Annotated in this window: 51 protein-coding genes, 2 tRNA genes, 1 other RNA gene and 1 pseudogene (2 of these 55 only partly in view); 23 read left to right on the top strand and 32 right to left on the bottom strand. The window is 69.4% G+C overall.

The genetic code is table 11. The features are described from left to right. Positions 1-2,192: the 3' portion of a transglycosylase domain-containing protein gene (locus EAS64_RS39320; protein ID WP_145861705.1), read on the top strand. The gene continues 142 nt to the left of window position 1, outside the view; 2,192 of the gene's 2,334 nt are visible here — the last part of the coding sequence; its start codon lies off the left edge, out of view; it ends in the stop codon at positions 2,190-2,192. A 129-nt stretch (positions 2,193-2,321) separates the two neighbouring features. On the opposite strand, the gene EAS64_RS39315 is transcribed toward EAS64_RS39320, so the two are convergent. Further along, on the bottom strand, positions 2,322-2,777 hold the full coding sequence (locus EAS64_RS39315) for a GatB/YqeY domain-containing protein (protein WP_145861702.1): 456 nt from the start codon (positions 2,775-2,777) through the stop codon (positions 2,322-2,324). Positions 2,778-2,883: 106 nt separating this feature from the next. Here EAS64_RS39315 and EAS64_RS39310 point away from each other — a divergent pair, with 106 nt between their 5' ends. The 3 genes from EAS64_RS39310 (at position 2,884) to EAS64_RS39300 (ending at position 5,078) form a co-directional block, all read left to right on the top strand. Beyond that, on the top strand, positions 2,884-3,801 hold the full coding sequence (locus EAS64_RS39310; RefSeq protein WP_246116088.1) for a metallophosphoesterase: 918 nt from the start codon (positions 2,884-2,886) through the stop codon (positions 3,799-3,801). Between the two features lie 93 nt (positions 3,802-3,894). Continuing rightward, positions 3,895-3,968 (top strand) — tRNA-Pro (locus tag EAS64_RS39305). An 843-nt stretch (positions 3,969-4,811) separates the two neighbouring features. Further along, the gene (locus tag EAS64_RS39300) at positions 4,812-5,078 is read left to right on the top strand and encodes a hypothetical protein (RefSeq protein ID WP_145861698.1); all 267 of its coding nucleotides are present in this window, start codon (positions 4,812-4,814) and stop codon (positions 5,076-5,078) included. Here the strand turns inward: EAS64_RS39300 and EAS64_RS39295 are convergent. The 8 genes from EAS64_RS39295 to ffs form a co-directional block, all read right to left on the bottom strand. After that, positions 5,075-6,676, bottom strand: a complete 1,602-nt coding sequence (locus EAS64_RS39295; protein WP_145861696.1) for an NADH-quinone oxidoreductase subunit NuoF family protein — start codon at positions 6,674-6,676, stop codon at positions 5,075-5,077. The genes EAS64_RS39300 and EAS64_RS39295 overlap by 4 nt on opposite strands. Further along, positions 6,676-8,718, bottom strand: coding sequence for a ferric reductase-like transmembrane domain-containing protein (locus tag EAS64_RS39290; protein ID WP_145861694.1), 2,043 nt, complete (start codon positions 8,716-8,718; stop codon positions 6,676-6,678). Before EAS64_RS39290 ends, EAS64_RS39295 begins: the two co-directional genes overlap by 1 nt. A 246-nt stretch (positions 8,719-8,964) precedes the next feature. Beyond that, positions 8,965-10,035, bottom strand: a complete 1,071-nt coding sequence (locus EAS64_RS39285) for an aspartate-semialdehyde dehydrogenase (protein WP_145861692.1) — start codon at positions 10,033-10,035, stop codon at positions 8,965-8,967. Next, a complete protein-coding gene (locus EAS64_RS39280) occupies positions 10,032-11,312 on the bottom strand; it encodes an aspartate kinase (RefSeq protein ID WP_145861690.1) in 1,281 nt (426 codons plus the stop codon). The genes EAS64_RS39285 and EAS64_RS39280 overlap by 4 nt, the downstream gene beginning before the upstream one ends. A 143-nt stretch (positions 11,313-11,455) precedes the next feature. Beyond that, positions 11,456-12,055, bottom strand: a complete 600-nt coding sequence (recR, locus tag EAS64_RS39275) for a recombination mediator RecR (protein ID WP_145861688.1) — start codon at positions 12,053-12,055, stop codon at positions 11,456-11,458. A gap of 9 nt (positions 12,056-12,064) precedes the next feature. After that, complete coding sequence (locus EAS64_RS47245; protein WP_145861687.1) at positions 12,065-12,586, bottom strand: YbaB/EbfC family nucleoid-associated protein; 522 nt, start codon at positions 12,584-12,586, stop codon at positions 12,065-12,067. Positions 12,587-12,625: 39 nt separating this feature from the next. After that, the gene (locus tag EAS64_RS39265) at positions 12,626-14,953 is read right to left on the bottom strand and encodes a DNA polymerase III subunit gamma and tau (protein ID WP_145861685.1); all 2,328 of its coding nucleotides are present in this window, start codon (positions 14,951-14,953) and stop codon (positions 12,626-12,628) included. 147 nt (positions 14,954-15,100) lie between these two features. After that, positions 15,101-15,197: signal recognition particle sRNA small type (gene ffs / locus EAS64_RS39260), an RNA gene on the bottom strand. Positions 15,198-15,305: 108 nt separating this feature from the next. Here ffs and EAS64_RS39255 point away from each other — a divergent pair. Beyond that, a tRNA-Ser gene (locus tag EAS64_RS39255) sits at positions 15,306-15,393 on the top strand. A gap of 176 nt (positions 15,394-15,569) precedes the next feature. Here EAS64_RS39255 and EAS64_RS39250 read toward each other — a convergent pair. From EAS64_RS39250 to EAS64_RS39240, 3 genes are all read right to left on the bottom strand, one after another. After that, positions 15,570-15,959, bottom strand: coding sequence for a DUF6114 domain-containing protein (locus EAS64_RS39250; RefSeq protein WP_145861853.1), 390 nt, complete (start codon positions 15,957-15,959; stop codon positions 15,570-15,572). 71 nt (positions 15,960-16,030) lie between these two features. Continuing rightward, positions 16,031-16,642: a DUF6230 family protein gene (locus EAS64_RS39245; RefSeq protein ID WP_145861682.1), complete on the bottom strand. Its 612-nt coding sequence runs from the start codon at positions 16,640-16,642 to the stop codon at positions 16,031-16,033. A gap of 110 nt (positions 16,643-16,752) precedes the next feature. After that, entirely contained in the window at positions 16,753-17,664 is a 912-nt protein-coding gene (locus tag EAS64_RS39240) for an alpha/beta fold hydrolase (protein ID WP_145861681.1), read from the bottom strand. Between the two features lie 259 nt (positions 17,665-17,923). Between EAS64_RS39240 and EAS64_RS39235 the strand changes: the two genes are divergently transcribed. From EAS64_RS39235 to EAS64_RS39225, 3 genes are all read left to right on the top strand, one after another. Further along, on the top strand, positions 17,924-18,538 hold the full coding sequence (locus tag EAS64_RS39235) for a DUF6230 family protein (protein ID WP_145861679.1): 615 nt from the start codon (positions 17,924-17,926) through the stop codon (positions 18,536-18,538). Beyond that, complete coding sequence (locus EAS64_RS47765; protein WP_369333575.1) at positions 18,532-19,404, top strand: DUF6114 domain-containing protein; 873 nt, start codon at positions 18,532-18,534, stop codon at positions 19,402-19,404. The genes EAS64_RS39235 and EAS64_RS47765 overlap by 7 nt, the downstream gene beginning before the upstream one ends. A gap of 215 nt (positions 19,405-19,619) precedes the next feature. After that, positions 19,620-22,076, top strand: coding sequence for an amino acid permease (locus EAS64_RS39225; RefSeq protein ID WP_222849941.1), 2,457 nt, complete (start codon positions 19,620-19,622; stop codon positions 22,074-22,076). Between the two features lie 16 nt (positions 22,077-22,092). On the opposite strand, the gene EAS64_RS39220 is transcribed toward EAS64_RS39225, so the two are convergent. From EAS64_RS39220 to EAS64_RS39205, 4 genes are all read right to left on the bottom strand, one after another. Next, a complete protein-coding gene (locus EAS64_RS39220; RefSeq protein ID WP_145861675.1) occupies positions 22,093-22,902 on the bottom strand; it encodes an SAM-dependent methyltransferase in 810 nt (269 codons plus the stop codon). 1 nt (position 22,903) lies between these two features. Then, positions 22,904-23,734, bottom strand: coding sequence for a Sco1979 family transcriptional regulator (locus EAS64_RS39215; RefSeq protein ID WP_500691527.1), 831 nt, complete (start codon positions 23,732-23,734; stop codon positions 22,904-22,906). Positions 23,735-23,903: 169 nt separating this feature from the next. Then, complete coding sequence (locus EAS64_RS39210; RefSeq protein ID WP_145861673.1) at positions 23,904-24,140, bottom strand: DUF397 domain-containing protein; 237 nt, start codon at positions 24,138-24,140, stop codon at positions 23,904-23,906. A 130-nt stretch (positions 24,141-24,270) separates the two neighbouring features. Then, a complete protein-coding gene (locus EAS64_RS39205; RefSeq protein WP_145861671.1) occupies positions 24,271-26,724 on the bottom strand; it encodes an amino acid permease in 2,454 nt (817 codons plus the stop codon). 151 nt (positions 26,725-26,875) lie between these two features. Here EAS64_RS39205 and EAS64_RS39200 point away from each other — a divergent pair, with 151 nt between their 5' ends. The 3 genes and pseudogenes from EAS64_RS39200 to EAS64_RS47240 form a co-directional block, all read left to right on the top strand. Then, positions 26,876-28,711, top strand: a complete 1,836-nt coding sequence (locus tag EAS64_RS39200) for a DUF4118 domain-containing protein (protein ID WP_187366504.1) — start codon at positions 26,876-26,878, stop codon at positions 28,709-28,711. Beyond that, positions 28,708-29,382 (top strand): response regulator, encoded by a 675-nt coding sequence (locus EAS64_RS39195; RefSeq protein WP_145861667.1) that lies wholly within the window; start codon positions 28,708-28,710, stop codon positions 29,380-29,382. Before EAS64_RS39200 ends, EAS64_RS39195 begins: the two co-directional genes overlap by 4 nt. Positions 29,383-29,476: 94 nt before the next feature. Next, positions 29,477-30,313, top strand: a pseudogene (locus tag EAS64_RS47240) (Rieske (2Fe-2S) protein); the annotation flags it as partial. Between the two features lie 210 nt (positions 30,314-30,523). Here EAS64_RS47240 and EAS64_RS39185 read toward each other — a convergent pair. Together EAS64_RS39185 and EAS64_RS39180 are read right to left on the bottom strand one after the other, a co-directional pair. Then, entirely contained in the window at positions 30,524-31,552 is a 1,029-nt protein-coding gene (locus EAS64_RS39185; protein ID WP_145861665.1) for an SPFH domain-containing protein, read from the bottom strand. 216 nt (positions 31,553-31,768) lie between these two features. Further along, on the bottom strand, positions 31,769-32,554 hold the full coding sequence (locus tag EAS64_RS39180; RefSeq protein WP_145861663.1) for an ABC transporter ATP-binding protein: 786 nt from the start codon (positions 32,552-32,554) through the stop codon (positions 31,769-31,771). A gap of 155 nt (positions 32,555-32,709) precedes the next feature. On the opposite strand from EAS64_RS39180, the gene serB reads away from it, so the two are divergent. Continuing rightward, positions 32,710-33,918 (top strand): phosphoserine phosphatase SerB, encoded by a 1,209-nt coding sequence (gene serB / locus EAS64_RS39175; protein ID WP_145861661.1) that lies wholly within the window; start codon positions 32,710-32,712, stop codon positions 33,916-33,918. A gap of 92 nt (positions 33,919-34,010) precedes the next feature. On the opposite strand, the gene EAS64_RS39170 is transcribed toward serB, so the two are convergent. From EAS64_RS39170 to EAS64_RS39160, 3 genes are all read right to left on the bottom strand, one after another. Next, a complete protein-coding gene (locus EAS64_RS39170) occupies positions 34,011-36,500 on the bottom strand; it encodes a sodium-translocating pyrophosphatase (RefSeq protein WP_145861659.1) in 2,490 nt (829 codons plus the stop codon). A 490-nt stretch (positions 36,501-36,990) separates the two neighbouring features. Next, on the bottom strand, positions 36,991-37,485 hold the full coding sequence (locus EAS64_RS39165; protein ID WP_145861657.1) for an ATP-binding protein: 495 nt from the start codon (positions 37,483-37,485) through the stop codon (positions 36,991-36,993). 15 nt (positions 37,486-37,500) lie between these two features. Then, entirely contained in the window at positions 37,501-37,851 is a 351-nt protein-coding gene (locus tag EAS64_RS39160; RefSeq protein ID WP_145861655.1) for an STAS domain-containing protein, read from the bottom strand. 137 nt (positions 37,852-37,988) lie between these two features. Between EAS64_RS39160 and EAS64_RS39155 the strand changes: the two genes are divergently transcribed. The 4 genes from EAS64_RS39155 (at position 37,989) to EAS64_RS39140 (ending at position 43,100) form a co-directional block, all read left to right on the top strand. Beyond that, the gene (locus EAS64_RS39155) at positions 37,989-40,301 is read left to right on the top strand and encodes a DEAD/DEAH box helicase (protein ID WP_145861654.1); all 2,313 of its coding nucleotides are present in this window, start codon (positions 37,989-37,991) and stop codon (positions 40,299-40,301) included. Between the two features lie 792 nt (positions 40,302-41,093). Beyond that, complete coding sequence (locus EAS64_RS39150; protein ID WP_145861652.1) at positions 41,094-41,591, top strand: phage holin family protein; 498 nt, start codon at positions 41,094-41,096, stop codon at positions 41,589-41,591. A 7-nt stretch (positions 41,592-41,598) separates the two neighbouring features. Then, on the top strand, positions 41,599-42,546 hold the full coding sequence (locus EAS64_RS39145; protein WP_145861650.1) for an alpha/beta fold hydrolase: 948 nt from the start codon (positions 41,599-41,601) through the stop codon (positions 42,544-42,546). Further along, entirely contained in the window at positions 42,543-43,100 is a 558-nt protein-coding gene (locus tag EAS64_RS39140) for a DUF309 domain-containing protein (protein WP_439333640.1), read from the top strand. The genes EAS64_RS39145 and EAS64_RS39140 overlap by 4 nt, the downstream gene beginning before the upstream one ends. Here the strand turns inward: EAS64_RS39140 and EAS64_RS39135 are convergent. The 3 genes from EAS64_RS39135 to nth form a co-directional block, all read right to left on the bottom strand. Next, complete coding sequence (locus EAS64_RS39135; RefSeq protein ID WP_187366503.1) at positions 43,097-44,287, bottom strand: MarP family serine protease; 1,191 nt, start codon at positions 44,285-44,287, stop codon at positions 43,097-43,099. The genes EAS64_RS39140 and EAS64_RS39135 overlap by 4 nt on opposite strands. A 95-nt stretch (positions 44,288-44,382) precedes the next feature. Then, positions 44,383-45,012, bottom strand: a complete 630-nt coding sequence (locus EAS64_RS39130; protein WP_145861648.1) for an NUDIX hydrolase — start codon at positions 45,010-45,012, stop codon at positions 44,383-44,385. A gap of 8 nt (positions 45,013-45,020) precedes the next feature. Further along, on the bottom strand, positions 45,021-45,731 hold the full coding sequence (gene nth / locus EAS64_RS39125; RefSeq protein ID WP_145861647.1) for an endonuclease III: 711 nt from the start codon (positions 45,729-45,731) through the stop codon (positions 45,021-45,023). Between the two features lie 125 nt (positions 45,732-45,856). On the opposite strand from nth, the gene EAS64_RS39120 reads away from it, so the two are divergent. Both EAS64_RS39120 and EAS64_RS39115 read left to right on the top strand, forming a co-directional pair. Beyond that, on the top strand, positions 45,857-46,975 hold the full coding sequence (locus tag EAS64_RS39120; protein WP_145861646.1) for an NDMA-dependent alcohol dehydrogenase: 1,119 nt from the start codon (positions 45,857-45,859) through the stop codon (positions 46,973-46,975). Positions 46,976-47,062: 87 nt separating this feature from the next. Continuing rightward, on the top strand, positions 47,063-47,878 hold the full coding sequence (locus EAS64_RS39115) for a class I SAM-dependent methyltransferase (RefSeq protein ID WP_145861644.1): 816 nt from the start codon (positions 47,063-47,065) through the stop codon (positions 47,876-47,878). An 85-nt stretch (positions 47,879-47,963) separates the two neighbouring features. On the opposite strand, the gene EAS64_RS39110 is transcribed toward EAS64_RS39115, so the two are convergent. Further along, positions 47,964-48,248 (bottom strand): TetR family C-terminal domain-containing protein, encoded by a 285-nt coding sequence (locus EAS64_RS39110; protein WP_342782114.1) that lies wholly within the window; start codon positions 48,246-48,248, stop codon positions 47,964-47,966. Between EAS64_RS39110 and EAS64_RS39105 the strand changes: the two genes are divergently transcribed. Together EAS64_RS39105 and EAS64_RS39100 are read left to right on the top strand one after the other, a co-directional pair. Beyond that, positions 48,153-48,905 (top strand): alpha/beta fold hydrolase, encoded by a 753-nt coding sequence (locus EAS64_RS39105; RefSeq protein ID WP_187366502.1) that lies wholly within the window; start codon positions 48,153-48,155, stop codon positions 48,903-48,905. The genes EAS64_RS39110 and EAS64_RS39105 overlap by 96 nt on opposite strands. 38 nt (positions 48,906-48,943) lie before the next feature. Continuing rightward, positions 48,944-49,474 (top strand): YbaK/EbsC family protein, encoded by a 531-nt coding sequence (locus EAS64_RS39100; protein WP_145861638.1) that lies wholly within the window; start codon positions 48,944-48,946, stop codon positions 49,472-49,474. Positions 49,475-49,525: 51 nt separating this feature from the next. Here the strand turns inward: EAS64_RS39100 and EAS64_RS39095 are convergent, their stop codons facing one another. Continuing rightward, a complete protein-coding gene (locus EAS64_RS39095; RefSeq protein WP_145861637.1) occupies positions 49,526-50,128 on the bottom strand; it encodes a LysE/ArgO family amino acid transporter in 603 nt (200 codons plus the stop codon). A 79-nt stretch (positions 50,129-50,207) separates the two neighbouring features. Between EAS64_RS39095 and EAS64_RS39090 the strand changes: the two genes are divergently transcribed. After that, positions 50,208-51,098: a LysR family transcriptional regulator ArgP gene (locus EAS64_RS39090; RefSeq protein ID WP_145861634.1), complete on the top strand. Its 891-nt coding sequence runs from the start codon at positions 50,208-50,210 to the stop codon at positions 51,096-51,098. Here the strand turns inward: EAS64_RS39090 and EAS64_RS39085 are convergent. From EAS64_RS39085 to EAS64_RS39075, 3 genes are read right to left on the bottom strand one after another with little or no spacing between them, the layout of a single operon-like run. Beyond that, positions 51,095-52,294, bottom strand: coding sequence for an RNA polymerase sigma factor (locus EAS64_RS39085; protein ID WP_281283389.1), 1,200 nt, complete (start codon positions 52,292-52,294; stop codon positions 51,095-51,097). The two genes, EAS64_RS39090 and EAS64_RS39085, sit on opposite strands and share 4 nt — an antisense overlap. A 5-nt stretch (positions 52,295-52,299) precedes the next feature. Then, complete coding sequence (locus EAS64_RS39080; protein ID WP_145861632.1) at positions 52,300-52,647, bottom strand: YciI family protein; 348 nt, start codon at positions 52,645-52,647, stop codon at positions 52,300-52,302. A gap of 25 nt (positions 52,648-52,672) precedes the next feature. After that, positions 52,673-53,275 (bottom strand): phosphoribosyltransferase, encoded by a 603-nt coding sequence (locus EAS64_RS39075; protein ID WP_145861630.1) that lies wholly within the window; start codon positions 53,273-53,275, stop codon positions 52,673-52,675. Positions 53,276-53,619: 344 nt separating this feature from the next. On the opposite strand from EAS64_RS39075, the gene EAS64_RS39070 reads away from it, so the two are divergent. Then, complete coding sequence (locus EAS64_RS39070) at positions 53,620-54,192, top strand: hypothetical protein (protein ID WP_145861628.1); 573 nt, start codon at positions 53,620-53,622, stop codon at positions 54,190-54,192. A gap of 35 nt (positions 54,193-54,227) precedes the next feature. Further along, positions 54,228-54,812, top strand: a complete 585-nt coding sequence (locus EAS64_RS39065; protein ID WP_246116085.1) for an NUDIX domain-containing protein — start codon at positions 54,228-54,230, stop codon at positions 54,810-54,812. Here EAS64_RS39065 and ligD (EAS64_RS39060) read toward each other — a convergent pair. The 3 genes in view from ligD (EAS64_RS39060) to EAS64_RS39050 are tightly spaced (at most 29 nt apart) and all read right to left on the bottom strand, a layout consistent with a single transcriptional unit that may run on beyond the window. Beyond that, a complete protein-coding gene (ligD, locus tag EAS64_RS39060) occupies positions 54,799-55,740 on the bottom strand; it encodes a non-homologous end-joining DNA ligase (protein ID WP_145861626.1) in 942 nt (313 codons plus the stop codon). The genes EAS64_RS39065 and ligD (EAS64_RS39060) overlap by 14 nt on opposite strands. 21 nt (positions 55,741-55,761) lie before the next feature. Continuing rightward, positions 55,762-57,192, bottom strand: a complete 1,431-nt coding sequence (ligD, locus tag EAS64_RS39055; RefSeq protein ID WP_145861624.1) for a non-homologous end-joining DNA ligase — start codon at positions 57,190-57,192, stop codon at positions 55,762-55,764. A 29-nt stretch (positions 57,193-57,221) separates the two neighbouring features. After that, positions 57,222-57,307, bottom strand: partial view of an AIM24 family protein gene (locus EAS64_RS39050; protein WP_187366501.1) — the 3' end only. It continues 745 nt past the right edge of the window; the window shows 86 of its 831 coding nt (coding positions 746-831); its start codon lies beyond the right edge, outside the window — the gene reads right to left on this strand; the stop codon is at positions 57,222-57,224.

Below are 57,307 nucleotides of genomic sequence, written 5' to 3'. Positions count from 1 at the left end.
ACAAGTTCACCACGCTGTCGATCAACGCCTCAAGCCTCCCCGAGCGGTCTGCCATCTACGACCGCGACGGACACCTCATCACCTACGTGTACGGCGTCGACCAGGGCCGGGGGATGACCTACAGCGGCATCAACCGGCAGTCCGTGGCCTATGACCAGATCAACAATACGATGCTCGTCTCGATCGTCGCGATCGAGGACGACCGGTTCTGGCAGCACGGCGCACTCGACATCAAGGGCACTTTCCGTGCGCTGGTGAACGACCTGGAGCACAAGCCGATCCAGGGCGGTTCCACCCTCGAGCAGCAGTACGTGAAGAACGTGCTCATCCTCCAGTCGCTCGACAACCCGGCGGCGCAGCTGGCGGCCTCGGCGGACAACCTGTCCCGCAAGCTTGACCAGCTGCGGATGGCGGTCACCATCGCGCACACCATGACCAAGCCGGAGATCCTCGCCGGGTACCTCAACGACTCGTACTACGGCAGCGGCGCGTGGGGCATCGAGGCGGCGGCCGAGACCTACTTCGGCACGACGGCGGCCAAGCTCACGCTTGTCCAGGCCGCCACGCTCGCGGGCATCGTGGAGAACCCGTCACGGTACGACCCGCTGGTCAACCCGGATCTGGCGCTCCAGCGGCGCAACACCGTGCTCGCCCGGCTCTCGCAGACCAACCCGCAGGCGCTGAAGCCCGCCGACGCCAAGGTCCTCGAGGCGGAGAAGCTCGTGCTGCACCCGGGCCAGATGCAAAGCGGCTGCTCCGCGCCCACGGTCGGCAAGGGCAACGGCTTCTTCTGCGACTACGTGATGCACACCCTGCTGCTCGACTCGCAGCTCGGGTCCACGAGCGAGGGGCGGGCCAAGCTGCTCGCCACCGGCGGCCTCAAGATCTACACGACGCTCAGCCCTCAGGACCAGTCCGCGGCGACCAAGGCAGTCAACTGGGTGCTGCCCGCGCAGTCCAAGACCTATAACCCGTCGCACAACGCCGCGACCGAGGTGCTGATCCAGCCGGGCACCGGCAAGGTGCTCGCGATCGCCGAGGACCGGCCCTACGGCACCGGCCCTGGGCAGACCGAGGTCGACTACGCGGTCAACACCCAGTACGGCGGCGGCGCCGGCGTGCAGACCGGTTCATCCTCCAAGCTGTTCACCCTCGTGACCGCGCTTGAGCAGGGCATAAATTTCGGCTTCCAGCTCACGGTGCCAGGCGTCGACACGGTCGGCACCTACTACAACTGCGCGGGTCAGCCCGTGGGCACCATCCCCGGCTCGTCCCAGCCCGGCTTCTTCAACGTGGCCAACTCCGAGGGAGCCGGCACCACCACCGACTCCCTGTACACCGGCACCACCGACTCGATCAACGTCTTCTTCGCCCACCTGGAGCAGAAGGTCGGGCTCTGCAACACGGTGAAGACCGCAGTGGCCATGGGCGTCACCCATGTCGACGGCAAGTCGCTGCTCAAGCCAGGCGGCGGCCAGGAGGCGGCCGATGACGCGCCCGCCTTCACCCTCGGCGTGATCAACGTCTCGCCGATGTCCATGGCCGCCGCGTACGCGGTCCCGGCCTCTGGCGGCATCTACTGCACGCCGATCGTCCTCACCAAGATCGTCGACGACGACGGCAAGTCGCTGCCTGTCCCGTCGGCCGCCTGCCACCGGGCCATCCCGGTCCGGGTGGCCCAGGCGGTGAACTACATCCTGCAGGGCGTGCTCACCTTCCCCGGTGCCACCGGGGCAGGCCTCTCCCTGGCCAACTACCAGGCGGCAGGCAAGACCGGCACCTCGAACGTGGCGAGCGGCAATGGAACGCCGTTCGCGGCGTTCGCCGGCTACACCACCGCGCTCGCCGGCTACGTCTCGGTGTTCAACCCGGTCTCGCCGACGAAGTACACGATGACCGGCATCAGCGCGTCCTACCGCGACGAGTACGGCAACCTGAACCAGCCCGGCGAGATGTTCGGCGCGATGGCGCCAGGGCAGACATGGCACATGACCTTCGACCACGCCAACCTGTCCGGTTCCGTGGACTTCCCGCCTGTCCCGCCGACCAGCGCCCTGTGGAACGCGGGCAACGGCCAGGTGGTCAAGATGCCGAAGAAGCCCAAGAAGCACGGCAACGGCAACGGGAACGGGAACGGCACGGGGACCGGCAACGGCCCGGGTACCGGGGGGCCGCCGACCAGGAAGCCCTGAGCTGGGTCACAGCACGCGTTAGCGACCGCCGTCCGGGAAACCACCCGGACGGCGGCCGCTGCCGTCTCTGGCCCTCTCCTGCCGTCTGCCGGGGCGTTCTACAGGCCGAGCGTCACTGGCCGCATGTCGTCACGCGCCAAGCTGGCGGCGGACCTCCGCGGCGACGCGCCCGCCCTCGGCGCGACCCGCCACCTGGGGCGTTACGGCCTTCATTACCTTCCCCATGCCAGCCATGCCCGCAGCACCGGTCTCGGCGATGGCCGCCTGGACGAGGCCGGCCAGCTCGTCGTCGGAGAGCTGGGCAGGCAGGTACCCGGCGAGCACGTCGCCCTCGGCACGCTCCGCCTCGGCCTGGTCGGCTCGGCCCGCGGCCTCGAACGCCTCTGCGGCCTCCCGGCGCTTCTTTGCCTCGCGGGTCAGCACCTTGAGCACTTCCTCATCGGAAAGCTCGTGCACTGAATTGCCCGACACCTCCTCGTTGGTGATGGAGGTGAGCGCCATCCGCAGGGTGCGCAGCCGCACCTGGTCCCTGGATCTCATCGCGTCGGTCAGGTCGGCGCGTAGCCGTTCCTTGAGTTCGTTCACGCATCTATCGTGCCCGACCCGCGGGCAAGCGCTCGCACTAACCTCCACGGCGGGCATGCGCCCGGATACGGACCGCGCACCCTGGGCAGCGTGGCACCATGGAGTGGTGCGTGTACGAACCATCACCTCCATCGCGGCAGTCACAGGCGTAGCCGCCATCGGCTATGCCTCGGTCATCGAGCGCAACTGGTTCGCCCTGCGCGAGCAGGAGGTCCCCGTGCTGCCGCCGGGCGCAAGCCCGCTCCGGGTGCTGCACATATCCGACACGCACCTGACCCCGGGCAGGCACCGGCTGATGGCGTTCATCAGGTCGCTGGCCTCGCTCGCGCCCGACCTGGTGGTGAACACCGGAGACTCCATCGCGTCGCCCGAGGCGCTCAGCCCGCTGCTCGACTCGCTTGGCCCGCTCCTCGACGTGCCCGGCGTGTTCGTTTACGGCTCCAACGACCTGTTCTCGCCCAAGCCGAGGAACCCCGCGAGGTACCTGTGGCGGACCAGCGCGGGCGAGCACGAGAAGTACGAGCCTGACCTGCCGTGGGAGAAGCTCGGCGAAGAGCTCACCGCGGCCGGCTGGCTCGACCTCAACAACCGGCGCGGCGAACTGACTGTCAACGGCCTGAACATCGCCCTCGCGGGCGTGCACGACCCGCACGCGGACAGGGACCGCTACGACCTGGTGGCTGGCCAGGCTAACGCCACCGCCGACCTGCGGCTCGGCGTGATGCACTCGCCTGAGCCGCCGGTGCTCGACCAGTTCACCGCCGACGGCTACGAACTGCTGCTCGCGGGGCACACCCACGGCGGCCAGCTGCGCGTACCGGGCTTCGGTGCGCTCGTCACCAACTGCGGCATCGATCGCGGCAGGGTGAGCGGCCTATCGCTGCACCCGCAGGTATCGCCGACGGACGGCAAGAGCTCCTGGCTGCACGTTTCCGCCGGTCTCGGCACGTCCCCGTGGGCGCCGGTCAGGTTCGCCTGCCGCCCGGAGGCGACCCTGCTCACGCTGACTCCGCGGGCCGCCTGACCCGTTTCGCCGCCGCCGCGTTGCGACAGCGTGCGCGAGATGGTCAAGTTATCCGCTAAACTAGCGGAGGTCCGCTGGAGCGGACCCGTCAAGCGGGGTGTGGCGCAGCTTGGTAGCGCGCTTCGTTCGGGACGAAGAGGTCGCAGGTTCAAATCCTGTCACCCCGACGCTGAAACCGCGGGCCACCGGATATCCGGTGGCCCGCGGTTTGCGTTTCACCGCTTTTGGGTGTCCGATCTGGAGAGCCGGCTTTGCTCCCGGCGACTCGCTCAGGCGGCAAGGACATCTCATGACAGCCGGACCCGTGGATGAACCTACGGCCGCGATCGAGTACGAGATAACGGACGCCTTCTGCGGCTCGTGCGGACACTCCAGGTCTGTCCTCGCATCCGGCACCCAGACTGAGCACTCCGCCCCGTTCACAGCGGTGCGGATCGTCAAGATCGCACAGGTCGAGGCGGGCTGGCTTGCCCGGGGCACGATCCCGGAAGCTTATTACGGTGCCGCTGGGCGGGTGCGGCCGCGGAACCGGGCTGCGGGCCGGTGGGCATCGGCCGTCTCATCCCCTGGGCGTTGCCATCACGCTGCGAGATGTGGGCCAGAGCCCGGAACTTCTCCCCGGATTGGGGAGTTTGTTGCCGTCAGGATAAGAGTTCCGTGATCAAGGCTGGCGCGGCGGGCGAGCGGGGCCGATGAGGTCGATGATGTGGAAGATGTCCAGCAGCGCATTCTAGCCCGTCACACCTAGTCAGTGACTGACTACAATACGCATTGGCCGTTTGTGTGCGGTTCAGGGTTTAGCGGGGTGCGATTAAGGTACAATTAGTAGTGGAGCGGATACGTTGAGTTCAAAACTCTAACAGAGTAGTTAACGCCGTAACCCAAATGAGCCGATCACGCGTCCCTCTCGTAGGGGAAAAGAAAGCACCCGGCGGGCCTGCATGCGGGTTTACCCGATCTCTAGTGCCGCCGTTGCCCCGTCAGTCGGCCTTAGAGAGGAGGGCCCAGTCATGTCGCAGCATTCTGCACTCAGCGCCTCCTCCTTGGACGGGCTGGCGATGCTCGGGATCGCGGCGGTGTCTTTCTGGCTGCCGCTGACCAGGGTCAGCGTGCGGGATCTCGGCGCGCGCGCCGCGCTAACGGTGAGCGGTTATCTCCGGCCGCGGCCCGATCCGGCAACCGAGCAGGCGCTGCGCGCCGCGTTCGCCGAACTCGACGGGGATCTTGCCGAGATACTCGGCGACCGGAGAGTGCACGGGCGCGCGGACCGCTGCTAGCCGGCGGTAATCGACCTGCGCGGCGGCCCGCCGATCAGGCCGGAACGCACGGTTGGCGCCGCCACCGGGATGGGCGGGGGCTTTTGGGCGCCCACGCGCTTCTTCGGATCGGTGTCGAGCCGCAGGGCAAGTGCCGGGCACATCTGCACCGCCTGCTGCGCGTCCTTCTCCAGCCATGGCGGCACCGGAATGGGCAGGATGACAGGGAAGCCCGTCCCGTCGAGGTGCACCAGTTCCGGCAGCAGGTGGGCGCAGAGCCCGTGACCCTCGCAGCGCACCCAGTCCACCATCAACTGCTTGGCGTCGGCCGTCTCCGGCCCCTCGGGCAGCGGCAGCACGCCGCGGACCGGCCTGCCGCACGTGGAGTGGAATACGTGTGCCGCCAGGTCCTCCGTGAAGACCTCGAGCGCGGAGAGCACGAACCGCGTGGTGCCGTCGGGGTGCGAGCAGGCGCCGCGGCCGTTCACGGCGGCGGCGGCGCGGCGCGCGACGTCCAGGGCCTCGATGCCGCCCGAGCCGTCGACGATCGACGCGAGCGCCCGCGCGATCGTCGGCAGGCCCAGTTTGCACGGCCCGCACTGCCCGGCCGACTCGCCGGCCAAGTAGCTGGCGATCCTGGACACCTCGCCGAGGGGGCAGGTGCCGTCGCCGAGCGGCAACACGATCCCGGAGCCGAACGTGCCGCCAGCGGAGGCTAGACCCTCCCTGCCCACGGGTACCTGGTAGGCGGTCTCGCCGTCCAGCCACATTCCGTGGTACCCGCCGACAAGGACCCCATCGCCCGCAGGCGCCTGGCATATGTCGAGCACCGCGCCGAGCGGAATGCCCGTCGGGCACTCCACCACCGCGGGGCGCTTGGCGGAACCGCTCACGCTGAGCAGCACGGTGCCCGGCTCCTCCGGCACCCCGACCGAGGCGAACCGCTCGGGGCCGAGCAGCGCGAGTACGGCGAGCTGCGCGTAGGTCGACGCGTTGGAGAGCAGCGTCGGCAGGTCGTCGACGCCCTTGTCCGACGCTAGAGTCTTGCGGCCAGGCGGTACCGGCTTCTTGCCGTTGATGCCGCGGACGAGCGCGCCGGACTCACCGGAAATGAACCGCTCGGGCTGCTGGACCACGCGGACCATGCCACGCAGACCAGGTTCGGCCGCGATCGCGGCCTCGACCGACCGGTTGGCGAGCTCGTTGCTCGTCACGCCGATGATGATCTCTTCGGCCTCGAGTGCCTCCGCGACGAGCGCGGCGCCGCTGATGATCAGGTACGGCGACCTGATCATCAGCATCTTGTCCTTGAACGAGCCGGGCTCGCCCTCCGTGGCGTTGACCACCACGACGATCGGCTGGCCGGTCTGCTTCGCGGTGTCGACGACCGCCTTGAGCTTGCGCGCGAAAGGGAAGGCGGCGCCGCCCTGACCGCGCAGGTCGACCTCGGAGGCGATGTCGATCAGCTGCTGCACGGACAGCCTGGGCAGCGGGCCGAAGATCTCCGTGTGAGCGGCAAGATCGAGGCGTCCCATCCGGTCAAGGCCGGCCGTCATCCTGGCCGCGCCGATCCGCATGATGGTCGGGACGTCGAGCTCTTCAGCGTTGCTCGGGTTCATCAGTACTGGTCACCGCCGTACCGGTGGTCGCGAGAACCCCGGTAGCCGGGCATGCCCGGGCCGGGCTCACGGTACTTGAGGCTGGGGTCAGGCTCCGGCAGCCCGCCTTCCCATGACGGCTCGGCCGGCCGCCAGCCCTCGTTCCACTGCGGACTCGGCGCACTGCCGGGGCCCGGCTGGCCGCCAAAGGCGCCCGGCCGCGCCCATGGCGGCATCGAGTCGGCGGCCTGGAACCTCGGGCCTGTCGCCTGGTAAGGGTTCCTCGGCTCGGCCGGGTACTCGTCCCAGCCCTGCGGGTCCCAGCCCGCCGGGCCCAAGCTCTGCGAACGCACGTCAGGCAATGTCCAGTTCCCGAAGTCTGAGGCCCGCGGATCGACCGCGGGCGCCTGCGGCAGCGGACCAGTCTCCCGACGTGGCCAGGGACCCGTCGCAGGTCCGACTCGCGGCCCGCCGGCATCGCCGGGGAACGGCCCGCTTGGCGCGCTCGGGAACGGCCCCGTCGCCCCCCGCGGCAGCGGTCCAGTCGCCGCGCGGGGCAGCGGGCCCGTCGGCGGCCGCGGAATGGGGCCGGTGGCTGCGCGCGGCGCGGGGCCTGTGCGGGAACGTGGCATCGGCCCGGTCGGCGTGCGCGGAACAGGGCCGGCCGGAATGCGGGGGATCGGTCCCGTCGGCGTGCGCGGGATGGGGCCGGTCTCCGGACGCGAGACGGGACCCGTCCCCGCGCGCGGCATCGGGCCGGTATCGCTCATCGACATCGGCCCGGTCGCGGCGCGCGGCATCGGCCCGCTTGTCGCTCTGGGCAGCGGACCAGACCCGGCACGGCGCATCGGCCCGGTTCCCGCCCGCGGAAACGGATCGGTTCCCGCCTGGGGAAGCGGACCTGTTCCCGCCCTGGGCATGGGCCCGGTCGCCGCCCGCGGCTGCGGACCCGTTCCCGCCCTGGGGATGGGACCGGTGCCTGCCCGGGGCATCGGGCCAGTTCCTGCCCGGGGCATCGGACCCGTTCCCGCCCGGGGGATGGGGCCCGTCCCGGCCCTGGGCATCGGGCCGCTATCGGCGGCCCGTGGCGCGCCCAGGTAGCGGGGAGGCCCCTCGTAGCCAGGCTCGTAGAAGGGCTGTCCCTGGTCCACGGCCGGGCCAGCGGGCAGCGCGGTCAGTACGGGCGCGCTCAGCGGAGCGGACATCACGGGCTGGCCCCCGGTGGCCGACCGGAGGGCAGCGAAGCCGGACCCGCCGCCGAAGCCGGACCCGCCGCGCGAGATACCGAGCTGAGCGAACATGGCGGCGGCCCGGAACGGCGCGGACGCCGAGCTCGCGGCCATGTCGACCGGCGGAGCGCTCAGGTTCTCCTTCGGCCGCAGCGAGTTGCTCAGCAGCCGCACCGCGAGGCCGAGCAGCACGAAGGCCACCAGGAACCCGTAGCTCCAGTCCACGTACGGCTTGCCGGGGCGGCCGCCGAGCAGGCCGTGCCAGACACCGAAAACAAAGGCCGCGTAGGACGTGTAATGAATTGCCCGCCAGCGCCAGGCTTTTCCGTTCGCGTTGAACCGGCCGCGCATAATGCCCGTTATAACGAGCAAGATGATCAGATCCGAGGCGATCGTCCCGAGACCGATGTAGAAGGTGCGGAATGGTGACAGGAACGGAACCACCGCGTCAAGCACGTGTGCGCGCTGCGCGAGGATCTCGGTGATGATGTGGATGATCAGGAAGGTCACGGCGCCGAAGGACGCCGCCCGGTGAGCCGACTGTATGAACACCCGGTGCCCGGGGTTCAGGAACATCCGGTCCGTCGCCACCAGGCCGAGGCCGACGGACGCGCACAAGCCGATCAGCGCGAATACACCAGCGTAGAACAGCATGAAGTGCTGCGTTGCCGCGTCGATGACGTGGCCGACGCTGGTCAGGGCGAGGAACGCGACGATGACGACGATGCTGATGGTGGCGACCGAGTAGATCTTGGTCGCGTGCTCAGCGCTCGTCCCGCCGGTGGAAGGTCGAGCTTGCTCACGGCCGCGGGGACGGCTGCGAGTCGTTGCCACGAAGTACCTCCAGGCTATCGATGAACGGTGCGCGCACCGCGTCACTCCACCGCGCGCCGCCCACCGCGCTGGAATGTGTCACTTGGCTGCATGAGCGTATCAGCGTCTATAACTGTTATGACACGAAACGTTATAGATCCTCATTACGGACTAGTTGCCTTGCGCGGAACCGGACTTCTCGCATGAAGAAGGTATGGAACGCCGGCTCAGCGCCAGCGTTCCATGCCTTTGCGTAATGGCTTGTGACTAGTCCGAGAACTCCGCCGCGAGGAGCTCGGCGATCTGCGCCGTGTTGAGCGCGGCGCCCTTCCTCAGGTTGTCACCGCAGACGAAGAACTCGACGCCGTTGGGGTCGTCGAGCGACTCCCTGACCCGGCCCACCCAGGTCGGGTCGGTGCCCACCACGTCGGCAGGCGTCGGGTACTCGCCGTGCTCCGGGTCGTCGCTGAGCACGACGCCGGGAGCGTTGCGCAGCGTCTCCCACGCCGCGTCCCTGCCGACCGGCCGGGAGAACCTGGCGTGCACCGCCACCGAATGCGTGGTCACCACGGGAACCCGGACGCAGGTCGCGTTGACCCGGAGACCGGGCAGGCCGAGGATCTTCCGCGACTCGTTGCGGATCTTCAGCTCCTCAGAGGACCAGCCGGCGTCCTTCAGCGACCCGGCCCACGGCACCACGTTGAGCGCGAGGGGCGCGGGGAACGGCCCGAAGTCACCGACTGCGCCGCGCACGTCGCCCGCCCGCTGCCCGAGCGTGCGGGTGCCGCCCACCTTCTCGAGCTGGCCGTACAGGGTGTCGATACCCGCCTGCCCGGCGCCGGAGGCCGCCTGGTAGGAGGCGACGACCAGTTCCTCAAGTCCGAACGAACGGTGCAGCGCGCCGATCGCCACGATCAGCGAGAGCGTGGTGCAGTTCGGGTTGGCGATGACGCCCTTGGGCCGGCGCCGCGCGTCGTCCGGGTTGACCTCGGGGACCACGAGCGGTACCTCGGGGTCCATGCGGAAGGCGCCCGAGTTGTCCACGCACACCGCGCCGCGCGCCGCGGCGACCGGGACCCAGGCCGCCGACACCTCGTCTGGCACGTCGAACATGGCCACGTCCACGCCGTCGAACGCCTCTTCAGACAGCGCGATGACCTCGACCTGCTCACCACGGACGGTGAGCCGCCGCCCGGCGGAGCGCGGCGAGGCGATCAGCCGGATCTCCCCCCACACGTCCTCGCGGGTGGACAGCAGGTCGAGCATCACGGTGCCGACCGCGCCGGTCGCGCCGACGACGGCCAGAGTGGGCCTGCGCCCAGCGTTAGCGGCGCTCATCGCCCGGTACCTCCGTACACGACAGCCTCAACCTCATCGGCATCGAGCCCGAAGGCCCGGTGCGTCGCGTTCACCGCGACGTCGACATCGCCCTGGCTGACCACCACGGAGATCCTGATCTCGGAGGTGGTGATCATCTGGATGTTCACGCCGGCCTCGGCGAGTGACGCGAAGAACTTCGCGCTCACGCCTGGGTGCGAGCGCATGCCCGCGCCGATCAGCGAGACCTTGCCGATGCGGTCGTCGTAGAGCAGGTCCTGGAAGCCGATCTTGTCCTGGGCCGCACGCAGCGTCTCGAGCGTCTTCTGCCCCTCCGCGCCGGGCAGGGTAAACGAGATGTCGGTGCGGCCGGTCGCGATCGCCGACACGTTCTGCACGATCATGTCGATGTTCACGCCGGCCTCGGCGACGATGCCGAAGATGCTGGCGGCGGCGCCAACCTTGTCGGGCACGCCCACCACGGTGATCTTGCCCTCGCTCCGGTCGTGTGCAACCCCGGAAATGATGGCCTGCTCCATCCCGGCCTCCTCTGACTCATCGCCAGCGTGACCGCTGACCCAGGTACCAATCTTGTCGCTGAATGAAGAACGCACGTGGATGGGCAGGTTGTACCGGCGCGCGTACTCCACGCAGCGCGGTATCAGGACCTTCGCGCCGCACGCGGCCATCTCCAGCATTTCCTCGTAGGTGATCCGCGGAATCCGGCGGGCGCTCGGCACCAGCCTCGGGTCCTCGGTGAACACCCCGTCCACATCGGTGTAGATCTCGCAGACGTCCGCGTTCAGCGCGGCCGCGAGGGCGACCGCCGTGGTGTCGGAGCCGCCGCGGCCGAGCGTGGTGATGTCCTTGGTGTTCTGCGACACACCCTGGAACCCGGCCACGATCGGGATCGCGCCCTCCGCGAGCGCGGATGAGATCCGGCCGGGCGTGACGTCGATGATCCGGGCCGTACCGTGCACGTCATCGGTGATGACGCCGGCCTGTGAGCCGGTGAAGGAGCGGGCCTCCATCCCCAGGGTGGCGATCGCCATGGCGAGCAGCGCCATCGAGATGCGCTCGCCGGAGGTCAGCAGCATGTCAAGCTCGCGCCCTGGCGGCGCCGGTGTTACCTGATTCGCGAGGTCGAGCAACTCGTCCGTCGTGTCGCCCATAGCGGACACGACCACCACGACCTGGTTCCCCGCGGCTTTCGTGGCGACGATGCGCTTAGCTACGCGCTTGATACCCTCCGCGTCGGCTACCGAGGAACCACCGTATTTTTGCACGACAAGGGCCATGAGGCGCGCCGCTCCTCCCAGGATCTAATAGCGGACCGCCGTCGAGTTTAGCCGGGCGTTCGCACCTGTCCCAATCGGGTTTATGTCGACTTCCCGGCACCCTATCTTCCGGCGGACAGGCCTGCTACCAGGAAAATCTCGCGCTACACGTCGAGCAGGCGGCGCCCCTCGAAGGCACGGCCAAGCGTCACCTCGTCCGCGTACTCCAGGTCGCCGCCTACCGGCAGGCCGCTGGCCGGCCGGGTCACCCTGATGCCCATCGGCTTGACCAGCCGCGCCAGGTAGGTCGCGGTCGCCTCGCCCTCCAGGTTCGGGTCGGTCGCCAGGATCAGCTCGGTGACCGTGCCGTCGGCCAGCCTGGTCATCAGCTCCCTGATCCGCAGGTCGTCGGGGCCGATCCCGTCGATCGGGCTGATCGCGCCGCCGAGCACGTGGTACCGGCCGCGGAACTCGCGGATCTTCTCTACCGCGGCGACGTCCTTCGGCTCCTCGACGACGCAGATCACCGCCGGGTCCCGCCTGGTGTCCAGGCAGATCCGGCACTCCTCGGCCTCGGCGACGTTCCCGCAGTTCTTGCAGAACCGCACGCGCTCGGTCATCTCGATGAGCGCCGCGGCCAGCCGCCTGACGTCCTCGGGGTCGGCGGCAAGCAGGTGGAACGCGATCCGCTGCGCGCCCTTGGGCCCGACGCCAGGCAGCCTGCCTAGCTCGTCGATGAGATGCTGGATGACGCCTTCGTACATCGGGGGTTGCTAGTCCTTGTGCTCTTCTGGGAACGCGCGGGGGTCGTCGTGCGGGGCACCGGCGGGCCGGTCCTCGTAGATGAGGTCGTCGTCGTCCTCGTCGTCGAAGTCCTCGTCGTCGTCGTCCTCGTCGTCATCATCATCATCAGTGCCGCCGTGGGCGAGCTCCCCGCCGAAGCCGGGCAGGCCGAGGCTGGACAGGTCAAATCCGGCCGGCGCACCGCCGAAACCACCGCCGCCGAGCGCGCCGAGCTGGCGCTGCTGCAGGTCGACGGCCGCGTCCCAGGCGTCGCGCACCGCGGCTAGCACGAGGTCGGCGATGGTCGACGCGGACTCCGCCGGGTCCGCCGGGTCGATCGCGCCCGGGTCGATGGTGAGGTCGAGCAGCTGGCCAACCCCGCTGACCACGGCGCGGACGGCGCCGCCGCCCGCCGTCCCGATCACCTCGGTGTTCGCGAGTTCCTGCTGCGCGCTAAGCGCCTGCTGCGCGGCAGCGAAAATCTGCTGCATGTCAAAGCCGCCAGGTCCCATACGCGAAGCCTACTTCGGACCGCCGACGCTTTAGCCGTTCTAGTCCTCGTACTCGGCGATGATCTCCGCGCCGAGCTCCCGTTGCACGAGGGCCATGCCGGTGAGGTCGTTCACCGTGGTCGAGGAGGAGTAGTCGTCATCGTCGGGATCGAAGTCCTCGTCATCCGGTGCCGGAGGCGGCGGCAGCGGCGGCAGGTCGCCCGCCCCGCCGTTAACCGAGCCACCGAACGGGTTCGTGGCTCCGCCGCCACCGTTCACCGCCAGGCCCGCGTGCGTCCCGGCCATGGGGGCGGCGCCATCCGCGCCCGGCGCTCGGCCGCCAGGGGATGGCACGGCCAGGCGTGCCGCCGGGTCCTCCGGCGGTGCGGCGGCCGGCGGCTGGCCCGGTCCCGGCTGGTCCGGTCCCGGCTGGCCCGGCGACTGCTGGCCCCACGGCGCCTGCCCGAGGCCGGGCTGGCGCCCGCCGGGGGCAGTCCCTGACGGCGCGGCGGGCCCCGGTCCCGGCCCGCGGCCCTCGGGCGGGGTGTCACCGCCCGAGGTGGCGCGTACCACCACGTTGATGCCGAACATCGCGGTCAGCGCCTGCTTCAGCAGGTCCTCGTACTTGCTGCCCTGGAAGCCCTTCACGTCGCCCTGGCGCGGGAAGCGGAGGGTGAGCACCCCCTCATCGAACGAGGCCACGCTCGCGTTGCCGATGACGATGGCGGCGACCCGGCCCTTGGCCTTGATCGCCTCGACCACGCTCGGCCAGGCCTGCCTGAGCGCCTCGACGGTCACGCCGCCGCCGCGCGGCGCCCCCGGCGCACCGCCGACCGGGGCTCCGGGTGCGCCAGGCGCGTGCGTGAACGGGGCCGCAGGTGACGGTGCGGCCGGTGCCGCAGGCGGAACGGGTGCCTGCCGCTGCGCGGGCTCGGCGGCAGGCCGCGGCACGGGCTCGGCGTCAGGTGGCGGGGAGGGCGCCTGCCGCTGCGCGGGCTCCGCGTCGGACCGCGAGGCGGGCCCGGCGGCAGGCCGCGGGCCCGGCTGCTGCGACTCCGGCTGTCCAGCCGGCCGGCTTTCCTGGTGACTGGCCGGGGGCGGAGCCACGGAGGGCGCCGCGCCGCCCTCGGAAGACGCGGCGGGCTGTGGTGTAGGCCGAACCCGTTCCGGATTGGACTCAGTGGTGCCCGCGACGGCCCGCACCGGCGCGCCCGACTCGAGCCGTTCGATCCGCGCGAGCAGGGAGCGGTCGTCGGCGGTGGCGGCGGGCAGCAGCACCTGCGCGCACATCAGCTCCAACAGCAGCCGCGGCGAGGTGGCGCCGCGCATCTGGTCGAGGCCGGTGGCAACGATGTCGGCGGCGCGGGTGAGCGAGGCGAGGCCATAATGCTGGGCCTGGCCCTTGAGCGCGTCGGCGCGGTCCGGCGGCACGTCGAGCAGCCCGCTGCTTATCGCGTCCGGCACCGAGGCGAGCACGATCAGGTCGCGGAACCGGTCGAGCATGTCGGTGGCGAACCGGCGCGGCTCGTGACCGCCCTCGATGACCCGGTTCACGGCGCGGAAAACCGCGGCACCGTCCGCCACGGCGAACGCCTCGACCATCTCGTCGAGCAGGCTGGCGTCGGTGTAGCCGAGCAGGGAGACCGCGCGGTCGTACCTGATGCCGTCGGAGTCGGAGCCGGCCAGCAGCTGGTCGAGTATGGACAGGGTGTCCCTGGCGGAGCCGCCGCCTGCCCGCACCACCAGCGGGAGCACGGCCGGGTCGAACGGCACGAGCTCGGAGTTGAGGATCTCCTCCGCGAGGTCGCGCATCACCGAGGGCGCCATCAGCCGGAACGGGTAGTGGTGCGTCCGCGACCTGATCGTCGGGATGACCTTCTCCGGCTCGGTCGTCGCGAAGATGAACTTCAGGTGCGGCGGCGGCTCCTCGACGAGCTTGAGCAGAGCGTTGAAGCCCTGCTGCGTCACCATGTGCGCCTCGTCGATGATGTAGATCTTGAATCGCCCCGCGACCGGGGCGTAAAAGGCACGCTCACGCAGGTCGCGCGCGTCGTCGACGCCGCCGTGGCTCGCCGCGTCGATCTCGATCACGTCGATGCTGCCCGGGCCGGACGGCGCCAGCGCGACGCACGAGTCGCACACGCCGCACGGGTCGGGGGTTGGTCCGTTGACGCAGTTCAGCGACCTGGCCAGGATGCGCGCGCTGGACGTCTTACCGCAGCCGCGCGGGCCGCTGAACAGGTACGCGTGGTTGATCCGGCCGCTGCGCAGTGCCTGGCGGAGCGGTTCCGTGACGTGCTCCTGGCCGCGGACTTCCGCGAAGGTGGCGGGACGGTACTTGCGGTACAGGGCGAGGGATTGCCTGGGGGTCTCGGAGTCTTCCGCCATGACCTCATCCTCGCAGACCAAGCCGCCATACACCGGCCCGTCACGGCCGTAGGCCGCACGGGGGGTTCCGGGGGGTCGTCCTCCCGGGAGATATCCGACGCGAGCTATGGGAAGGTGGCCCAAGGCCACCGAACATGCCAAGCCTCGGGGAGGGACCCCCCGCGCACCCGTCAGAGCTCGCGTACCCTTGCTGCCTTCCGGCCCTGGGGGGGTTGGCGAGGTAAACGCCGCACGGGGGGTCGGGTTGCAAGTCTAGTCACCCCTGGCAGCGCTTGGGCCAACTACCCCATCTCGAGCGGCCTCAGTTCAGCGGCGGCCCTACCGACTCCCCGGATCCGGTAAGCTTCTCGACGGAGGATTCGCCTAGTGGCCGAGGGCGCACGCTTGGAAAGCGTGTAAGTGGCAACGCTTCGAGGGTTCAAATCCCTCATCCTCCGCCAGCCTCACCAGCGCAAACCCGCGAGCAAGGCTTCTCATGAAGTCGGCTCGCGGGTTTCGTCGTCTCAGTCCTCGACGACTTCGGCATGCGCGAGCTCATCGCACCCCAGGCCGACGACCTCTACGAGCTTCAACCGGCGGCTCGCCGAGCATCAGATCCAGACCCTCTGGCGGCTCCTTACCCTCGCCCCCCGCCGGGACGCGTTCCGGTTCTGCGGTCACCGCCGCTGACCCAGGCGAAGGCAAGCGAGCCGCCGATCAGGCCGAGCAGCATCCCTGCGAAGAAACCGCCGAGGTTGGACGTGATCCACGAGCCCAGAGCCAGCAGTATTGCAAGAACCGAGTAGAACGTTCGCAGAGGCAGATGAAACCACAACAGCAGCCCGCAGATTAGCAGCAGCAACGGGACAACGTAACTGGCGAACCCGTGGAGCCCGATGTGAATAACGAGGGGGAGCGAGGCCAGCTCGGACAACAGTATCTCTCCGCCGCCGAGCACAACGAACAACCCGCCCCAGAACGGCCTGGCTCGCCGCCACGCTCTCCAGTTAGGCAATGCCCGCCTCACCGCCGGGGCGGCTGTCGCGGCGAGCTCTCCGTCTGGCCCGGTGTCGGCGTCTTTACCGTATGCGGCCACGGCTAACAAGCACCGCCGAAGTGGAGCCTGAACCCCGGCAGCGTGAACGAGCCGGCCGTGGTGGCGTACGCGTGCTGGCGCAAGTTCTCGATTTCGACCGTTGCGGCTTGCAGGGCATATCCACCCGGTTGTCCGGTAACTCCGGGGACTTGGTTGAGTGTGCTCGGATCCCGCCCGATATTGATCTGGGTAAACGAGGCTTCTCCAGAAAACTGGTCGGCATCCACCACCAGGTTCGAGGCAGTCACTGGCGTACCGCCAGTGCCGGCCGTTATGACCATCGAGAGCCCGCCGACCGTCACGCTCAGGCATAGATGGCTGATGGTGGCGGACCGGATCGCGTTGGCGGTCAGGATTACCTGATTGGTATTTCCCGGCAGATTATTCAGGACCGACGTATCGACGGTTCCGAATTGTTCAAACCCGTGACCGTCGAGATGGCTGGCCGTGACCACGAACGGCGTGCCCGAGATGTTGAACGAGACGGCCAGCACACTCCGGGCGGTCAGCAGCACAAGCACGGCGGCCGCCAGGATCGCGGGCACGAAGGCGGCAGCGAACCTGCGCCAGCGAACGCGCCCTTCTTGGGGGCCCGTCTCCATGGACGAGGCCATGCTACTTCCTCCAATCGCGGGATCTGCGGCCGACGCAACGGGGTTCGCATCCGTAGCGGATGTTACACCGTGCAAGGTCATTCGCACGGGCAGTGATGGAACGTGGCGAGTTATCGCCCGAAATAATCCAGTGGCGTTCCCGTGCCGCGAGGCCTAACAGGTGGGCGGGCGCCCCAGCGGGGCAGGGCGGTTCTGACTCCAACTGGTAAGCCGTCGCCCAGGTGGCCCACCAGCCCGGACTCCGCCCGGCTGCCACGTAGCAGGATGTCGGCCACCAGGTGTGGGTCGTCGGTCATCGGCACGTGCCCGCAGCCCGGCAGTAGGGCCAGTCGAGCGGCCGGCAGCCGTTCCTTTGCCACCAGCGCCTGGCGCGGCGACAGCAGGCGGTCTCTGGTCCCCCAGGCAATGGTCACAGGAACGTTTGCCGGAATGAAGTCAGTAAATGGAGTTGCTGCCGACAGGATGCTATCTGCCGCCTTTCTGGCTGCCAGGAAAGCTGCCATGTCTCCCGCTGCTTGCACTGGACTTACCCGAGATGGCCTGCTCACGATGACTGCGTAAATGAGCGCCCTGCCAGCCGTCTTCCTGGACAACGCCGGGCCGAGCGGCCGGCCCACCCGGCCGAGTATGTGCATGGTCCGCAAGGCCGCCCGTGCGTACGAGAACTGGCGGGATGTCCGCCAGAACCCGGCCGGCGAGAACGCGGTCACGCTGGCCGCACGGCCGCTGGCGGCCGCTTCGAGGGCCAGCCAGCCGCCCAACGAGTTCCCGGCCAGGTGCGGATAGTCCAGGCCAAGCTCGTCGAGCAGGTCGAGCAGGTCGCCGATGAGCGCCTGGCGCACCGAGCGCCCGGTGGTGTCCAGGGGCGGAGACTCGCCATGACTGGGCAGGTCAACCAGTATCAGGTCTCGCTGCGGTGCAAGTCGGCTGACAACCGCGTACCACGCCTGCCGTCGGTGGCCGAGGCCGTGCAAGAGGACCAGCGGTGGCCCAGTCCCAACTCGCTCATAGACCAACCCCACAAGACTTGTTGTTCCCCGCCAGTAGCCCTTCGCAACTCCAGCATCCGCGTCGGAGGGCACTCGTGCGTGGTACAGGAGTTTCAACTCAAACGTAAGTGGGACACGCTGCGCTTAGCCTTGAGTTCAGGGGCAGCTGCGGCTAGCGTGCGGTCGAGGTTGCACGCTGTATCGGCGAACCGACGGTGTGTAGCGTCCGGGCTCGTCAACAACGAGGGCTCACCCCCCGCGCGGGTGCCCTTCCCGCAGACTGGAGGCAAACGTGACGTTTGTCGAAAAGATGTCGCTCCCTGAGCTCGGACGAGTGCGGTGGAGACGCTTCGCGATCATCCTGGTACCCGCCACCGCCTTGATGGTCATGCTATTGGTACTTACCGCGCAGTCGGTGCTGGCGGTGTCGATCAGCATCTCCGGCAGGCCTATTAACGTCACTGCCAAGCAATTGCAGGGACAGGGTTTCGAACTGTTTGGCGTGGTGCAGCACTCAGCTACCAATGACTTGCCCGGCCACAGCAACCAAATAGTCCTTGCTGCCACCGCTTTGCGGTCTGCCAGGATAAGTGACCTTTGCCAGAGCGTGGACATCCTCGGCGTGCCCATGATCATTACAGCGGGCAATGGCAGCACCCCCGTTGTCGCGACCAACCTGGTCGTGGACGCAGACCACTTCTCCGGGAATGCGTCCTTCAAGCACCTGACCTTGGGTCGGGACGCCAGCACACTCAATATGGTGCCGGGCGTGCAGGGCCCGGCAGGTGGTTTCTCCATGAAAGCCACGCAGGTGACCATAAGCGATCTGGTCCAGCACGCCTACGCCGTTACCGCGAGCTCCTTTACGCTCCCAGGATTCCAGCTGCGGTTTGGCGGCGGATGTTAGCAATGATCCCAGTGCCCGGCTCTGGCAGCGGCCGATCTAAACAGAGGCCGACTCGGTCGCCGGGCGAATCACTCATGATGGCACGGCATTTGTTCTGGATCTGGCGGAGAAGCCGTCCGTTCTGGGGCGGGCTTCTCGTTATGATCGGCGCAAGCGAGATGCTACTGTCCGAGCAAGATTTGATTTCGGCTGTCCCTCACATCGGGATCCAGGGTCTGGCCGGCTACCTGATTCCGGCACACCTGCTTCTCATGGGAGTGCTGCTGTGGCTCAATCCCATCGACCGGATTATCTATTCGCTCATTGCGATCTTTCTGGCCCTATGGTCATGGACCACTTCCAATCTCGGTGGTTTCTTCGTCGGCATGCTGCTCGGTATGGTAGGCGGCGCGCTGGCGTTCGCGTGGACGACGGATGCCAAGCATGGGTCTCCTGGTAGGCGGGTCCGCGGTAAGCAGCGGATCCTGTCGTCCTCCGACGTACGGATAGTCCGAGTCGCGGTTCCCGTCGTCCGTGTTGACGACGATGTATCCCGCGGTCTTCAGCTGGGCGCCGGCGGTAACGACCGCGTTGTCAGGGTTCACCGGCTCCAGCAGCTCTTTCACCTGAGTGGTCTCGGTGGTGTCGTCCGGAATGCGGTGATTGGTGCCAGTCGCCTTCTCCTCGTGCGGCGTCGCCGTGAGCAGCTTGACCTGGCCGTCGGCGACATCGTCGCCGACTTCGCGGGAGTTCTGTGTCCCGGCCAGTACCCACGCGACAGCGACCGCGAGCACGAAGACAAGCAGGAAGCGGCGCCCGCGCCGCTTCCGCGGGTCCGGGAACCGGGCCAGTACCAGTCACGTGCCGAGCCACCTCACGTTCCATAGGTAAGTCTCAGCTGTGACGGCCAGCCTCACCCGAGGCTGGCCGTTTTTCGTTCTGGCCTGCCCGTCCCCGTCCGAAGACGCAAGACATCGTTTGTCATCACCGGGACATCTGTGGATGAACGTGGCAGCGATGGGGTATCCCGTCACGGGTCGTTCTTCTTACATCGATGAGCATGGTAAGAAGTCACCGGTATGTTTCACGGAGAAAGAGGCAGATGGTGGCTATGCCCAAGGCCGCGGGAGCGCTCGACGGGAGCGGGGGTCAGGGTGGCGGCCAGCTCACTAAGGAGCACGCCCGTCAGCCGGATTCCCTGTGGTACACGGCGAAGACGCACCTGCTTGGTCCGCCGCTCGTTAACGAGCAGCTCGGCGAGCAGCGGCTGTCGAACCCGCTCGGGCTTGGCGTGCTGTCGCCGGACGGCATCTCCTCGTCGGCGTACGGCACCGAGGAAATCCTCATCGCACTGCTGCCGATCGCCGGCCTTGCCGCCTTCACGCTGATCCTCCCGTTGACGCTGGTCATCCTGCTGGTGATGACGCTCGTGGTGCTCTCCTACCGCGAGGTCGTCATGGTCTACATCAGGCCGGGCGGCTCCTACGTCGTGGCGCGGGAGAACTTCGGCCCGCGCATCGCGCAGATCTGCGCGGTGGCGCTGCTGATCGACTACGTGGTCACCGTCGCGGTGCAGATCGCGGCGGGGACCGCCGCCGTGGCGTCCGCGATCCCCGCCATCGGCCCGTACAAGGTGGAGATCTGCGTCGGCGTCGTGCTGCTCATGTGCTACGGCAACCTGCGCGGCATCAAGGAGGCAGGCAAGGCGTTCGCGGTGCCGACCTACCTGTTCTCCGGCGCGGTCATCCTGATGATCGTGGTCGGCCTGATCCGCGAGGTCATAGGGAACCTGCACCCCCTCGACCCGACCACGCTGCACGGCACCTACACGATCGGCCCGGGCACCGAGGGACTCGTTACCGGCGTGATGATCTTCACGCTGCTGCGCGCCTTCGCCAACGGCGGCGCGTCGCTGACCGGCATCGAGGCCGTCAGCGACGCCGTGGGCGCGTTCCGCCCGCCGGAGGGCAGGAACGCCCGCAAGGTACTCGTCGCCGAGGGCATCATCCTCGGCGTGCTCGTGGCGGGCATCGGCTGGCTCGCGCACATCACCCACGCCACCCCGCGAACCGCCGGTTACCCGACACTGCTCGCCCAGGAAGCCCAGATCGTCTTCGGCCCGACGGTCCTCGGTCACACGCTGTTCCTGCTCGTCCAGCTCGCGACCATGCTGATCCTCTACACAGGCGGCAACACGAGCTTCAACGGCTTCCCGTTCCTGACCAGCTACGTGGCGGGCGACTCGTTCCTGCCCCGCTGGCTGCTCAAGCGCGGGCACCGGCTGGTGTTCTCCAACGCGATCATCCTGCTCGCGGTCACCTCGGTCGCGCTGCTCGTCATCAAGGACGCGGACGTCAACAGCCTGGTGCCGCTGTACGCGATCGGCGTGTTCACCGCGTTCACGATGGCCGGCTTCGGCATGGCCAAGTACCATCACACGCGCCGCGAACTGGGCTGGCGGCACAAGTTCTGGATCAACTTCGCGGCGGGCACGCTGTCGGCGATCGTCGTCGCGATCTTCGCGATCGTGAAGTTCACCGAGGGCGCCTGGGTCGTGCTCGTGCTGTTCGCGATCTTCGTTCCCGCCCTGATCAGGCTGAATGCCGAGTACCGGGCAGAGACCGAGGTGCTCGAGACGGTCAGCGGCGAGCAGCCGCCGCCACCACCGCACTACACCCGCCGGGTCGTCTACGTCTTCGTCGACGACTTCGACCTGGCCACGCTCGCCGCGCTCCGCTATGCCAGGTCGCTGCGGCCCACCCAGGTCCGCGCGGTGCACTTCGTGATCGACAGCCTGCGCGCGGAGAAGCTGCGGGAGAAGTGGACAAGGGCGGACAGGGGCGTGGCGCTCGACTTCATCGACTGCCCCGACAGGCGGCTCACCAAGGCCGCCATCGACCTGGCCGAGCGCGAGGTCGCCGACCCGGGCACGCACGTCACGGTGATCCTGCCGCGGCGCAGCTACTCGCCGCTGCTCGGCCGCCTGCTGCATGACCGCACCGGTGACAAGATCGCCGCCGCCGTCAGCCGCATACCGCGGTCGGCCGCCACGATCGTGCCCTACGACGTGCCGGGCCGGGTGGCGGTGCTCCAGGCGCGCCAGGCTGCCGCCAAGGCCGCGGCGGCCGCGGCGAGAGCGGGCAAGCCCGCCGAGCCTGAGGAACTCAGGACGGACAGGGGCGGACGGGAGGGCATGGCGGCGACCGCTCAGGAACTCGCCCGCGAGTCCGACGTCGCCGCGGCGCACAGCCTGCCGAGGAAGCGCGTCGCGCCCACGAAGGGTGTCGTCGCCATCGGCACCGTCTCCGGCGGCAAGGTCACGGTGGAGGGCAAGGTCCGGGTCATGGAGATCCGCCCGGTCGAGCGGAACTCGGTGCTCGCCGTCGAGATCAACGACTCGACGGGCAACCTCACCGCGATGTTCTACGGCCGGTCGCACATCCCGGGCGTGATCTGCGGCGCCCGGCTCAGGCTCACCGGCTCCGCGGGCATCCGCGGCGGCCAGCCCGTGATGATCAATCCCGCCTATGAGCTGCTCACGCCGGGCGAGGACAGCTAGCGCCAGCCGACCGGGATCATGGCTTGCGCGCTACCGCACAGAACTGGTCCACTTCAACCGGCAGCGTGCCGATCTCGCCCAGGTTCGGCCGCCACCTCGTGGTGGACACCAGCCCGGGCTCGAGCATGTCCAGGCCGTCGAAGAAGCCGCCGATCTGTTCGAGGCTGCGCAAGGTTACGCGGGGCCGGCCGAACCGGTTGTACTGCGCGACGGCGTCATCCGACCCCTTGCCGTTAATCACGTTGGTGCTGTGTGAGAGCGCCAGGTAGCTTCCCGGCGGCACTGCCTCCACCAGGCTGTTCACGATCAGCCGGGCCTGGTCGTAGTCCTCGACGTGGTGCATGATGGCGATGAGCGTGATCGCTACCGGCTGGCTCAGGTCCAGGGTGCGACGGGCGGCGTCGACGATCGCGGCGGGGTCGTGCAGGTCGGCGTGGATGTAGTCGGTGGTGCCCCGCGGGTTGCTGTTGAGCAGGGCGCGGGCGTGCGCGAGAACCAGCGGGTCATTGTCGACGTAGACGACCCTTGATTCCGGGGCCGCCGCCTGGGCGGCCTCATGGGTGTTCATGGCGGTCGGCAGGCCCGTCCCGATGTCGAGGAACTGCCGGATCCCCTCCTCGACGGCAAGGTAACGGACCGCGTTCTTCAGGAACTCCCTCGCCGCCCGTGCCAGGAGTACGATGTCGGGGTAGAGCGCCGCGACCCTGTCGCCGGTCTCCTTGTCGACCGGATACCAGTCCTTGCCTCCGAGCCAGTAATTCCACACACGCGCCGAATGCGGTGCCGTGGTGTCTATCGCGGCGGGGGCAGGCGATTTGTAGGTCATTCTAAGTTTCCCTCAGCAGCACCTGCAGCATTTCCCTGCTCTGGTCCGGCTCGGCGGCCTCGACGGCGAGCTGGTCCCAGATGGTGCGGTATCCCAGGACCTGGCGGTCATCGAGGTAGATGGCGGAGTCGAGCTGCTCCAGGAACACCACGTCAGGGACATCCCAGGCGTCAAACCGGAGGATGCTGAACGGGCCGCCCGCCGCGGAGTGCGGGCCGCTGCGGAACGGGACGATCTGCAAGGTGACGTGAGGCAGTTCCGTGACCGCCAGGAGGTGCTCGATCTGGGCGCGCATTTCCGCTTCCCCGTCCGGTGCGCGGCGCAGCGCCGCCTCATCCAGCACCATCCATACCTTTGGGGGCTGCTGGTCGGTGAGCAGCCGCTGGCGCTCCATCCGCACCCTGACTCTCCGGTCGATCTCATCTTCGGGAGCGTGCCGGTTTCCGATACGGATGACGGAGCGAGCGTAGTCCGTGGTCTGCAGGAGCCCGGGGACGAACTGCAACTGATAGCCGCGTATCTCGGCGGCGCCTCTTTCCAGGCCGATGTACCGCTCGAACCAGTCCGGTAGCACGTCGGCGTACTGGTGCCACCATCCCGGGGCTGCGGACTGCAAGGCGAGTTCGACGAGCCTTTCCCGCACGTCCTCATCGGTGACCCCGTAAAACTTCAGCAGGTCGTCCACGTCCCTCTGCTTGACGGCGACGCGGCCGAGTTCCATGCGGCTGATCTTGGAATGGGTCGCCCGGATCTTGAATGCGGCCTGTGCCGTGGAGAGACCGGCGGCCTCACGGTACTGTCGCAAAGAGGCGCCAAGGACCATGCGCAGCACTGTCGGTCCGGTACGCGATACAGAGAACGCCGCTGGCACGCGGGCAGCGGGTGGCGGGGGATAGTCGCCTTCAATCTGCTGCACACCGGAGATCACTGGTGCTCCCTGGTCGGATGGCGGAGTTCCTGCGGACCAGAAAACACTGATTCTAAGTCATACTGCCGGACGTTTAAAGAACCAGATCCTCCAATTCGCCGCCGCGGATCGCGCGGACAAGCGCGGCGACCGCCTCGCGGGGGAAGATGAGCGCGGGGCCGTCCGGGTACCGGGAGTTCCGGACGGCGACCTTCCCGTCGGGCAACCGGGCCATCTCGACGCATTCCCCATTGGGGTTGCTGCGGCCGCTCTTGATCCACGTGGCATCGACGGCCGCGGCTGGCATGTGGCAGGCGTGATCCGATGACATCCTTGATTTCCCTCTTCCGGGTCCAGGTGTCGTGCACGTGCATATGTCGTGTTCCATTAAAACAACGTGCAGATGACTTTGCACGATTTCACAGCCCGAGACATTTGCTACCGGAACGAGGCCCTGCCGCCTACTCCCCCTGCTCGCCCCTGGCAAGCAGCTCGTACGCCGGGTTGATCATGAACGACCCCGTCTCGCGCACGGACACCTTGCCTGCCAGCCGTACCCGCACGCCTGGCTCGAAGCCGGGGATGCTCGTCCTGCCGTAGAACTTGGCGGTCAGCACCCCGGTGTGATCGGTCACCGCGGCCTCGAACACGCAGCTGTTCTCGACGGGGTGGATCGATATGGCGCTGACCTTGCCCTCCACGGTCACCTTCCTGGCGGTGCTCAGCTCGCCGATCGCGGAAACGCCAGGCGCGCGCTCAGCGGGCGGTCCGCCGGATCCGTTGAGCGTCACGGTGCCGGCCGCCGCCGCCTGCTGTCCGTCCTTAGCCCGAACGGTTGCGGCCGGCTCCGATTCCCCCGCCTGCGCCGCGAGGCTCGCGGCGTGCCTGGCGTGCAGCAGGTGCACCCTGCCCTCCACGTCGAACGGGATGATCGTGGCGGCCGCGTCGGGTACCTGGCTGATCACCTCGGCCATCTTGTCCGCGGTGCGGTCGTGCAGCAGGCGGCCGAGCAGCGGCGAGTAGCCCCGCCGCGGCAGCACCACAGTGACCTGGGTGCTCTTGGCCGCCGCCTCGCGGCTGACCAGCTCGAGCGAGGCGCGGGTGAGCCGCCGGTCCGGGGTGTCGATCATCTCGAGCGGTATGTCCTGCCCGAACCTGATCCACTTCTCGTGCAGCTGCTGCGCCCGGTCGCCGTCGATGACGAAGTGCACCGCGCGCAGGGTGGTGGGGCGCAGGCCGCGCGCGTACCTGATCGCGGCGAAGGTGGCGAGGTCCACGTCGTCCACGAAGATCAGCACCACCCGGCGGCTGTAGTTCGGCTGCCTGGGCGGGATGCCCGCGGCGCGCCTGCCGCCGATGTTCTCCAGCACCTCGGACTCCATCCGGTACTCCCTGTTCAGCCGGATGAGCAGGAAGACGAGAACCGGGAAGACGATGACGATCAGCCACGCGCCCTCGGTGAACTTCACGATCGCGAAGATCGCGACGACGATGGCGGTGTAGACGGCGGCGGTCACGTTGATGATCCTCCTGCGCCGCCAGCCGCGTTCCTTGACCCGCTTGTGGTACTTGGCCATGCCGAAGCCGGCCATCGTGAACCCGGTGAACACGCCGATCGCGTAGAACGGGATCAGCCCGTTGACGTTGGCGCCGACCGCGATCAGCAGGGCCAGCGAGACGACAGTGAGCACGATGATGCCGTTGGAAAGCGCGAGCCGGTGCCCGCGCTTTGTCAGCCAGCGGGGCAGGAACGAGTCGCCGGCGACGAAGCTGGCGAGATAGGGAAAGCCGCTGAAACTGGTGTTGCCGCCGGTGAACAGGATCAACGCGGTCGCCGCCTGCACCACGAAGTACATGAAGTGCGCTCCGCTGCCGAAGACGACGTTGGCCTCCTGGGCGAGCACCGTGGGATAGCCGGCCAGGTAGGGGATGGCGTGGGTGATGTGCGCCAGCCAGGAGATCCCTGCGATCAGGAACGCGACAATGGACCCCTGGGTGACCAGGATCTGCCTGGCGTTGCGGCCCTCCGGCGGACGCAGCGCGCCCACCGCGTTGGAGACGGCCTCGATGCCGGTCAGCGACGAGCCGCCGTTGGCGAAGGCGCGCGCCAGCATATAGATCATCCCGAAGCTGAGCAGCCCCTGAGTGCTGTGCCCGATGGGGAAGGCCGGGCCTGGGTAGGCACCGACGTGCGGGAGGCCGCCGCCGAAGAGTTCCCTGAATAGCCCGGCGATGATCATCAGCGCGACCGAGCCGGAGAACAGGTACGTGGGCAGCGCGAAGGACCGGCCCGCCTCGCGGATGCCCCGCAGGTTTCCGTAGCACATGATCAGCACCGCGATCACGGAGGTAACCGTGAGGATGTTTGATCCGATCACCGGGATGTTGCCAAGCTGCGGGAAGGCGGACACGATCGCCGCGCTGCCGGCCGCCACCTGGACCGCGACGGTGACTACGTAGTCGATGAGCAGCGCCACGGCGGCGACCTGGGCAACCCGGGGACCGAAGTTCTCCCGCGCCACCACGTAGGAGCCGCCGGCCCTGGTGTAGACGGAGACGACCTCGCGGTAGGACAGCACGACGAGCGCGATGCCCGCCAGGACGAGCAAGGTCATCGGCAGGATGAGGGTGAACGCGGCAAGCCCGACGATGGGCACGAGCTCGATCAGGATCTCCTCGGTGCCGTAGGCGGCCGAGGAGATGCCATCGCAGGAGAGCACGCCAAGCGCGAGCGGACGCGACAGCCGCTGCTCACTCATCTGCTCGTTGACGAGCGGCGGGCCGAGCAGCTTCCGCTTGAGCTTGAATCCGAACGTCTCTGGCAGTCCGCCGCCCGGCAAGACATCGGTCGAGAGCTCGTCAGGCAGGCCGTTCGCGAGCCCGGTTCCGTGGGGGGCCGGCAGGTGATTTCTCATAGCGCGCTTCACGCTAGGCGTTACCGCAGCAGATGACCGCAAGTGCCGCGTTAAGCCTTCTGAGCTGGGCGTTAGGAAATCGTCAAGATTGACCATGTTCGGCCGCGCAAGGGCTGAAATGGCTTCCAAGATGACTAGAAGCAGGCAGGCGATGACACCGGCGGGGTGGCGCGGGACGCGCGCTCCGCTGTGGCGTCGTGACCCGCTGCGCCGTCCCCCCTGGCGCGGCGGGTTGCCTGCCCCCTACGTGCTGCCTGCCGGGTTCGCGGCCCTGCTCGCCGTCGGCACCGTGGCCGCCGCTCTCGGCGGCCGGCTCGGCGCCACCGGGGTGCTCATCGCCTGCGCCATCGTGGTCGGCGTGCTCGCCGCGGTCGCCCAGCCGGCGGCCGCGGTACCGCTCGGCATCATCGGCTGGCTGACCGTCACCGGCTTCTCCCGGCCGCCCTATGCGGACCTGCACCTGACCGGGCTGGTCGCCGAACGGGCGGCGATCACCCTCACCGTCACGGCGCTCGCCTGCGCGATGGCGGGCGCGACGTTCCGCTGGAGCGCCGGAAGAGCGACACTAGAAGCTGTGGAAAAGCGCGAGCAGAGCGGCATCTCCCGGCGCAGGCAGGTGGCGGGGGCCGTGCTCGCCGTGGCCGGGCTGCCGCTGCTCACCATGCTGCTCACCGCGCTCGGGTCCCACCTCAACTTCACCGACGAACTGCTGATCTACCTGGTCGCCGTGGTCGCGGTCACCGTTGTCGGCGGCTTCTGGCCCGCGGTGTTCGCCGCCGTCGCCGCCTGCCTGCTGCTCAACTGGTACTTCACCGCGCCGTTGCACACGCTGACCATCGCCGAGCCGAGGAACCTGCTCGCCCTGGTGCTGTTCGTCACCGTGGCGGTGGCGGTGAGCAGCGTGGTCCACCTGGCGGCGCGGCGCGAGGCGGACGCGGCCCGCAGTTCGAAGGAAACTCAGTCGCTGCTCGGCCTGGCCCAGACGGTGCTCGGCGGCGCGGACACCCCAGGCGACGTGCTCGACCACCTGACTGTCAGCCACGGCGGGCGCGCCGAACTGCTCGAGCGGGTGGGCGCCCGCTGGATCAAGGTCGCCGCCAGCGGCGCCGAGGACGCGGAAGGAACCGTGCTGCGCTTCGAAGTGCGACCCGACCTGGCTCTCGAGGTGACCGGCCAGGCGGCAAGCGCGACGGCCTCGCTGCTCGCCGGCTACACCGCCCAGGCCGTCGCGGCACTCGACCGGGCACGGCTGCGTACCCAGGCGGCGCAGGCCGAAGCGCTCGCCGAGGGTGACCGGATGCGGACCGCGCTGCTCCGCGCGGTCAGCCACGACCTGCGCACGCCCCTCGCCTCGATCAAGGCCAGCGTGTCGAGCCTGCGGCAGACCGATGTGCACTGGTCGCCGGACGATGAGGCGGAACTGCTCGCCAACATCGAGCAGAACGCCGACCGGCTCGACGCGCTCGTTGGCAACCTGCTCGACATGGGCCGCATCCAGGCCGGCTCGCTCGAGCCGTTCCTGCGCGCCACCGCAGTCGACGAGGTGGCACCCGTCGCGCTGCGCGGCCTCGACGACGCCGACCACATGATGATCGCCGTCCCCGACGACCTCCCCCTCGTCCGGGCGGATCCCGGGCTGCTCGAGCGGGTGTTCGCCAACCTGTTCTCCAACGCGCTGCGGCACTCGCCGCCAGGCAGGCACCCGCTGCTGCGCGCCAGGGAAGACGGCACCCGGGTCGTCATCGACGTGGTGGACCACGGCACCGGGGTGCCGGCCGAGTCCAAGGAGCGAATCTTCGAGCCGTTCGCCCGCCTCGACGCGCGATCTTCCGGGGTGGGGCTCGGCCTGGCCGTCGCCAAGGGATTCGCCGAGGCGATGGGCGGCACGATCGTGGCGGTCGACACCCCGGGCGGCGGGCTGACCATGCGGATCACTCTGCCCGCAGCGGCGAGTGGCGTCCGCGCCACCCTCGGAGCTGACTTATGACCCGGGTCCTCGTGATCGACGACGAGCCGTCGATCCTCCGGGCGCTGCGGATCAACCTGACCGCCCGCAACTACGAGGTAAGCACCGCGACCGACGGCACGTCCGGCCTCGCCGCCGTCTCCCGCGAGCGCCCGGATGCCGTCATCCTCGACCTGGGCCTGCCCGACATGGACGGCACCGAGGTCATCCACGGTGTCCGCGGCTGGACCGCCACGCCGATCATCGTCTTGTCGGTATGGGGCGCCGAGCACCAGAAGGTCGCCGCGCTCGACGCCGGTGCCGACGACTATGTGACGAAGCCGTTCGGCATGGACGAGCTGCTCGCCCGGCTCCGCGCCGCGGTCCGCCGTGCCTCCCCCGAGCCCGACGAGCCCGTCGTGGAAACACCCGGCTTCACCGTGGACCTCGCCGCCAAGCGGGTCACCAGGGACGGCGCCGACGTCAGGCTCACCCCCACCGAGTGGCAGCTACTTGAGATCCTCGTCCGCAACCGCGGCAGGCTCGTCACCCAGAAACAGCTGCTTCAGGACGTCTGGGGCCCCGCGTACGGCTCAGAATCCAACTACCTGCGCGTTTACATCGCCCAGCTCCGCCGTAAGCTCGAGGAAGAGCCGTCACGTCCCAGCTACCTGCTCACCGAGCCGGGCATGGGCTACCGCTTCCAGGCCTGACGCCGCCTGACGTTTCCCTGCCAGATAACGGAAAAATCCAGGCCGCGGGCGGCCGACGGGTGACTTCGGCGGGTTGACTGGGTACGTCCCCTCCGTGCGATTCCTCAGTGGCGAGGCGAGGCGGGCGGTCAGGTCGGCACGGCCGGCCACGCTCGCCGAGCGCATCGAACGTGCGCCGGCCCTCGACGGCCCAGTCAACGCCCTTTCCGGCGCCGTGGTGCGCGCCCTGCCTCCAGGGCGGCAGGCCGACGCGCTGCACGGCGTGCCGTTCGGTCAGCCCGCTCATCCCGCGCTCGTCAGGATTCCTGTCGGCTGCTGGACCTCCGCCGTGCTGCTCGACCTGTGCGGCGGCCGGAGCGCCGAGCGTGCCGCCGCGACGCTGGTCGGAGCGGGGCTCGCCGCGGCCGTTCCCGCCGTCGCCACCGGTCTTGCCGACTGGTCCGCGCTCCACCGCCACCAGCAGCGCGTCGGCCTGGTGCACGCCACCGCCCAGGCCAGCGCCACGATGCTGTTCGCCAGCTCGCTGCTGGCCCGCGTGGCCGGTCACCGCGGCAAGGCCAAGCTGCTGTCGGCCGCCGGCCTGATGGCCGCAACGGCGGGTGCGTACCTCGGCGGGCACCTAGCGCTACGGCTTGGGGCGGGGGCAAGCCACGCCGAGCCCATCGGTCACCTGGCAGAACTCGGCTGGAACGACCTGTGCCCGCTCGACGAACTGCCTGAGAGGCGGCCGGTCCGCCGCCAGCTCGGCTACCTGAGCCTGCTCACCGTGCGCGGCGGCGCAGAAGTCCGCGTGCTATCCGACCACTGCGCGCACCTCGGCGGCCCGCTGCACCAGGGGCGGCTGACCAGCGTGGACGGCGCCACCTGTGTGGTCTGCCCCTGGCACGGCTCGACCTTCCGGCTGAGCGACGGCGCGGTCATGCACGGCCCGGCCACCGCGAGGCAGCCGGCGTTCGACACCCGGGTCACCGACTCCGGCACCGTCCAGGTCCGTGCCACCGTCGGCCCCAAGGCCGCAAAGAGCCACACGGGGCAGTCCCGCCGCCTGACTAGGGCGCCCCGCGGCTTCGGCGCCGACGGCCGGAGCTTACCGGCGCGTCGCTCACCAGGACACCGCTTACCAGGCAGTGCTAGGCGGCGCTTACAAGGGCAGGCGGGTGATGCTGCCGCCGCCGTCGGGCCCCGGCAGCGCCTCTGGCGTGTGCCCGGGCAGCGCCTGCGGCGTGTCATCGCGTGGCAGCTGGCGCGCGCCGTTGGCATCGGACGCCGCGCCGAACAGCGCGCCAAGGCCCTCGAGGGCCTTGCCGAGCTCGCTCGGCACGATCCACAGTTTGTTCGCGCCGCCCTGGGCGATCTCCGGAAGCATCTCCAGGTACTTGTAGGCGAGCAGCCGCTGGTCCGGATTGCCCTCATGGATCGCCTGGAACACGGTCGCGATGGCCTGCGCCTCGCCCCTCGCCCTGGTCGCCTGCGCGGTCGCCTCCGCGTCCGCGCGCACGACCGCAGCCTCGGCCTCGCCGCGCGCCCGCAGCACCGCCGCCTGCCGCGCGCCTTCCGCAGTCAGGATCGCGGACTGCTTGGCGCCCTCGGCGGACAGGATCGCGGCGCGCTTGTCCCGGTCCGCGCGCATCTGCTTCTCCATGGAGTCCTGGATCGACGCGGGCGGCTCGATGGCCTTGAGCTCAACCCGGCTCACCCGCAGACCCCACCGGCCCGTCGCCTCGTCGAGCTCCTTGCGGAGCTCGCCGTTGATCTTGTCCCGCGAGGTGAGCGTCATGTCCAGGTCCATGCCGCCGACCACGTTCCGCAGCGTGGTGACGGTGAGCTGCTCCACCGCCGCCACGTAGTTGGCGATTTCATAGGTCGCCGCCTTCGGGTCGGTCACCTGGAAGTAGATCACCGTATCGATGCCGACCACCAGGTTGTCCTTGGTGATGACGGGCTGCGGCGGGAAGCTGACCACCTGCTCGCGCAGGTCGATGAGCGGGCGCAGCCGGTCGATGAACGGCACCACGATGTTCAGCCCCGCGTGCAGGGTCCGGTGGTACCTGCCGAAGCGTTCCACGATCCCGGCCCGCGCCTGCGGCACGATACGAATCCCGCGCATCACGGCGAACACGGCAATGCCGACGATCAAGACGATAAGGACTATCGCGATTATGGCGCCCATCACCACATCTCCGCCCAAGTGAGCCGATACCTGCTCACGGTAACGCGGCGGAGCGTGAAGTACCAAGGGCGTTAAGTAAACCTCCAGGTCAGAGCGAAGCTTGTTGAGCGCCCGATGGCAAAAGGCGCCATCGTATCGGGCGCTCAGCAAGCACTATCTCCCGGGGGGACGACCCCCCGTACCCCCCGATGTCCGGGCAAGCCCGGACAAGACTAGCTAGCGGGCCCAGGCGCGCCAGCGCTTCTCGTGCCGCTCGATCTCCAGGGGGACGCCGAAGCAGCGGGACAGGTTCCGCGCGGTGAACACCTCGTCGATCGGGCCCGCGACGAGGACCGCACCCCGGCGCAGCAGCATCGAGTGCGTGAACCCGTCGGGCACCTCCTCGACGTGATGGGTGACGAGCACCATCATCGGCGCCTTCGGGTCGTGGGCCAGCGTCGCCAGGCGGCGAAGCAGGTCCTCACGGCCGCCGAGGTCGAGTCCGGCGGCGGGCTCGTCGAGCAGCAGGATCTCCGGGTCGGGCATCATCGCGCGGGCGATCTGCACCCGCTTGCGCTCGCCCTCGGACAGGGTGGCGAACCGCCGCCTGATCAGGTGGGCGCAGCCAAGCGCGTCAAGCAGCTCCACCGCCCTGGTGACGTCGGAGGAGTCGTACTCCTCCTTCCACCGGCCGAGGATCGCGTAGGACGCGGTGAGCACGAGGTCTATCACCTTTTCGCTGGCCGGCACCCGCTCGGCGAGCGACGCGCTTGTCAGGCCGATCCGCGGCCGCAGCTCGAAGACGTCGACGTCGCCGAGCCGCTCGCCGAGCACCTCGACGGTTCCCTCGGTGGGGTAGAGCAGCGTGGAGGCCACCTGCAGCAGGGTGGTCTTGCCCGCGCCGTTCGGCCCGATGACGATCCAGCGCTCGTGCTCATGCGCGGTCCAGTCGACGTTCCGCAGCAACAGCGATGATTCCCTGCGCACCGACACGCCGCGCAGCTTGAGCACTTCGTCAGACACTGCCCCTCCTCACGCCGGGCCGGCGGGGGCCCGGCCCGAACGGCCGCCGAGACCGAACCTATGCCACAACGAGCCGATCGGCTAACAGGTACCAACGATGAACAGCTAGTGCTTGGTCACACTCCCGCTGAGCCAGACGGTATTTTGGGCACGAGATGAATCAGTCACGGACCACGCTCCTGATCACCCTTACCGGCAGGGACCGGCCCGGCGTTACGTCGCGCCTGTTCAGCACCCTGGCACGCTTCCCGCTGAGCGTAGCGGACATCGAGCAGGTGACGATCAGGGGCAGGCTGGTGCTCGGCGTCCTGGTCGGCTGCGAGGCGCCGCCCGACCTGACCGCCATTTACGGCGCGGTCACCGAGCTGGCAGGCGATCTCGGCCTCGAGGCGGAGATCACCACCGGGTCCGCGGAACGCCCGTCGCGCGCGGGCTCCAGCCGGGTCGGTGGCAGGCTGCACGTCACCGTGCTCGGCAGCCCGCTGCTGCCCGAGGGCGTCGCCGCCGTCGCCGGGCGGATCGCGGCGAACGGCGCCAACATCGACAGGATCACGCGGCTGGCGAGCGATCCGGTTACCTGCGTCGAACTTGACGTGTCAGGGGCGGAGCCGGTCTCGCTGCGGAACGAGCTCGCCGCGGTGGCGGTCGAGAGCGGCGTCGACGTCGCGGTGCAGCGGGCGGGCCTGCACCGCCGGGCGATGCGCCTCATCGTGATGGACGTCGACTCCACGCTGATCAGGGACGAGGTCATCGACCTGCTCGCGGAGCGCGCGGGCTGCGCCGATGAGGTGGCCAAGGTGACCGAGTCGGCGATGCGCGGCGAGCTTGACTTCGCCGCCTCGCTGCGGGAGCGCGTCGCGCTGCTCGCCGGGCTCGACGCGGGCATACTCGACGAGGTGCGCTCCGCCCTGCGGCTTACCCCCGGCGCGCGGACGCTGGTGCGGACGCTGAAACGCCTTGGCTACAAGTGCGGCATCGTCAGCGGCGGGTTCACCGCGGTGATCAAGCCGCTGGCCGACGAGCTCGGCATCGACTTCGTGGCGGCGAACACCCTTGAGGTGGCCGACGGCAGGCTGACCGGGCGGGTGATCGAGCCGATCGTGGACCGGGAGGGCAAGACCGCGGCGCTGCGCAGGTTCGCGCAGGCGGCAGACGTGCCGCTGGCGCAGACGGTCGCCGTCGGCGACGGCGCGAACGATCTCGGCATGATCGGCGCGGCCGGCCTCGGCGTCGCCTTCAACGCCAAGCCGGTGGTCCGCGACGCGGCGGACACGGCCGTTAACGTGCCTTACCTGGACACGGTGCTCTACCTGCTCGGCATACCGCGGGACGCGGTGGAGGCGGCCGACCAGGCCGACGAGTAGGCATCGGGTCCCGGCCGGCGACAAAGCACTGGCAAAGCCGATGGCCGGCTGCCCCGGGAACGGGGCAGCCGGCCATCGGCGTTAAGCGGTGTTTACTCGGCGGGCCGTCCTGCGGACGGGTCTGCCGAGGTCGGCAGGTGTCCGTTGGCGGCCCCGTTGGACGCGGCCTCCGGCTGCCGGGGAGACGAGACCGGGAGCCCCGCCGTGGCGCCGTCGTCGCTGCCAGCGGCCGGCGGGGCCACCTCGGGCGCCGGGGTGGCCGAGGTGGCCGCCTCTGTCGCCGCGCTGGTCTCCACGCTCGAGGGCGTCTCCTCGCCCATTCCGGAGGAACGCCGCTTGGAGTAGACGACCGCCGCGACGATGATGACCACCGCGCCGACAGCGACGCCGACGCGCAGGCCGGTGTTCGAGCTGTACTTCACCACGGAGGTCGCGATCAGCAGCGAGACCAGGTTCATCACCTTGATCAGCGGGTTGATCGCGGGCCCGGCGGTGTCCTTGAACGGGTCGCCCACGGTGTCGCCGATGACGGTCGCCGCGTGCGCGTCGGAGCCCTTGCCGCCGTGGTGGCCGTCCTCGACCAGCTTCTTGGCGTTGTCCCAGGCGCCGCCGGAGTTGGCGAGGAAGACCGCCATCAGCACGCCCGCCGCGATCGCCCCGGTCAGGTAGGAGCCGAGCGGCGCGTAGCCGAAGGCGAACCCGACCGCGATCGGCGTGAGCACCGCGAGCAGGCCCGGGGTGACCAGCTCACGCAGCGAGTCCGCGGTGACGATGTCCACCACGCGCGAGTAGTCGGGCTTCTCCTCGTAGGTCATGATCCCGGGGTGGGTGCGGAACTGCATGCGCACCTCGAGCACGACCCGCTGCGCCGCCCGGCCCACCGCCATGATCAGCAGACTGGAGAACAGGAACACGACCGACGCGCCGATGATCAGCCCGACGAGGACGTTCGGCTGGGCCACGTTCAGGCTGAAGGTGCTGCGCGCCGCGGCGGGCAGCGCCGATTCCACCGAGTCGCGGAACGAGCCGAACAGCGCCGTGGCGGCAAGCACCGCTGTCGCGATGGCGATGCCCTTGGTGATGGCCTTGGTGGTGTTGCCGATCGCGTCCAGGTTGGTCAGCGCCTGCGCGGCGTCGCCCTCCACCTCGCCGGACATCTCCGCGATGCCCTGGGCGTTGTCGGTCACCGGGCCGAAGGAGTCCATCGACACGATCACGCCGACCGTGGTCAGCAGGCCGCCGCCGGCCATGGCCACCGCGAACAGCGCGATGGTGGCGTTGCCGGTGGCCAGCAGGTAGGACCCGAACACGGCCGCGCCGATCAGCAGCGCGGAGTAGACGGCCGACTCCATCCCTGACGAGATGCCGGACAGGATCACCGTGGCCGCGCCGGTCTCCGAGGCTTGCCCGATGTCCCTGACCGGCCGCCGGGTGGTCTCGGTGAAGTACCCGGTCAGCAGCTGAATCGCGGACGCAAGCACGATCCCGATCAGCACCGCGCCGAACGCGATCCACCGCGGGTTGCCGTGGTAGCCCGCGATCGCGGGGTCGGTGATGCCAGCAAGCGCGCTGAACTTCGCCGGCAGGAACGTGAAGCAGAGGATCGCGACCCCGATGACCGAGATCACCGCCGAGATGAAGAAGCCACGGTTGATCGCGGTCATTCCGCTGCGGTCACGAGCCAGGGGCCGGACCGCGAAGATGCCGATGACCGCGGTGATCACGCCGATCATCGGGACGATCAGCGGGAAGATGAGCCCCTTGTCACCGAATGCGGTCTTGCCAAGGATGAGCGAGGCGACCAGCATCACCGCGTAGGACTCGAACAGGTCGGCCGCCATGCCGGCGCAGTCGCCCACGTTGTCGCCCACGTTGTCGGCGATCGTGGCCGCGTTGCGCGGGTCGTCCTCGGGGATGCCGACCTCGACCTTGCCGACCAGGTCCGCGCCCACGTCGGCGGCCTTGGTGTAGATGCCGCCGCCGACTCGCATGAACATCGCGAGGAGCGCCGCCCCGAAGCCGAAGCCCTCGAGCACGTCCGGCGCGTTGGACCGGTAGAACAGCACCACCACGGCCGCGCCAAGCAGGCCAAGGCCGACCGTGCACATGCCCGCGACGCCGCCGCAGCGGAACGCGATCCGCATCGCCTGGCGCTCGCCGCCTTCCCGCGCCGCGGCCGCGACCCGGACATTGCCCCGGACGCACAGCGACATGCCGATGGTCCCGGTGAGGGCGGAGGCCAGCGCGCCGATCAGAAAGAAGATGCTGCGGCCCCAGCGGACCCCGTCGCTGGGGGCCGGGAGCAGCAACAGCACGAAGAAGATGAGGACGACGAACGGGCTCAGCGTCCTAAACTGCCTGCGCAGATAGGCGGCGGCGCCTTCCTGTACGGCCTTGGCTATTTCCTGCATCTTCGCGGTCCCCTGGCTAGCGGCCAGGACCTCGCGCACCAGCCAGCCCGCGACGGCGAGGGCTGACAGTGCGATGACCGCGACGATTACAACCCAGGTGAGGTTGCCGCCGCTGACGCTGACCGGATCCACCGGTCCGCCCGCCAGGATGGCGGGACTGCTCTTCGACATTCGGTCTCCTTCGACGTCTGACATGCGCCGTGAGTCAGTCGTTTGGCCTATAAGCTTTTTCCATTGATCCGCCGACCCTGAAAGCAAGGCGTGGGCGGGAGTCTACGCTGCCTAGTGCAGTTCTTCGAAGTGTCGCAAGTTTCTTGTGGGCTTAGAGTTAAGCATCGATGCTAAGTACGAACAATCTGCTTCGATAGTCTCATTTGTCAAGTTTCAGGCGCGCCGTATTGTGGTTTGCCCTAGTTTCGGCAGTTCACACGTTACGTGTGTGGACTAAGTGTCTAAAAGTAACTCATGAGACAAGATGTGACTAGTGAGACAGATGTGAAAACTGTGAACATCGTGGTCGGGCCTCGCGGGGCGTGACCCCGGCCCACTGCCGTGCGGTGGCGGCGCAGCGGCCGCAGAAAAGCGATCGTCCGGCCCGCCGGCCCCGAGGGGTGCGGCGAACCGGACGCGAAACGACTTACCAGCTTTCCCTGGCGGGCCGCTAGCCGGCCCGGCGCTTCCAGCTCATGGTGACGCTGGTCCCTGGATCCGCCGCCGCGATCCGGACATCATCGGCGAGTCCGGCGATCACGGCGAGGCCCACGCCATCGGGGAGCCGCATCGGCACCTCATCGTCGATGACGGCGAGGTTGGTGCCGAAGCCCGCGAACCCTGCCGGCAGCCCGGCTTCGGCGGCGCCGTGACCGTCCGCCGCGGTGGTGCCCGCCGCGCCGGCGAGCTCGGCACCGGGAACGGCATCCGTCACCACCACCTCGAACTGCTCGCCGTCATCGGTGAGCGACACCCGGATGGGCTGCCCCGGGCAATGCCGCAGATGGGCCTCGACGGCACGAGAACAGGCCTCGCCAACGGCGAGGCGGACCTCATCGAGAAGCGATTCGGCCACGCCGCTCCGCCGCGCGACCGCGGTCGCGACGAGCCGAGCGGTCCGCACGTGGACGGGCAGCGGCGTAAAGGTGACTTCGACGGTGGCCATTGTGCGACGGGAGGCTTACTTCTCGGCCTTCCGGGCGGCGATGGCCTGGTCCACAGACTCGTGGATGCCAAAGACCTTGGTAAGTCCCGTAATGCGGAAGATCTTCAGGATGCGCTCCTGGGTGCAGACCAGGTCAAGCGACCCGTCGTGCGCGCGCACCCGCTTGAGCCCGCCGACCAGGACCCCGAGGCCCGTGGAGTCGAGGAACTCGACCTTCTCCATGTTGACTACCAGCTGGTAGTTCTTCTTGTTGACGAGCTCAATGAGCAGCTCGCGCAGGCGCGGCGCGGTGTAGACGTCGATCTCACCTTCGACGTCCACGATCTCGATGCCGTCCTTGTTGCTGTGCGCCAGCTTCAGATCCACTAATCCTCCAGCGCCCCGAGGGCGTCTCTAGCGTCGTGGGGGCGACCCCTGCACGGCATTCAACCACGCTCAGGTGTCATGTCTATACGATTTCATGCTGTCAGGCATCCGCCTAGCGGATGACACACTTAGAACCTATGCCCATCGCCGCCCCGACGACAGCCGAAACCCGCCAGGACGCCCATGCGCTCGCGGTCCTGCGGGCCGCGCAGCGTGCCGGGGAACTTGTGCATCTGGAGGTGATACCCGGGCAGCAGGGCCGTCCCACCTCCTGGCCGGAGTCAGTTCGTCCCGAGGTCGCCGCCGCCCTCGCCGGCCGCGGGATCGCGGCCCCCTGGACGCACCAGGCCCAGGCGGCGGCGCTGGCCAGGGCGGGGAGCCACGTGATCCTCGCCACACGGGCAGCGTCGGGCAAATCGGCCGGCTACCTGGCGGCCGCCCTGTCGGAGGTGCTGGACGGCGGGACGGTGCTGTACATCTCGCCGACCAAGGCGCTGGCCGCCGACCAGCTCAAGTCCGTCTGCGACCTCGGCCTGCGCGGTGTCCGTGCCACCTGCTACGACGGCGACTCGACGGTGGCCGAACGCGCCTGGGCGCAGTCACACGCCAACTACCTGCTGACCAACCCCGACATGCTGCACAGCGCGATGCTGCCGGGCCACGCCCGCTGGCGCGGCTTCTTCCGCCGCCTGCGCGTGGTGATCATCGACGAGTGCCACGGCTACCGCGGTGTGTTCGGCTCGCACGTCGCCCAGGTCCTGCGCAGGCTCCGCCGCATCGCCGCGCACCATGCGGCGCCCGGCGCGGCGCGCGAGCCTGTCTTCATCCTCGCGTCCGCCACGATCGCCGATCCGGCCGCCTGCGCGCGGTCACTCACCGGCCTCGACACGGTCACCGTCACCGACGACGGCTCGCCGCGCCCGCCTGTCACGTTCGCCCTGTGGGAGCCGCCGCTGCTGCACACCTACGCCGAGGTCCGGGCGCGCCGGCCGGCCACGACGGAGGCGGCCGACCTGCTCGCCGCCATGGTCAAGGCGGAGGTCCCCGCACTCGCCTTCATCCGGTCGCGGCGCGGAGCGGAGACCGTCGCGCTTGCCGCGAGGGACGCGCTCGACGACGAGCTGTCGGGCAGCGTCGCCGCCTACCGCTCCGGCTACCTGCCCGATGACCGCCGAGGCCTGGAGTCCGGGCTGCGCGACGGGCGGATCACCGGCATGGCGAGCACCACCGCGCTCGAGCTCGGCATCAACATCACCGGCCTTGACGCTGTGCTTATCGCCGGCTGGCCTGGCACCTGGGCCTCGCTGTGGCAGCAGGCGGGCCGCGCGGGACGCGCCGGCCGGCACGCCACGGCGGTGTTCATCGCCCGTGACGACCCGCTGGACAGCTACCTGGTGCACCATCCGGGCACCCTGCTGCACCATCCGGTCGAGCCGGCCATCCTCGACCCGGCCAACCCCTACGTGCTCGGCCCGCACCTCGCCGCCGCGGCCGCCGAACTGCCGCTCGGCGAGCCCGACCTCGACCTGTTCGGTCCAGCGTCCGCGAAGGCCGTCGCTGGCCTCACCGCCGCGGGTGAGCTCCGCAGGCGGCCTGCCGGCTGGTACTACGCCAGGCACCGCCGCCCGTCGAGGGACATCTCCATCCGCGGCGATCTCGGCCGGCCCATCCGCGTGGTGGAGGAAGCCACGGGCCGCCTTGTCGGCACCATGGACGAGCCGTCCGCGCACCGGTACGTGCACGACGGCGCCGTGTACCTCCATCAGGGCGAGTCCTACCTGGTGACATGCCTGGACCTGGCGGAAAGGGTGGCGCTCGTCGAGCCGGGCGACCCCGGCTACACCACGCAGGCGCGCGACGTGACGGACATCGAGGTCACCGGGGAACGCCGTCGTGAGCGGTGGGGCGACGCCGACCTGATGCTCACCGATGTGCGGGTGACACGGCAGGTGACCGGGTACACGCGAATCCGTTCGGGAAAAAAGAAAAAGAGGGAGCCGGCGGTGGCGCTCGACCTGCCGCAGCGCACGCTGTCCACGGTCGCCGTCGCATGGACCATCCCGAACGAGTCCGTGGTCCCACTCCCCGGCAACGATCTCGGCGGGGCGGCGCACGCCGCGGAGCACGCGTCGATCGGCCTGCTGCCGCTGTTCGCCACCTGTGACCGGTGGGACGTAGGCGGCCTGTCCACCGAACTGCACCCGGCGACCGGGCAGCTCACCGTGTTCGTCTACGACGGCCACGCCGGCGGGGCGGGCTTCGCCGAGCGCGGCTTCGCGGTGGCCGGCGACTGGCTGACGGCCACCAGGGATGCCATCCGCAGCTGTCCCTGCGAAACCGGCTGTCCCTCCTGCATCCAGTCCCCCAAGTGCGGCAACGGCAACTCCCCGCTGTCCAAGGAGGGCGCCGTTTCGCTGCTGAACACCCTGCTCCGCACCGAAGACGAGTAACTGGCCGCGAACTAGGCCGCGCGAGATCTGTTCATAGCTAAGCCAAATATGTTGTAATTCCCTTACGTGGGCAGAATGTTGCGGTCTGCGGCTGTCTCAAGCCGTGATGGCAGCTAGACTCCCTCATGAAGCGGAACTGGCCTACCCCCCCAGGGCCAGACCGCGTGATCCCCCTCGCTCTCCCCCCCGGCGAGGGGGATCACTATTTTCCCCTGTTCGGCGGGCTGCGCCCGCCTTCCCGGGTTTCGTCTACTGTGGGGGGCGACCCCCCACACCCCCCGATGCGGCCTGCGGCCGCAAAGCGAGGGTGTTTCAAGTTTCAAAGACCTCCGGCCTGGCGCGGCCCCTTGACCGCAAAACGGGTGTTTAACCGGGGTTGGGATGGGCTTCACAGTGACCTGTGGAATGTGAACGGGGCTACCGATCAAGATCACGAATTGATCACGCATATGGCTTTCACCCGGTCGGCTTTCGTCGTAGAACTGGTGTCACGGACCGGATGAACGTCCGGGCATGACAGCCAGGTACCCACGCGCGACCAGCCGCGGGAGGCATGTCAGGCCAGGCAACTTGTTGGACTGGCCGACAATTGATGAGGTGCACGCATTGCTAGCCAGACTGTCGTGCAAGAGGGCGAACGGCGCCTCGGGCGAGGCGCCGTTCGTGCGTGCTGGATGTCCGTTTCCCCGGCTGGGCCGGGATGTCCGCGCTCGGCCGGATGACGGGGCGCTAGCCTTGAACCACCTGTGACAGCAGTCTGCTGTCCGCAGCGGAGGATTCGGGGAGGATGCGATGGTCCGCAGCGTGAGGCCAGACGGTGCCGACGCGCAGCAGTCGCTCGGGGAACTCGTCGCGCAGGCAATGAAGGACGTGTCGTCGCTCGTCCACTATGAGATCAGCCTCGCGAAGAGCGAGCTGCGGATGGACGCTCGGCGGATCGGCATCGCGGCCGCGCTCGCCGTCGTGGGCCTGTTCGGCGCCTGCCTGATCATCGTGCTGCTCTGCTTCGGCTACGCGTACGGTCTTGTCGCGGCCGGCATCTGGCAATGGGCCGCGTTCCTCATCGTGGCCGGCACGGTCCTTGTGTTCATCGGCCTCGCCGGGCTGATCGCCTACGGGCGGGTCCGCAAGGTGACCGGCATGAAGATGACCAGGCAGACCGTGATGGACGACCTGAGCATGCTGCGCAGGGACGGGACGAGCCCGAACGGTTCAGGCCCGGCGATCGTCAACCCGAGGGCCAGCGTGGAGACGGGCGCCAAGGCCGAGATTCCGCCCGCCCGGCCGTAGCGGCGACATGCCAGCAGAGCCTGTCATTCAAATCGACGGCCCGTGGACGCACCGCTCGGTGACCGCCAACGGCTCCAGGTTCCACGTGGCCAGCATGGGCGAGGGCCCGCTGGTGCTGCTGCTGCACGGGTTCCCCGAGTTCTGGTGGACGTGGCGGCACCAGCTCGTCACCCTGGCCGAGGCGGGCTACCGCGCGGTCGCGGTCGACCTGCGCGGCTACGGCGGCAGTGACAAGCCGCCGCGCGGCTATGACCTGATCACCGCCGCCGCGGACGCCGCGGGGCTGATCAGGACGCTTGGCGAGGCCAACGCGGCAGTCGTCGGCCACGACTGGGGCGGCCTCACCGGGTGGACGCTCGCCACCTACTTCCCGAAGGCGGTGCGCAGGCTCGCCGTCGTCTCCATGGCTCACCCGCTGCGGATGCGTGCGCGGGTCCTCGCCAGCCCGTTCACCATCTCGCGGGCGCTCGCCGAGCGCGATGAGCCGGGCAGGCGCGGCGGTTACCCGCTCGCCTTCCAGGTGCCGATCATCCCGGAACGCCTCCTCGTGCACGATGACGGCGCGCTCGTCGGCCGGATCCTGTCGTCCTGGTCGGCGCCCGGGTGGCCCGACGAGGAGACCGCCCAGGTCTACCAGCGGGCCATGCGCATCCCGCCGGTCGCGCACACCTCGCTTGAGTACCAGCGCTGGTTCGTGCGCTCCACCTTCCGGCCTGACGGGCTGCGCTTCGCCCGCCAGATGCGCTCGCCCGTCGCGGCCCCGGTGCTGCACCTGCACGGCGCCATGGACCCGTGCATTCCCGCGCAGGCCGCCCGTGGCGCGGGCCGGTATGTCGAGGGGCCGTACCGGTGGAAGGTGATCGACGGAGCCGGCCACTACCCGCACGAGGAACGGCCGGAGTCCTTCGACGCGGAACTGCTCGGCTGGCTCGCCGACCCCGAGCCGGACCGGTGACAGCCCAGGGCGAGCACGACGATCCTGGCGAGCACGACGATCCTGGCGAGCACGACGATCCTGGCGGGCTGGACGTTCCCCGCGTGCGGGACAGGGACACCGCCGGGCGGGCGAGGAACGCGCGCCCCCGTGATGAGCTCGGCCGGCCGCTTCCCCGCACGGCGAGCGCCGACGTGCCTCGCATCCCCGACGATCTGGTCGTCTCACCAGCAGAGGCGGCAGAACTCGGCGGCCGACTGCTCGCCGAGGGGCAGCCCTTCCACGCGCACGAGGTCTTCGAGGCCGCGTGGAAGTCAGTGCCAGGCGGCGAGCGCGAACTGTGGCGAGGCCTGGCACAGATCGCGGTGGGCCTCACGCACGCCAGGCGCGGCAATGCGCGCGGCGCGGTTACCCTGCTGCGCAGGGGCGCCGGGGTGGCCGCCTTGTTCGCCGGCTCGACGTCCGAGGTCGATGCCGTGCTGGTGGCCGCGCAGGCTACGAACATCGCGCTGAGAATCGAGCGGGACGGGCTCGGCAGCGTGCCAGCGGCCGACCTGCGACTGCGGCTGCGCTAGTCGCAGCCCTGCGTCGACTTCTGGTGGGTCTGGCTGGCGCCCACGCTCGCGTCCGCGGCGACCTCGGCGGCGGTCAGCGCGAAGCCGGTGTTATCAGTGCCGACCGCGGCGGCGAACACCACGCCGTACACGGTGCCGCTGGGACTGAGCAGCGGCCCGCCCGAGTTACCCGGCTCCACGTTGGCCCTGATCTCGTAGATCTGCCTGTCGACCTGCCCGGTCTGGTAGATGTCGGGGCCGACCGCGTTCTGCGTGCCGCCGATCCGCGCTGCTCCTGCGGTGAAGGGCTGATTGCGCGGATAGCCGGCCACGACGGCGCTGTCGCCCGCCTGCGCGTGGGTATCGAACTTGAGCGGTGTCAGGTCCAGCCCGGGAACATAGAGCACGGCCACGTCGACCTGCGGGTCGTAGAGGACCACATACGCGCGCAGTGCCGTGCCGTCCCGTGTCGTCACCGTCGGGCCGCCGGTCACCCCGGCGACCACGTGCGCGTTGGTCAGCACGTGCTGCGGCGCGTAGACGAAGCCTGAGCCCTCAATGCTGCGGTCGCAGCTCGGCGCGGTCCCGTCCACCTTCACAACACGTGTGCGCGCGGCCCGGTACCCGGGACTGTTCAGCACCGCCTGGTCAGGCGCGCTGACCGCGAACAGGTGCGCCGCGCCGATGCCGCTGAACACCTGCGGGAACGGTCCGCTCGCCAGCAGCTGCCTGAACTGAGTGAACATCGTCTTCGCCTGGGACGGCATGACCCGGTCCATCGTGCCGAGCACGAGGGAGCCATCGACCTGCCTGACCACGACGGGGAACGACGACGCGGTGAGGACCGAGCCGATCGCCCAGGCGATAAGCAGCATGGACAGCACGCTGATGGCCGAGCCGCCGATGGAGTCGGCGATTGTCGATGATGGGCTGGTCATCGCCTGGCGCACGTAGGCGCCAACGGATGAGGCGACGAACTGCCCGATGATCGCCCCGCTGACAAGCAGGATGACCGCGACGACATCTTGCTGCGTCTGGCCGCCGACGATGGCGCGCGAGATGGAAGGGCCGAACTCGGCGCCGAGCACCGCGCCGCCGACGAAGCCCACGAAGCTGAGCGTGCCGACGATGAACCCCTGCCGGTAGCCGGAGACCGCGAACGCGACAGCGGCGACGGCTAGGGCAAGGTCAAGCAGATCACCGCGCACGGTGTCAACGGTATCCGCTGCCCCTGCATGACTGTGGACTATCCGCGGCCTGCCCGCCAGGTCGCCACCAGACCGTAATAGCACCGCGATGCCGCCTAAGCCGCACCCTTCGGCAGTTCGCGGACCGTCGCGGCATCCCAGGGGCGTTCCCAGCCGCCGAGGGCGAGCAGCCGGTCGGTGATGAGCCCGGTGAAGCCCCAGATCATCATCGAGCCGATGCGGAACGCCGGGCCGCTGTGCCCGTCGGGATACCTGATGCTGAGCCGGTTCGCGGGGTCCGCGAGATCGGCGACGCCGATCCGCTCGACCGCCGCGACCTCGCCGATGTCCACCGGCCGGACCGCGCTCGGCTTGCGCCACCAGGCGATCACCGGCAGCACGCGGAACTGGCTGCGGCTGATGAACAGCTCGGGCATGGTCCCAAGCACGTCGACGCCTGCCGGGTCGAGGCCCGTCTCCTCGGCCGCCTCGCGCAGCGCCGCGCCGACCGGCCCGCCGTCGCTATCCTCGATCTTCCCGCCGGGAAAGGCGGGCTGCCCGGCATGGCGCCGCAGCCCCTCGTTGCGCTGAATGTAAAGCAGGTCGGGGCCGTCGGGGCCGTCGCCGAACAGGACGAGCACGGCCGAGCGCCGTCCGCCGGAGGCCGGCGGCCTGATGATCCGCGGCACGTCCATCACCGCCGCCGCGGCGGCCAGGCGGCGAAGCCATTCCGGCGCAGCGTCCACGGAAGCCGTCATGAAAACGGGCCGGCCTTGACCAGCTTGGCGGCGGTCGCCGCGTCCGTGGGCCCGAGGCCGAACGACGGGCACCAGTCGGCGATGGGGCACGCGCCGCACGCCGGCTTGCGCGCGTGGCAGATCCGCCGGCCGTGCCAGATCAGCCGGTGCGAGAGCAGCACCCAGTCCTTCTTCGGTATGAGCTCACCCACCTCGGCCTCGACCTTGACCGGGTCATCGCTCGTCGTCCAGCCGAACCTGCGCGACAGCCGGCCGAAGTGGGTGTCCACCGTGATGCCGGGGATCCCGTAGGCGTTGCCCAGCACCACGTTGGCGGTCTTACGGCCCACGCCCGGCAGCGTGACCATGTCCTCGAGCCTGCGGGGCACCTCGCCGCCGAAGCGCTCGACGAGCGCCGCCGACAGCCCCATCACGGACTTGGTCTTGGCGTTGAAGAAGCCGGTGGGCCGCAGGATCTCCGCGACGTCCTCGGGGTTGGCCGTCGCCAGGTCCTCGGGCGTCGGATACTTGGCGAAGAGCACGGGCGTAGTCAGGTTGACTCGCTTGTCCGTGGTCTGCGCCGACAGCACCGTGGCCACCAGGAGCTGGAACGGGTTCTGGAAGTCCAGCTCGCAGTGCGCGTCCGGGTATGTCTCCGCGAGTACCCGGTTGATCTTCCGCGCCCGCCGCACGAGGCTGGTGTGCGTCTCGGGGGTCTTGACCGCCATGGGACATAGCGTATGACCGCCCGCCGGCCGCCGTTGCCATCGTGGTGAGCCCACAGGCGGCGCCGCCCAGCGAGGTGGGCTGAGCCCGTTGCCTGGGCAGCGCCGCCGGCGTAGCACTGGGAGTTATGCGTACCAGGGCAGCGATCATCAGGGAACCGGGCAAGCCGTGGGAGGTCACCGAGCTTGAGCTCGATGAGCCGAGGGCAGGCGAGGTCCGTATCAAGTTCATGGCCTCGGGCCTGTGCCACTCGGACGAGCATCTGCGGACCGGCGACTCGACCGGGCGACTGCCGATGGTCGGCGGGCACGAGGGCGCCGGAGTGATCGAGGCGGTGGGTCCGGACGTGACCCGGGTCAAGGCCGGCGACCACGTGGTGTGCTCGTTCATCCCCGCCTGCGGGATCTGCCGCTACTGCTCGACGGGCCGGCAGAACCTGTGCGACTGGGGTGCGCAGATGATGACGGGGATGCTCGCGGACGGAACGTTCAGGTTCCACGACGACGACGGCGCCGACCTTGGCGGCTTCTGCATGCTCGGCACGTTCTCCGAGCGCGCGGTGGTCTCGCAGAACTCCTGCGTCCCCATCGAGAAGGGCATCCCGTTCGAGGTGGCGGCCCTGACCGGCTGCGGCGTGCCGACCGGCTGGGGCACCGCGGTCTACGCGGCGGGCGTCAGGGCCGGGCAGACGGTGGTGATCTTCGGTGCGGGCGGTGTGGGCACCAACGCCGTCCAGGGCGCGCGCTACGCGGGCGCCGCCAACGTCATCGTGATCGACCCGGTGGCGTTCAAGCGGGACAACGCGCTGAACTTCGGCGCGACGCACGTCTTCGCCAGCGCGGACGACGCGCAGCAGGCAGTCGTCGAGCTGACGAGGGGACAGCTCGCCGACCACGCGCTGATCACCGTCGGCGTGCTCAGCGCGGAGGTCGTCGATCAGGCGGCCGCCATCGTCGGCAAGGGTGCCCAGGTCACGATCACGTCGGTGGGCAAGTCCGCGGAAAAGCAGATACAGCTTGCCGCCAACGGCAGCGTGGTGGGCTGGCAGCGGCGCATCCAGGGGCACGTGTTCGGCATGTGCAACCCGCTCAACGACATACCGCGCCTGCTCCGCCTGTACCGCGGCGGCCAGCTCAAGCTGACTGAGCTGATCACCAGCCGCTACACGCTCGACGAGATCAACCAGGGTTACCAGGACCTGGACGACGGCAAGCTCATCCGCGGCGTCATCGTGCACAACTCGTAGGCCCGCGCGCCTCGGGGACCCGCACGCCCGCCTCGCAGACCCGCACGCCTGCCTCGCAGACCCGCAGCCTGCCTCGTAGGCTGAGGCGTGACCGATGCATGGACCGCGGGGCTTTCGCAGGAGGTGGCGGCGAGGCTGAGGACCGGATTCGACGCGGACGCTGAGGCATACCAGCGCACCAGGCCGGTCTGTCCGCCGGAGATGTTCGACGACCTGATGCGCCTCGCCGGCCTGGCACCGGGCAGCCGGGTGCTCGAGATCGGCTGCGGCACCGGGCAGGCGACGGTACCGCTCGCCGAGCGGGGACTCGCCGTCACCGCAGTCGAACTCGGCGCCTCGCTGGCCGCCCTGGCCCGGGTGCGGACCGCCCGCTTTCCCGCCGTCGCAGTGACCACGAGCACGTTCGAAGACTGGCAGACGGAGGACGACAGGCCGTGGGACGCCGTGGTCGCGGTCAACTCGCTGCACTGGGTCGAGCAGCGGGTCCGCTACGCCAGGCCGGCGGCGCTGCTGCGGCCAGGCGGCGCGCTCGCGGTGGCCGGCTGTTCCTGGGCCCGTCCGTCGAAGGCCGAGCCGTTCTGGACCGATGTGCAGGAGGACTACCTAGCCGTCGGCTTCCGCGGGTCGCCGCCACCGCCGCCGGAGCGGATACCGCCGTTGCACCTGCCGCCGGAAGCGCTCGATTACTTCACGGAGAATTGGAGCAGGCGCTACCCGTTCCAGCTGACCTACTCAGCCGCCGATTACCTCGCGCAGCTGTCCACCCAGTCAGGCACCAAGGAGCTGGGCCCGGCCAGGGCAGGAGAGTTCCTGGCCCGGGTGCGCCGCAGGCTCGACAGACTCGGCTGGCCAGACCTCACCGCCACGTTCGCCGGCTATCTCGCGATCGGCATCCGGCGCTAGCCGGCCGCTCGCGGGGTCACCGCGCGGTCAGCCGTGGGAAGTCGCCGCTGAAGTTCGCCGCACCCTGGACCTGGCGCCAAGGCGGTCAGCCGACGAAAATCCGCCGCAGGAGTTCGCGCACCGCGTGCCTGCCCGTGGCGAGCGCCGCCTCCCTGTCATCCGACCGCGCGATGGCCATCGCGATCTCATCCAGGGCGCCGAGGAGCATCTGCGCGAACGGGGCGACCAACTCGGATGACAGACCGAGTTCGGCGACGGGCCTGCCGCACTGTTCGTGCACGGGCTCGCGACAAACGGTGCGCTGTGGCGCAACGTCATCGAGCAACTCGCGCCCATCAGCCGCTGCGTCGCGATCGACCTGCCGGCCCACGGTGGCTCCCAGGCGCGGAAGGACGCCTCGGTCTCCGGCATGGCGGACGCGGTCGCCGAGCTGTGCGACGGCCTCGGCCTCGGTCAGGTGGACCTGATCGGCAACGACACCGGGGGCGCCGTCGGGCAGATCTTCGCGGCCAGGCACCCGGAGCGGCTCCGCTCGCTGACCCTCACCAACTGCGACACCGAGGGCAACTTCCCGCCGCCCGGCTTCGCACCGATCGTCGAGACCGCACGGCGAGGCGAGCTGGCGCCGGTGCTCGTTGCCATCGCGGGCGACCCGGCCCAGTGGCCGGCCGGCCCGCTGGCCGTCGGCTACCAGGACCCCGCCGGGGTACCCGAGGACGTGTGGCGCGCCTACTACACGCCGGCCGGCGGCACGCTGGAGCGCGCACTCGACTTCGAGCGGATCCTCGCCGCGCTCGACCCCGCGGACCTGTCGGCGGCCCAGTCCGGGCTCGCCGCGCTCACCGTTCCCACCCTGATCGTCTGGGGAACCGCGGACGAGGCGTTCGGCGTCAAGTGGGCGCAGGAGCTGCAGGCGCTCATCCCCGGCGCGCGAGACGTGATCGAGGTCGACGGCGGGAAGCTCTTCTTCCCAGAAGAGCGTCCGGCCGACCTCGTTCCGCACCTGCGGCGGTTCTGGAACCGCTAACGACTCCCTCACCTCCGGTGGGCTGGTTGGATGGGGCCATGAGCCTCCCGCTTACCCACTACCCGGCCCTGTCCCGGCCCGACCTGCTCGCGCCGCCGGTCACGGCGGCGCTGCAGGCCTTGCCGTGGGCCGACCAGGTGCGCGTGGCAGAGATCGACCCCGCGCTCGCGGACACTGCGCAGTTCTGCGAGGCGTACGGCCTCTCGCTCGAGGAGAGCGCGAACTGCGTGGTCATCGCGGCCAAGCGCGGCGCGGACGTGACCTACGCGGCGTGCATGATCACCGCGGCCACCCGGGCCGATGTCAACGGCCTCGTGCGGCGCCATCTCGGGGCGCGCAAGGCGTCCTTCGGCCCGGTGGACGCGATCACCGACATGACCGGCATGGAGTACGGCGGCATCACCCCGGTCGGCCTGCCGGACGGCTGGCCCATCCTCGTCGACGGCCTGGTCGCGAAGGCACCGAGCGTGGTGATCGGGTCGGGAATCCGCGGCTCCAAGCTGTGGCTGCCCGGCGGCCTGCTCGCCGAACTGCCGGACGCGGAGGTCCTGCCAGGACTCGGCATCTAGGCCGGCTCTTCTCACCGGCGGGCGGTCTCTGCCCGCCGCCGGCGAGCCGTCTCAGCCCGTAGCGAGCTTGACGGCGATGCCGAGCATTGTCGCCGCGATGAGCAGGTCGAGCACCTGCCAGGAGCGCGGCGTCGCGAGCAGCCCGGCGGCGAACCGCGCGCCGAAGCCAAGGCCTACGAACCACATCGTGCTCGCCAGGCACGCGCCGACGGCGAACCACCACCGCCCAGGGCTGCCGTGGGCGTTGGCGATCGAGCCGAGCAGCACCACGGTGTCGAGGTAGACATGCGGGTTGAGCCAGGTGAGCGCCATGATCCGGCGCACCACCACGGCGCCCTCCCCGGGATCGCCGCCCGCCGCGGCAAGCGCGGCCGGACGCCGCGCCCGCCACGCCGATGTCACCGCGTACCAGCAGAGGAAGGCCACGCCGAACCAGCGCACCGCCTGCAGTGCCCACCCGGCGTGCTGCACGATCACGCCGATGCCGCTGACCCCGGCGATGATGAGCGCGAAGTCAGACACCGTGCACACAGCAACGACGGGCCCGACATAGGCGCGGCGCAGTCCCTGGCGCAGCACGTAGGCGTTCTGCGCTCCGATGGCGACGATCAGGGAGAGGCCGGTGAGCAATCCGTCCAGGGAAGCGTTGGACACGAGCCCGACACTAGGCGGCCCACTATGTGAAGGCAAACGAAAGTTTCTTAGGATCGATTAGTTGTGCTTAACTAAGCTGGTGGACGTCAATCCTGGACAGCTCGACGCACTGGTGGCCATCGCCGACCACGGTTCCTTCGAGGCCGCTGCACGGCAGCTGCACATCACGCCGAGCGCGGTCAGCCAGCGCGTCAGGGCGCTCGAGGCGGCGGCGGGCCAGGTGCTGATCAGCAGGGGCACTCCATGCCGGCCAACGCCGCACGGCGAGTGGCTGGTGCGGCTTGGACGCCAGACCCGGTTCCTCTACGACGAGGCGGCGCAGGCGCTGGAGACGGCCGCCACGGTCGAGCTGCACGTGGCGGTCAACGCCGACTCGCTTGCCGCCTGGTTCCGCGATGTGCTCGCCGAGGCCGCGGCCTGGGAGGGAACCGCGATCCGGCTGCGCGTCGAAGACCAGGGCTACTCACAGGACCTGCTGCGCCGTGGCGACGTGCTTGCCGCGGTCACCAGCGATCCGGCCCCCGTCCAGGGCTGCACCGTCGACCGCCTGGGCGCGCTGCGTTACCTCCCGGCCGCCGCCCCAGCGGTCGCAGAACGCTGGCGGTGCGGCGGGTCCCCCGACTGGGCCGCCATGCCCGCGGTCATCTTCAACGCCAAGGACGACCTGCAGCACGAGCAGCTCAGGCGGTACGGCGTCGAGCAGGGACCGCCGGTCGTGCACCAGGTCCCGTCGAGCGCCGACTTCTACGCGGCCGTCTCACTCGGGCTTGGCTGGGGCATGCTTCCCGAGCCGCAAGCCGCCGCCGACCTTACCTCGGGCAAGCTCGTCCGGCTGTCGGCTGACGTGATCGACGTCCCGTTGTACTGGCAGCGCTGGCGTCTCGACTCCCCCCGGCTCGCAGCGCTGACCGGCGCGGTGCGCACCGCCGCCACGCGGTACCTGCGCCGCGACGGCGCCACGGACCGTTAGCCGGAACGGGTGCGGCCGGCTCCGTCGAGCTCGGCGATCCGTCCGAGCAGGAAGCGCCGTTCCGGCTCGGTCCCGGCGAGCGCGAGCGCGTCGCGGTAGGCGGCACGCGCCTCGTCGGCCCGCCCGAGACGGCGCAGCAGTTCCGCCCGGGTTGAGTGCCAGTACTGATAGCCGGGCAGGTCGAGGTCGTCGACGATCTCCAGGGCGGCGCCGGGCCCGTCGGCCTCCGCGATCGCGATCGCGCCGTTGAGCCGGACCACGGGCGACCTGGTCAGCTCCGCGAGCTCGGCGTACAGCGCCGCGATCTGCCGCCAGTCGATGGGGTCCGCCGCGTGCAGCGAGGCGATCGCCGCCTGGATCAGGTACGGGCCGCGGCTGCCAGCGATCGTAGTGATGATCTCGCGCGCCTCGGCGATCTGCCCCCAGTCCCACAGCGCGCGATCCTGGTCGGCGAGCAGCACGAGGTCCTGCCCCTCGGGGCCGGCGAACCGGGCGTCGCGGCGCGCGTCATGCAGCAGCATCAGCGCGAGCAGCCCGAGAGTCTCCGTCTGGCCAGGCAGCAGCGCGGCGAGCACCCGGCCGAGCCTGATCGCCTCCGCCGCCAGGTGCCCGGCCTGGCCGGGCGCGCTGTAGCCCTGATTGAAGATCAGGTAGATCACCGCGAGCACCACGGCGAGCCGCTCTTCCAGCCGCCCTGGCTCGGGGACGCGGAACGGGATGCCCGCGTCCCTGATCTTCGTCTTCGCTCTGGTAAGCCGCCGCTTCATCGTCTCGCCAGGCACCAGGAAGGCCCGCGCGATCTCGTCCGTCGCCAGCCCAGCGACCGCGCGCAGCGTCAGCGCGACCTGCGCGTCCACCGCGATCGCGGGATGACAGCAGGTGAAGATGAGCTCGAGCCGCTCATCGGGAATCTCCGTCTCGTTCACCTCAGCCTCCACCGTGGCCGGCGTCGTTGCCTCGAGCAGCCGCAGCTTCGCGGCGAGCACGCGGTCGCGGCGCAGCCGGTCGATGGCACGGTTCCGCGCCGTCGTCACCAGCCACGCGACCGGGCTGGCCGGCGTGCCCTCCGCCGACCAGCGTCGTGCCGCGACCGCGAAGGCCTCCGCCACCGACTCCTCGGCGAGCTCGAAATCGCCTAGGTACCCGACGAGCACCGCGAGGACCCGGCCCCACTCGTCACGGAAGACCTGCTCCAGGGATGTCAGCTGGCAGCCTTGCCCATGAGCGGGCGGATCTCGATGGTCCCGCCGAGCCGCAGCGCGGGAATCCGCGCGGCCATCTCGGTCGCCTGGTCGAGGTTGTCGCACTCGTACAGGTAGTAGCCGCCGAAGACCTCCTTGGTGTCCGCGAACGGCCCGTCGGTGACAATCGGCTTGCCGTCGGCGTGCCGCAGGGTCGTCGCCGTCGTCACCGGCTGCAGCGCGGCGCCGCCGAGGACTCCAGGCTCGTCGCGCAGCGCGTAGTACTCGCGGCTCAGTTCATCGCGCTCTTCCGGGCTGAGTGCCTCAACGGTTCCCGGCTTGGTGTAGATCAGCAAGGCGTACTGCATGGCAGTCTCCGATCTTTCGCTCCGGTCATTGTCCTGCCTTTGAGACGAAGGGTCCCGGCTCGGGGGGACACCACGCGCAGAAATCTCTCCCGGCAGGATCGAGAAACGCCGCCGACCTGGGATCGTCCGGATTCAAGTGCCGCCCGAGCACGACGATCGCGACGCGACGCGCCCCCGCCAGCTTCAGCGCGGCCGCCGTCGACTGGGCGCTGCCGCCGGACACCCAGGTGTCGTCAACGACCAGGAGGTCGCCACCGCTCACCGGAGTGTGCACCCTCAGCCAGCCGGGACTGACGCCCCGGTGGTGGATCTCACCCGACCGGAGGGACAGCCGCACCGGCGGCAGCCGGACGCAGTCCCGGACCAGCCCGGCGAGCGGATGCGCCCCGGGCCTGCCCTGCCCGCTAGGCACCACCGCGACCGCGGAAGGCCCCGCGGCCATCCCCGCCGCCCGCCACACGTCCCCGCCGTGCCCGTCCAAGAACCCGGCGAGCAGCTGGCGCAGCCGCTCCGCGGCAAGCGCCGCCTCCGCGGCACCGCAGCGCTCCGACTTATACCGGCGCAGATCCGCCGCGAGCGGCCCGCCGCGTACCGCATACCTAATCGGCGCGACGACATCGGCAAGCAATCCGCCGGCCTCGCTCAGCGCCGATTCACATTGGTAACACCGAGCAAACCCAACCCCAGCTGGCCCCCAGCAGGTGCGGCAAACCACACCCCGATGCTAGGCCCGCCCCCCGACAAACCCGCCCCAGCAACTGTCTGCGCAAGGTAGTGGATCGTTAGGAGGCACCGAGTCCTCCTAACGATGCTCAGCGTTCAGCACGGAATTGCCGACCGGGACCAGGCGTTGAGTGCCGGCCTTTCGCGATGGCAGGTTGAGCACCGGCTGGTATCAGGCGCGTGGCAGCGGGTGTATCCCGGCGTCGACGCGACATTCAGCGGCCCGCTGTCTCGCGATGCCCGGTTGTGATGCTGCCGCGAACAAGAGTCGAGGACACCGTCCTCGACCTAGTCGCAGCGGCGCGCACTTTCGACCACGCCTACACGTGGATTGCTCGTGCGGTCTCGAGGAAGCTGGTGACAGTGGCCGCCCTCCGCGCGTCCCTTGCCGGCCGACGTCGAATCCGGTGGCGGCGGTGGCTGGCCGACGCGCTGGAAGACGCCGAGGATGGCGTTTACTCATCGCTGGAGCGCCGCTACATCAAGGACGTGGAGCGGGCACACGGCCTGCCCAGGTCGGAGCACCAGGCACGTCGCCTGCTGGACGGCAAGGTCCAGTACAGGGACAACTGGTACCCCGACTATCGCGTCGTCGTCGAGATCGATGGCCCCGACTATCACCAGAACGAACGTGTTCAACTGGACAAGGATCGCGACAACAGGAACCTCGCCCTCGACAACGTGAAGACCCATCGGTTCGGCCCAGTCGCCGTCACGGAGCGCGCGTGCGAGACGGCCGCCATGGTCGCCGCCACGCTCCAGCGAAACGGCTGGGGTGGACTTCCGCACGCGTGCCGTAAGCCGGACTGCGCCGTTGGTTGACCCGGAGGTCAGGTGGGCGGGGCACAATTGTTCGGGTGCATACCGAACCCACATCTGGCACCGAGCCGGAGATCAGGACGCTGGCAAGCAGCGTCATCTACAGCGACAACTGGATGCGGCTGCGCAAGGACGAGATCGAACGGGCGGACGGGTCGCACGGGACCTACGCGGTGGTGGAGCGGGACAACTTCGCGGTGATCATCCCGGCCGAGAACGGCGGGTTCTTTCTGGTCGAGGAGTACCGCTACCCGCTCGGGCGCCGGTGCTGGTCGTTCCCACAGGGCAGCTTCCCCAAGGGCGAGGACGGCACGCCGGAAGAGCTTGCCCGTACCGAGCTCGCCCAGGAGACCGGCCTGCGCGCGGCGAACCTGGCGCGGCTCGGGACCCTGTCGGCGAGTCACGGCTCGTCAAGTCAGTATGGCGAGTACTGGCTGGCGACCGGGCTGATCCAGGGGCCGACCGACCTCGAACCGGAAGAGCTCGGCCTGCGCCACGAGTGGGTGCCGAGGGCCGGCTTCGAGGCGATGATCCGCGACGAGCGGATCGTGGACGACTCCTCGCTCGCCGGGTACGCGCTCCTGCTGCTCGCCGAGCGGCGCGGGGAGATCAGCTTGCCTTAGCCGGCAGCAGCGGTGCGAAAAGATCGCCCTGCTCCTCCACCCTGGCGAGCACGTCGGGCGCGGTGAAGAACAGGTCGGTCACCTGCCTGCAGGCCGCCACCTCATCCCAGGTGACCGGGGTGGACACCGTCGGGTGCTCCCTGGCGCGCAGCGAGTACGGCGCGATCGTCGTCTTGGAGCCGTTGTTCTGCGACCAGTCGATCAGCACCTTGCCGGTGCGCAGCGACTTCGTCATCCGCGAGACGACGAGCTTGGGCATGTCGCCTTCGAGCCGCTCCGCGTACTCCTTCGCCTTCGCGCTCGCCTGCTCGGCGTTCATGCCGCTGATCGGCGCGTAGAGCTGCAGGCCCTTGCCGCCTGAGGTTTTCGGCAGCGCCCGCAGCCCGTCCTCCTCGAGCACCGGGCGCAGTGCCTCCGCCACCCGGCAGCACTCCACGATCGTGGCGGGCGCACCCGGGTCGAGGTCAAAGACGAGAAGGTCCGGCTCGAGGCCGTGTTCCGGTGCGGCCTTGTGCTCGCCCTTGGGGTTACCGGGGAAGCGCCACATTGGCACGTGCAGCTCGATGGCGGCCAGGTTGGCCGCCCAGATGAGAGACGAAAGGTCGTCGAGCACTACATACTCGATCGGGTCGCCGGGGGCACGCGACCGGGAACTCGACGAGACGATCTCTTCCGTGCGCAGCCAACTGGGCCGTCCCGCGGGCGCGTGCTTGGCGAAGAAGGACTGGCCGTCGACGCCGTCGGGGTAGCGCTTGAGCGTCATGGGGCGGCCCGCCACGTGCGGCAGCAGCACCGCGGAGATCCGCTGGTAATAGTCCAGCACCTCGGCCTTGGTGAACCCGTCCGCGGGGTAAAGCACCTTGGGCAGGTTGCTCAGGGCCAGGTCGCGGCCGTCCACCTGAACGGAGATCTTGTCGGCTGCTGGCATGTCTGCCTCTCGGATGCTTGGCTACGTTTCCCTGACCACCTCGGCGGGATCCTTGTCGTCGCGCAGTCCCCGGTACGACGGCGCACGCATGCGGCCGGCCCGGGTCCAGCTGTCGAATGCCACCTCGGCCACCAGCCGGGGCTCTACCCAGACGGCACCCCTAGCATGCTCCGCGGGCACCGGCCCGTCGAACGGGCTGTCCGGACGGCGCAGCGGCTCGAGGCGCTGGCCGAGCATGCGGAGCGTGGCGTCGGAGAACCCGGTGCCGACGTGCCCGCAGTACACGAGGTCGCCGCCTTCGTGCAGCCCGATGAGCAGCGAACCGATCTGGCCCGTCCTGTTGCCCTTCCCCGGCTTCCAGCCGGCCACCACGACCTCCTGCATCAGCAGGTTCTTGATCTTGAGCCAGTTCCGTGACCGCGTGCCCGGCTCGTACGCGGAGTCGAGTCGCTTGGCCACCACGCCCTCCAGCCCGTTTGCGACCGAGGCGGCACGGACGGCCTCCAGATCCTCGCCGGGGAATGATGGGGGTGAGAGCCAGCCGCCACCGTTCGGGATGATGCTCTCGAGTATCTTCCTGCGCTCGGCATACGGGAGGCCCGTCAGCGGCCGCCCGTCTAGTTGCAGCACGTCGAACGTCAGGTAGGTGACCGGCGTCTGCTCCGCGAGCCGCAGCGCCTGGGTCGGCGAGGTGACGTGCATCCGGGGCTGCAGCGCCTCGAAATCGGCGCGGCCGCCGGTCAGCACGACGATCTCGCCGTCGAGCAGTACCTGCTTGTGCTTGACCGCATGGCCAAGCGCAGAGACCTCTGGGTAGGTGGCGGTGATTTCCTTGCCGGTCCTGGACACGAGCCGCAGCCGGCCCGCCTCGATGAGCGCTAGGGCGCGGACGCCGTCCCACTTCATCTCTACCGCCCAGGCCGCGAGGTCGCGGACGGGCGGGCTGCCTGGCGAGGCGAGCATCGGGGTCAGCTCGGCGGGCAGCGCCAGCCGCTCACGATGGATCATCCAGTTCTTGCCGCCGGTGGCGAACAGCACGTAGCCTCCGGTCACCCGCTCGCCGTGCAGGGTCACCTTGACCTCGCGGTCGGCCCACTTGAGCGTCTCGTAGGTGCCGCGATCCCAGATGGTGACCGCGCCGCCGCCGTACTCGCCGACCGGGATCTGGCCCTGGAAGGTGGCGTACTCCATCGGGTGATCCTCGGTGTGCACCGCGAGATGATTCACCGCGGGGTCATCGGGGACGCCCTTGGGCAGCGCCCAGGAGACCAGGACGCCGTCGCGTTCCAGGCGGAAGTCCCAGTGCAGCCGCCGCGCGTGATGCTCCTGGATGACGAAGACGCCGGACGCGGCAGAGCCCGCCACCGCGTGAGGTTCCTCCGCGGGGACGGGCTCTGGGGTGCGTGACGCGTCGCGCTTGCCTCGGTATTCCGCCAGCCGGTCCCGGTCCACGATTGGTCGGTACCCGTACTGAGGCTGGTCTACCAGCGACGGCGGGTCGCGTACGAGTGATTCCTGATGGATTCCATGCCTTCGGGCCGTTCGAAGATGGACTGCACCGCGACGC

Origin of the sequence: Trebonia kvetii (assembly GCF_007827045.1) — a bacterium.
Taxonomy (GTDB): Bacteria; Actinomycetota; Actinomycetes; order Streptosporangiales; family Streptosporangiaceae; genus Trebonia; species Trebonia kvetii.
Note: the sequence above shows the minus strand (reverse complement) of the source record. Positions and strands in the feature narration are given on the sequence as shown.

Bases quoted from the DNA above. Each gene is read 5' to 3' on its own strand.
- EAS64_RS39280 (WP_145861690.1), bottom strand. From the start codon at position 11,312: ATGGCCCTTGTCGTGCAAAAATACGGTGGTTCCTCGGTAGCCGACGCG.
- EAS64_RS39220 (WP_145861675.1), bottom strand. From the start codon at position 22,902: ATGACCTACAAATCGCCTGCCCCCGCCGCGATAGACACCACGGCACCG.
- EAS64_RS39070 (WP_145861628.1), top strand. From the start codon at position 53,620: ATGCTGCCGCGAACAAGAGTCGAGGACACCGTCCTCGACCTAGTCGCA.
- nth (WP_145861647.1), bottom strand. From the start codon at position 45,731: ATGGCGGTCAAGACCCCCGAGACGCACACCAGCCTCGTGCGGCGGGCG.
- EAS64_RS39295 (WP_145861696.1), bottom strand. From the start codon at position 6,676: ATGAACCCGAGCAACGCTGAAGAGCTCGACGTCCCGACCATCATGCGG.
- serB (WP_145861661.1), top strand. From the start codon at position 32,710: ATGAATCAGTCACGGACCACGCTCCTGATCACCCTTACCGGCAGGGAC.
- EAS64_RS39300 (WP_145861698.1), top strand. From the start codon at position 4,812: ATGTCGCAGCATTCTGCACTCAGCGCCTCCTCCTTGGACGGGCTGGCG.
- ligD (WP_145861626.1), bottom strand. From the start codon at position 55,740: ATGCCAGCAGCCGACAAGATCTCCGTTCAGGTGGACGGCCGCGACCTG.
- EAS64_RS39120 (WP_145861646.1), top strand. From the start codon at position 45,857: ATGCGTACCAGGGCAGCGATCATCAGGGAACCGGGCAAGCCGTGGGAG.
- EAS64_RS39210 (WP_145861673.1), bottom strand. From the start codon at position 24,140: ATGTCATCGGATCACGCCTGCCACATGCCAGCCGCGGCCGTCGATGCC.
- EAS64_RS39195 (WP_145861667.1), top strand. From the start codon at position 28,708: ATGACCCGGGTCCTCGTGATCGACGACGAGCCGTCGATCCTCCGGGCG.
- EAS64_RS39205 (WP_145861671.1), bottom strand. From the start codon at position 26,724: ATGAGAAATCACCTGCCGGCCCCCCACGGAACCGGGCTCGCGAACGGC.
- EAS64_RS39080 (WP_145861632.1), bottom strand. From the start codon at position 52,647: ATGCAGTACGCCTTGCTGATCTACACCAAGCCGGGAACCGTTGAGGCA.
- EAS64_RS39265 (WP_145861685.1), bottom strand. From the start codon at position 14,953: ATGGCGGAAGACTCCGAGACCCCCAGGCAATCCCTCGCCCTGTACCGC.
- EAS64_RS39145 (WP_145861650.1), top strand. From the start codon at position 41,599: ATGCCAGCAGAGCCTGTCATTCAAATCGACGGCCCGTGGACGCACCGC.
- EAS64_RS39185 (WP_145861665.1), bottom strand. From the start codon at position 31,552: ATGGGCGCCATAATCGCGATAGTCCTTATCGTCTTGATCGTCGGCATT.
- EAS64_RS47245 (WP_145861687.1), bottom strand. From the start codon at position 12,586: ATGGGACCTGGCGGCTTTGACATGCAGCAGATTTTCGCTGCCGCGCAG.
- EAS64_RS39155 (WP_145861654.1), top strand. From the start codon at position 37,989: ATGCCCATCGCCGCCCCGACGACAGCCGAAACCCGCCAGGACGCCCAT.
- EAS64_RS39200 (WP_187366504.1), top strand. From the start codon at position 26,876: ATGACACCGGCGGGGTGGCGCGGGACGCGCGCTCCGCTGTGGCGTCGT.
- EAS64_RS39285 (WP_145861692.1), bottom strand. From the start codon at position 10,035: ATGAGCGCCGCTAACGCTGGGCGCAGGCCCACTCTGGCCGTCGTCGGC.
- EAS64_RS39245 (WP_145861682.1), bottom strand. From the start codon at position 16,642: ATGGCCTCGTCCATGGAGACGGGCCCCCAAGAAGGGCGCGTTCGCTGG.
- recR (WP_145861688.1), bottom strand. From the start codon at position 12,055: ATGTACGAAGGCGTCATCCAGCATCTCATCGACGAGCTAGGCAGGCTG.
- EAS64_RS39150 (WP_145861652.1), top strand. From the start codon at position 41,094: ATGGTCCGCAGCGTGAGGCCAGACGGTGCCGACGCGCAGCAGTCGCTC.
- EAS64_RS47765 (WP_369333575.1), top strand. From the start codon at position 18,532: ATGTTAGCAATGATCCCAGTGCCCGGCTCTGGCAGCGGCCGATCTAAA.
- EAS64_RS39170 (WP_145861659.1), bottom strand. From the start codon at position 36,500: ATGTCGAAGAGCAGTCCCGCCATCCTGGCGGGCGGACCGGTGGATCCG.
- EAS64_RS39225 (WP_222849941.1), top strand. From the start codon at position 19,620: ATGGTGGCTATGCCCAAGGCCGCGGGAGCGCTCGACGGGAGCGGGGGT.
- EAS64_RS39165 (WP_145861657.1), bottom strand. From the start codon at position 37,485: ATGGCCACCGTCGAAGTCACCTTTACGCCGCTGCCCGTCCACGTGCGG.
- EAS64_RS39100 (WP_145861638.1), top strand. From the start codon at position 48,944: ATGAGCCTCCCGCTTACCCACTACCCGGCCCTGTCCCGGCCCGACCTG.